The organism is uncultured Sphingomonas sp. (genome assembly GCF_913776855.1).
GTDB lineage: Bacteria > Pseudomonadota > Alphaproteobacteria > Sphingomonadales > Sphingomonadaceae > Sphingomonas.
Genome location: NZ_CAJYQD010000013.1, coordinates 1 through 52,013 on the forward strand (window position 1 = coordinate 1; position 52,013 = coordinate 52,013).

43 protein-coding genes, 4 tRNA genes and 1 pseudogene are annotated in these 52,013 nt (G+C 66.0%); 28 read left to right on the forward strand and 20 right to left on the reverse strand.

The window, feature by feature from the left end; genetic code table 11:
• The 5 genes from QZ755_RS02685 to QZ755_RS02705 form a co-directional block, all read left to right on the forward strand.
• Window positions 1-1,247: S16 family serine protease (locus tag QZ755_RS02685; protein ID WP_294319488.1), on the forward strand; the 1,247-nt coding region annotated here is incomplete at its 5' end.
• A gap of 182 nt (window positions 1,248-1,429) precedes the next feature.
• On the forward strand, window positions 1,430-1,702 hold the full coding sequence (locus QZ755_RS02690) for an HU family DNA-binding protein (protein WP_055756411.1): 273 nt from the start codon (window positions 1,430-1,432) through the stop codon (window positions 1,700-1,702).
• A 51-nt stretch (window positions 1,703-1,753) separates the two neighbouring features.
• Window positions 1,754-1,828 (forward strand) — tRNA-Val (locus QZ755_RS02695).
• A gap of 260 nt (window positions 1,829-2,088) precedes the next feature.
• Window positions 2,089-3,723: a hypothetical protein gene (locus QZ755_RS02700; protein ID WP_294319490.1), complete on the forward strand. Its 1,635-nt coding sequence runs from the start codon at window positions 2,089-2,091 to the stop codon at window positions 3,721-3,723.
• 106 nt (window positions 3,724-3,829) lie between these two features.
• The gene (locus QZ755_RS02705) at window positions 3,830-6,637 is read left to right on the forward strand and encodes a TonB-dependent receptor (RefSeq protein WP_294319492.1); all 2,808 of its coding nucleotides are present in this window, start codon (window positions 3,830-3,832) and stop codon (window positions 6,635-6,637) included.
• A gap of 54 nt (window positions 6,638-6,691) precedes the next feature.
• Here QZ755_RS02705 and QZ755_RS02710 read toward each other — a convergent pair whose 3' ends face one another.
• Window positions 6,692-7,363: a 2OG-Fe(II) oxygenase gene (locus tag QZ755_RS02710; protein WP_294319493.1), complete on the reverse strand. Its 672-nt coding sequence runs from the start codon at window positions 7,361-7,363 to the stop codon at window positions 6,692-6,694.
• Window positions 7,364-7,444: 81 nt separating this feature from the next.
• Here QZ755_RS02710 and QZ755_RS02715 point away from each other — a divergent pair.
• Together QZ755_RS02715 and QZ755_RS02720 are read left to right on the forward strand one after the other, a co-directional pair.
• Window positions 7,445-7,521, forward strand: a tRNA-His gene (locus QZ755_RS02715).
• 26 nt (window positions 7,522-7,547) lie between these two features.
• On the forward strand, window positions 7,548-8,597 hold the full coding sequence (locus QZ755_RS02720) for a Glu/Leu/Phe/Val dehydrogenase dimerization domain-containing protein (protein ID WP_294319494.1): 1,050 nt from the start codon (window positions 7,548-7,550) through the stop codon (window positions 8,595-8,597).
• A 22-nt stretch (window positions 8,598-8,619) separates the two neighbouring features.
• Here the strand turns inward: QZ755_RS02720 and QZ755_RS02725 are convergent, their stop codons facing one another.
• A complete protein-coding gene (locus QZ755_RS02725; protein ID WP_294319496.1) occupies window positions 8,620-9,504 on the reverse strand; it encodes a diacylglycerol kinase family protein in 885 nt (294 codons plus the stop codon).
• Between the two features lie 83 nt (window positions 9,505-9,587).
• Between QZ755_RS02725 and hemB the strand changes: the two genes are divergently transcribed.
• Genes hemB through QZ755_RS02740 form a run of 3 tightly spaced genes read left to right on the forward strand, consistent with a single transcriptional unit; the run spans window position 9,588 to window position 13,293 of the window.
• Window positions 9,588-10,574 carry a porphobilinogen synthase gene (gene hemB / locus QZ755_RS02730; protein WP_294319498.1) on the forward strand — a complete coding sequence of 329 codons (987 nt, stop codon included), beginning with the start codon at window positions 9,588-9,590 and terminating at the stop codon, window positions 10,572-10,574.
• On the forward strand, window positions 10,571-11,101 hold the full coding sequence (locus QZ755_RS02735; protein ID WP_294319500.1) for a GNAT family N-acetyltransferase: 531 nt from the start codon (window positions 10,571-10,573) through the stop codon (window positions 11,099-11,101). The genes hemB and QZ755_RS02735 overlap by 4 nt, the downstream gene beginning before the upstream one ends.
• A complete protein-coding gene (locus QZ755_RS02740; RefSeq protein ID WP_294319502.1) occupies window positions 11,098-13,293 on the forward strand; it encodes a fused MFS/spermidine synthase in 2,196 nt (731 codons plus the stop codon). The genes QZ755_RS02735 and QZ755_RS02740 overlap by 4 nt, the downstream gene beginning before the upstream one ends.
• A gap of 3 nt (window positions 13,294-13,296) precedes the next feature.
• Here QZ755_RS02740 and QZ755_RS02745 read toward each other — a convergent pair whose 3' ends face one another.
• Window positions 13,297-13,791, reverse strand: coding sequence for a hypothetical protein (locus QZ755_RS02745; protein WP_294319504.1), 495 nt, complete (start codon window positions 13,789-13,791; stop codon window positions 13,297-13,299).
• A gap of 83 nt (window positions 13,792-13,874) precedes the next feature.
• On the opposite strand from QZ755_RS02745, the gene QZ755_RS02750 reads away from it, so the two are divergent.
• A tRNA-Arg gene (locus QZ755_RS02750) sits at window positions 13,875-13,951 on the forward strand.
• Between the two features lie 137 nt (window positions 13,952-14,088).
• A tRNA-Arg gene (locus QZ755_RS02755) sits at window positions 14,089-14,165 on the forward strand.
• A 61-nt stretch (window positions 14,166-14,226) separates the two neighbouring features.
• On the opposite strand, the gene QZ755_RS02760 is transcribed toward QZ755_RS02755, so the two are convergent.
• The 3 genes from QZ755_RS02760 to QZ755_RS02770 form a co-directional block, all read right to left on the reverse strand.
• Window positions 14,227-15,870: a glycoside hydrolase family 43 protein gene (locus QZ755_RS02760; protein WP_294319506.1), complete on the reverse strand. Its 1,644-nt coding sequence runs from the start codon at window positions 15,868-15,870 to the stop codon at window positions 14,227-14,229.
• Between the two features lie 33 nt (window positions 15,871-15,903).
• Entirely contained in the window at window positions 15,904-17,136 is a 1,233-nt protein-coding gene (locus QZ755_RS02765) for a glycoside hydrolase family 27 protein (protein WP_294319508.1), read from the reverse strand.
• A 121-nt stretch (window positions 17,137-17,257) separates the two neighbouring features.
• A complete protein-coding gene (locus QZ755_RS02770) occupies window positions 17,258-18,841 on the reverse strand; it encodes a glycoside hydrolase 43 family protein (RefSeq protein ID WP_294319510.1) in 1,584 nt (527 codons plus the stop codon).
• Between the two features lie 327 nt (window positions 18,842-19,168).
• On the opposite strand from QZ755_RS02770, the gene QZ755_RS02775 reads away from it, so the two are divergent.
• Both QZ755_RS02775 and QZ755_RS02780 read left to right on the forward strand, forming a co-directional pair.
• Window positions 19,169-19,918 carry a FadR/GntR family transcriptional regulator gene (locus QZ755_RS02775; RefSeq protein WP_294319564.1) on the forward strand — a complete coding sequence of 250 codons (750 nt, stop codon included), beginning with the start codon at window positions 19,169-19,171 and terminating at the stop codon, window positions 19,916-19,918.
• A gap of 88 nt (window positions 19,919-20,006) precedes the next feature.
• Window positions 20,007-21,965, forward strand: coding sequence for a sialate O-acetylesterase (locus QZ755_RS02780; RefSeq protein ID WP_294319511.1), 1,959 nt, complete (start codon window positions 20,007-20,009; stop codon window positions 21,963-21,965).
• Window positions 21,966-22,004: 39 nt separating this feature from the next.
• Here QZ755_RS02780 and QZ755_RS02785 read toward each other — a convergent pair whose 3' ends face one another.
• Window positions 22,005-22,631: a DUF4198 domain-containing protein gene (locus tag QZ755_RS02785; protein WP_294319513.1), complete on the reverse strand. Its 627-nt coding sequence runs from the start codon at window positions 22,629-22,631 to the stop codon at window positions 22,005-22,007.
• Between the two features lie 145 nt (window positions 22,632-22,776).
• Between QZ755_RS02785 and QZ755_RS02790 the strand changes: the two genes are divergently transcribed.
• Genes QZ755_RS02790 through QZ755_RS02805 form a run of 4 tightly spaced genes read left to right on the forward strand, consistent with a single transcriptional unit; the run spans window position 22,777 to window position 27,144 of the window.
• Window positions 22,777-25,002, forward strand: a complete 2,226-nt coding sequence (locus QZ755_RS02790) for a TonB-dependent siderophore receptor (RefSeq protein WP_294319514.1) — start codon at window positions 22,777-22,779, stop codon at window positions 25,000-25,002.
• A complete protein-coding gene (locus QZ755_RS02795; RefSeq protein WP_294319515.1) occupies window positions 24,999-25,313 on the forward strand; it encodes a hypothetical protein in 315 nt (104 codons plus the stop codon). Before QZ755_RS02790 ends, QZ755_RS02795 begins: the two co-directional genes overlap by 4 nt.
• Window positions 25,310-26,896 (forward strand): PepSY-associated TM helix domain-containing protein, encoded by a 1,587-nt coding sequence (locus QZ755_RS02800; protein WP_294319517.1) that lies wholly within the window; start codon window positions 25,310-25,312, stop codon window positions 26,894-26,896. The genes QZ755_RS02795 and QZ755_RS02800 overlap by 4 nt, the downstream gene beginning before the upstream one ends.
• Complete coding sequence (locus tag QZ755_RS02805; protein WP_294319519.1) at window positions 26,893-27,144, forward strand: DUF3325 family protein; 252 nt, start codon at window positions 26,893-26,895, stop codon at window positions 27,142-27,144. The genes QZ755_RS02800 and QZ755_RS02805 overlap by 4 nt, the downstream gene beginning before the upstream one ends.
• Here the strand turns inward: QZ755_RS02805 and trmFO are convergent.
• Window positions 27,141-28,460 carry a methylenetetrahydrofolate--tRNA-(uracil(54)-C(5))-methyltransferase (FADH(2)-oxidizing) TrmFO gene (gene trmFO / locus QZ755_RS02810; protein WP_294319520.1) on the reverse strand — a complete coding sequence of 440 codons (1,320 nt, stop codon included), beginning with the start codon at window positions 28,458-28,460 and terminating at the stop codon, window positions 27,141-27,143. The two genes, QZ755_RS02805 and trmFO, sit on opposite strands and share 4 nt — an antisense overlap.
• Before the next feature lie 95 nt (window positions 28,461-28,555).
• On the opposite strand from trmFO, the gene QZ755_RS02815 reads away from it, so the two are divergent.
• On the forward strand, window positions 28,556-28,987 hold the full coding sequence (locus tag QZ755_RS02815) for a DUF488 domain-containing protein (RefSeq protein WP_294319566.1): 432 nt from the start codon (window positions 28,556-28,558) through the stop codon (window positions 28,985-28,987).
• 25 nt (window positions 28,988-29,012) lie between these two features.
• Here the strand turns inward: QZ755_RS02815 and QZ755_RS02820 are convergent, their stop codons facing one another.
• Together QZ755_RS02820 and gyrA are read right to left on the reverse strand one after the other, a co-directional pair.
• Entirely contained in the window at window positions 29,013-29,360 is a 348-nt protein-coding gene (locus QZ755_RS02820; protein WP_294319522.1) for a DUF952 domain-containing protein, read from the reverse strand.
• On the reverse strand, window positions 29,357-32,140 hold the full coding sequence (gene gyrA / locus QZ755_RS02825) for a DNA gyrase subunit A (RefSeq protein ID WP_294319524.1): 2,784 nt from the start codon (window positions 32,138-32,140) through the stop codon (window positions 29,357-29,359). Before gyrA ends, QZ755_RS02820 begins: the two co-directional genes overlap by 4 nt.
• Before the next feature lie 98 nt (window positions 32,141-32,238).
• On the opposite strand from gyrA, the gene QZ755_RS02830 reads away from it, so the two are divergent.
• Window positions 32,239-33,381 (forward strand): mechanosensitive ion channel domain-containing protein, encoded by a 1,143-nt coding sequence (locus QZ755_RS02830; protein WP_366509154.1) that lies wholly within the window; start codon window positions 32,239-32,241, stop codon window positions 33,379-33,381.
• Window positions 33,382-33,458: 77 nt separating this feature from the next.
• Here the strand turns inward: QZ755_RS02830 and QZ755_RS02835 are convergent, their stop codons facing one another.
• From QZ755_RS02835 to QZ755_RS02845, 3 genes are read right to left on the reverse strand one after another with little or no spacing between them, the layout of a single operon-like run.
• On the reverse strand, window positions 33,459-35,279 hold the full coding sequence (locus QZ755_RS02835; RefSeq protein WP_294319525.1) for a DUF885 family protein: 1,821 nt from the start codon (window positions 35,277-35,279) through the stop codon (window positions 33,459-33,461).
• Window positions 35,280-35,334: 55 nt separating this feature from the next.
• Window positions 35,335-35,769 carry an NfeD family protein gene (locus QZ755_RS02840; protein WP_294319527.1) on the reverse strand — a complete coding sequence of 145 codons (435 nt, stop codon included), beginning with the start codon at window positions 35,767-35,769 and terminating at the stop codon, window positions 35,335-35,337.
• Window positions 35,766-36,749 (reverse strand): SPFH domain-containing protein, encoded by a 984-nt coding sequence (locus QZ755_RS02845; protein WP_294319529.1) that lies wholly within the window; start codon window positions 36,747-36,749, stop codon window positions 35,766-35,768. The genes QZ755_RS02840 and QZ755_RS02845 overlap by 4 nt, the downstream gene beginning before the upstream one ends.
• Window positions 36,750-36,800: 51 nt before the next feature.
• On the opposite strand from QZ755_RS02845, the gene QZ755_RS02850 reads away from it, so the two are divergent.
• From QZ755_RS02850 to QZ755_RS02870, 5 genes are all read left to right on the forward strand, one after another.
• Entirely contained in the window at window positions 36,801-37,601 is an 801-nt protein-coding gene (locus tag QZ755_RS02850; RefSeq protein WP_294319534.1) for a CoA ester lyase, read from the forward strand.
• A gap of 97 nt (window positions 37,602-37,698) precedes the next feature.
• Window positions 37,699-39,150, forward strand: a complete 1,452-nt coding sequence (locus QZ755_RS02855; RefSeq protein WP_294319536.1) for a M28 family peptidase — start codon at window positions 37,699-37,701, stop codon at window positions 39,148-39,150.
• Between the two features lie 18 nt (window positions 39,151-39,168).
• On the forward strand, window positions 39,169-40,626 hold the full coding sequence (gene guaB / locus QZ755_RS02860) for an IMP dehydrogenase (protein ID WP_294319538.1): 1,458 nt from the start codon (window positions 39,169-39,171) through the stop codon (window positions 40,624-40,626).
• Window positions 40,627-40,795: 169 nt separating this feature from the next.
• The gene (locus tag QZ755_RS02865; RefSeq protein WP_294319539.1) at window positions 40,796-41,977 is read left to right on the forward strand and encodes an RsmB/NOP family class I SAM-dependent RNA methyltransferase; all 1,182 of its coding nucleotides are present in this window, start codon (window positions 40,796-40,798) and stop codon (window positions 41,975-41,977) included.
• A gap of 29 nt (window positions 41,978-42,006) precedes the next feature.
• The gene (locus QZ755_RS02870) at window positions 42,007-42,528 is read left to right on the forward strand and encodes a tetratricopeptide repeat protein (RefSeq protein WP_294319541.1); all 522 of its coding nucleotides are present in this window, start codon (window positions 42,007-42,009) and stop codon (window positions 42,526-42,528) included.
• 48 nt (window positions 42,529-42,576) lie between these two features.
• Here QZ755_RS02870 and rsmA read toward each other — a convergent pair whose 3' ends face one another.
• The 4 genes from rsmA to lptD all read right to left on the reverse strand — a co-directional run bounded on the left by rsmA (window position 42,577) and on the right by lptD (window position 48,104).
• Window positions 42,577-43,410 carry a 16S rRNA (adenine(1518)-N(6)/adenine(1519)-N(6))-dimethyltransferase RsmA gene (rsmA, locus tag QZ755_RS02875; protein ID WP_294319543.1) on the reverse strand — a complete coding sequence of 278 codons (834 nt, stop codon included), beginning with the start codon at window positions 43,408-43,410 and terminating at the stop codon, window positions 42,577-42,579.
• A complete protein-coding gene (pdxA, locus tag QZ755_RS02880) occupies window positions 43,407-44,405 on the reverse strand; it encodes a 4-hydroxythreonine-4-phosphate dehydrogenase PdxA (RefSeq protein WP_294319545.1) in 999 nt (332 codons plus the stop codon). Before pdxA ends, rsmA begins: the two co-directional genes overlap by 4 nt.
• A gap of 13 nt (window positions 44,406-44,418) precedes the next feature.
• Window positions 44,419-45,780 (reverse strand): peptidylprolyl isomerase, encoded by a 1,362-nt coding sequence (locus QZ755_RS02885; RefSeq protein ID WP_294319547.1) that lies wholly within the window; start codon window positions 45,778-45,780, stop codon window positions 44,419-44,421.
• Between the two features lie 86 nt (window positions 45,781-45,866).
• A complete protein-coding gene (gene lptD, locus QZ755_RS02890) occupies window positions 45,867-48,104 on the reverse strand; it encodes an LPS assembly protein LptD (protein WP_294319549.1) in 2,238 nt (745 codons plus the stop codon).
• A 163-nt stretch (window positions 48,105-48,267) separates the two neighbouring features.
• On the opposite strand from lptD, the gene QZ755_RS02895 reads away from it, so the two are divergent.
• The 3 genes from QZ755_RS02895 (at window position 48,268) to ndk (ending at window position 50,821) form a co-directional block, all read left to right on the forward strand.
• On the forward strand, window positions 48,268-49,743 hold the full coding sequence (locus QZ755_RS02895; protein ID WP_294319551.1) for a leucyl aminopeptidase: 1,476 nt from the start codon (window positions 48,268-48,270) through the stop codon (window positions 49,741-49,743).
• 134 nt (window positions 49,744-49,877) lie between these two features.
• Window positions 49,878-50,315: a DNA polymerase III subunit chi gene (locus QZ755_RS02900; RefSeq protein WP_294319553.1), complete on the forward strand. Its 438-nt coding sequence runs from the start codon at window positions 49,878-49,880 to the stop codon at window positions 50,313-50,315.
• An 83-nt stretch (window positions 50,316-50,398) separates the two neighbouring features.
• Entirely contained in the window at window positions 50,399-50,821 is a 423-nt protein-coding gene (gene ndk / locus QZ755_RS02905; RefSeq protein WP_055756278.1) for a nucleoside-diphosphate kinase, read from the forward strand.
• A 228-nt stretch (window positions 50,822-51,049) separates the two neighbouring features.
• Here the strand turns inward: ndk and QZ755_RS02910 are convergent, their stop codons facing one another.
• The 3 genes and pseudogenes from QZ755_RS02910 to QZ755_RS02920 form a co-directional block, all read right to left on the reverse strand.
• Window positions 51,050-51,652, reverse strand: coding sequence for a hypothetical protein (locus QZ755_RS02910; protein ID WP_294319562.1), 603 nt, complete (start codon window positions 51,650-51,652; stop codon window positions 51,050-51,052).
• Window positions 51,649-51,909: a hypothetical protein gene (locus QZ755_RS02915; protein ID WP_294319563.1), complete on the reverse strand. Its 261-nt coding sequence runs from the start codon at window positions 51,907-51,909 to the stop codon at window positions 51,649-51,651. The genes QZ755_RS02910 and QZ755_RS02915 overlap by 4 nt, the downstream gene beginning before the upstream one ends.
• A pseudogene (locus tag QZ755_RS02920) lies at window positions 51,906-52,013 on the reverse strand (phosphoribosylglycinamide formyltransferase); the annotation flags it as partial. The pseudogene QZ755_RS02920 and the gene QZ755_RS02915, both read right to left, overlap by 4 nt.

The following is a 52,013-nucleotide window of genomic DNA, read 5'->3' on the forward strand; positions in this document are numbered from 1 at the left end:
AAGCCGAAATTCGCGGCCATCGCCGGACCTATATCGGGTCGCTGCCGGGCAAGATCGTCACCAACCTGAAGAAGGCGGGCGCATCGAACCCGTTGTTCCTGCTCGATGAGATCGACAAGCTGGGTCAAGATTTCCGTGGCGATCCGGCATCGGCGCTGCTGGAAGTGCTCGATCCCGAACAGAATGCAAAGTTCAACGATCACTATCTGGAGATCGACATCGATCTGTCGGACGTGATGTTCGTCTGCACCGCGAACACGTTGAACCTGCCGCAGGCGCTGCTCGACCGCATGGAGATCATCCGGCTGGAGGGCTATACCGAGGATGAGAAGGTCGAGATCGCCGAGCGGCATCTGGTTGCCAAGCAGGTCGACGCGCACGGGTTGAAGCCGGGCGAGTTCGAGCTGACGCAGGAAGGGCTGCGCGACCTGATCCGCTTCTACACCCGCGAAGCCGGCGTACGCACGCTGGAGCGTGAGATCGCAAAGCTCGCTCGCAAGGCGCTGCGGCGTATCCTTGAGGGCAAGGCGACGTCGGTCACGGTGACGCCGGACAACCTGCACGAGTTCGCCGGGGTGCGGAAATATCGCTTCGGCGTGGGTGAGGAGGAGCATCAGATCGGCGCGGTTACCGGCCTTGCCTGGACCGAGGTCGGCGGCGAGCTGCTGACGATCGAAAGCGTGACGGTGCCGGGCAAGGGATCGGTCAAGACGACCGGCAAGCTGGGCGACGTGATGAAGGAATCGGTCGAGGCGGCGTGGAGCTACGTCAAGGCGCGCTCACCCGGCTATGGCATCAAACCGAGCCTGTTTCATCGCAAGGACGTCCATATCCACCTGCCCGAAGGCGCGGTGCCGAAGGATGGACCGTCGGCCGGTATCGGTCTGGTCACGTCGATCGTCTCTACGCTGACCGGCGTTCCGGTACGGCGCGAGGTGGCGATGACTGGCGAAGTGACACTGCGCGGCCGTGTGCTGCCGATCGGCGGCCTCAAGGAGAAGTTGCTCGCGGCACTGCGCGGCGGGATCAAGACAGTGCTGATTCCGGTCGAGAACGAGAAGGATCTGGCGGAAATTCCGGACAATATCCGCGCCGGGCTGGAGATCGTTCCGGTGGCCCACGTCGATGAAGTGCTGCGCCTGGCGCTGACCGAGCCGCTGACGGCCATCGATTGGACCGAGGCCGACGATCTGGCAGCGCAGCCTCCGGTCCCGGTGCCCGGCATCGCCGAGTCGCGACCGCACTGACCGCGGGGGGCGGTTGGTAACCGCCCCCCGCCTGTCGCCGGATCGAACGTGCCGGGCGACCGGATGCAAAGCATTGGATTGCATCGTTTCGCCCATTTTGCTTTGACAGCACGCGTTTGCGCGGCCTTAGTGCCGTACTTGAGTTTTCAATATTGTCATACGGATGAAGGGGGTTCCACGGGATGAACAAGCAGGAGCTGATCGGGCAGGTCGCCGACCATTCGGGGCTTACCCGCGGCGATGCGATGAAGGCGGTCGAAGCGGTTTTCGACGTCATCTCGGCGGCGCTCAAAAAGGGTGACGAGGTTCGTCTGGTCGGATTCGGCACCTTTTCGGTATCGAAGCGCAAGGCGTCGACCGGCCGCAACCCGCGCACCGGCGAGCCGATGACGATCAAGGCGTCGTCGCAGCCGAAGTTCAAGGCCGGCAAGGGCCTGAAGGATTCGGTGAATTAACCTCTGGACACGATCGCCGGACCCATCTAGGGAGCCGGCCTCCGGGTTTCCGGGCGCGTAGCTCAGCGGTAGAGCACACCCTTCACACGGGTGGGGTCACAGGTTCAATCCCTGTCGCGCCCACCAGATCAACGGCCGTCCGGCACTGCGACCTTCGCAAAGAGGCGCTGTGCCGGGCGGCCGTTTCTGATTCCGATGTCCGCGTTCCATTCTGGCGTCTGTCACAAATCCGAAACCATAACGTCTCCGAAATTTCATCGAAATCGCACGTTCCCGTCATCCACGGCGCCTAACGGGGCGGCTGTGGATCGGCCGCAGGGGGAGCCTTGGACGATCGCCGGGCCGCCGTGCCCGCATAACGAAAACCAGGTTTCGGGAGTTCTTCGATGATGGCCAGCAGCAAGCGCATCGGCTTTATTCTCATGGCGTCGACGGCATGTGCCGCGCTCGCGGGTTGCAGCGGCGCCGATGGCGTCGCGTCGCCGGGTGCCGGCAGCATCAATGTGACGATCCCCGCGCCGGCCCCCACGCCGACCCCGACCGCTTCGGCCACGCCGAGCGCGATCACCGCAGCGCAGTTCGCGACGTCGACCACGGTCAACGGCATCTCGATCACGTCGGATGAACAGCTGGCCATCGTCAACGCCGGCACGAACAACAACGTCAACGGCGTCGGTTCGACGATGAACGGCGTATATCCGGTCGGCAGCGCCTCGCTGACCACGGCGACCGATCCGTCGACGATCAACAGCTTCTTCACCAGCACCAACTATGTCGGTGCGCTCAACGGCCCGACCGATACTGCGTTCCAGGGCTGGACCTGCAATTCGACCTCGGCCGAATTCGGCGGTTCGGGCGCACGCTGCACCGCGGTCCCGTCGATCGGTACCTATGCCGCTGCGACCTCGGTCTGTCCGACTGGAACGACCGATGCCGGCACCAATAGCTCGAGCAGCCCGACGCTGCGTTTCTGCCGCCTGCCGCAGAACATCACCACCGACCTGACGCTGCCGAAGATCGCCGGCGTCGTCTATCGCCTGACCGGTCAGACCGAAGTCGGCACCGACCTTGGCACCACCGGCGGCACCGGTGTGACGCTGACGATTGCTGCCGGCGTCGTCATCGCTGCCGACTCGACCGAAGCCACGAACGACCTGCTGCTGGTCAACCGCGGTTCGAAGATTTCGGCCATCGGGACGCGCGACGCACCGATCGTATTCACCTCGCAGCAGAACCTGGTCAACAACGGCGTGTCGGACGCGAGCCAGGGCCAGTGGGGCGGCATCATCCTGCTCGGCCGCGCACCGACCGCCGTCTGCGCCACCGGCACCGGCCCGAACGTCGCTGCGGGCACGTCGACGACCTGTCAGCAGGCGATCGAAGGCGTGACCGGTCGCTTCTACGGTGGCCCGAACGCCGCCGACAGCTCGGGCCAGATGTCCTACGTCCAGATCCGCTATTCGGGCATCGCGATCAGCGACGGCAACGAACTGCAGGGCCTGACGCTGGGCGGCACCGGTTCGGGTACAGTGCTGGATCATATTCAGAGCCACAATTCGGCCGATGACGGTATCGAAATCTTCGGCGGCACGACCAACCTGAAGTACGTTGCCATCACCGGTGCGGACGATGACGGTTTCGACATCGACAACGGCTATCGCGGGTTCATGCAGTTCATGATCGCGGCGCAGCGCACGATCGGCGCGACCGCCGACTCCTTCTCAACCGAGATCGACTCGAACAATGCCGAAGACCTGCTCCCGCGCACGTACAGCACCTATGCCAACTTCACCTTCATCCAGACCGCACTGGCACCGTCGGCGATCCGTCAGCGCGGCGGCTCGGACATGCGCTACGTCAACGGCATCGTGAAGTCGGTGTCGGGCGTCACCTGCCTCAACCTGATCGCTGGCGAAACCAGCGCGTCGGATCGCTCCACGATCCGGGCCGCCGATTCGTCGAAGCAGGACGTCGGCCCGCCGGTGTTCAGCTCGGTCTACTTCGCCTGCAACGGGCGCTGATCCGCGACACCATCGCGCTCCAGCGATGACACGCCGATGCCGGGGCGGGCCGATACGCCCGTCCCGGCATTCGCTCTTTACGATTTGAACAGGTGGATCCCGGGTCATGCAGCACCGTCGCGCCTACGCAACGCTCCTTCTTTTGACATCGCAACTGGTCGCGCCGGCCGTGCTGGCGCAGACGGCGCCGGCACCGACGGCGGCGACCCCGCCGGTCGTGCCGACCGGAACCCAGCCCGATACCGCGACTACGCCGCAGGACGGCACGACGACCGACGCCCCGGCCGAAGTCTCCTCGCCCGGCTTCGACGAATCGGCGGCGGAGGAGATCGTCGTCGTCGGCCGCAACATTCCGAACGTCGTGCGCGCCACGCCGCAGATCGTGTCGGTACTGTCGGAAGCCGACATCGCCCGTACCGGTGATGGCGACATCGCCGGCGCGCTGACCCGCGTCACCGGCCTGTCGGTCGTCGGCGGCGGCTTCGTCTATGTCCGTGGCCTTGGCGATCGCTATTCGTCTTCGCTCCTCAACGGATCGCCGCTGCCCAGCCCCGAACCGCTACGCCGCTCGGTCCCGCTCGACATTTTCCCGACGTCGATCGTCGGCTCGGCGCTGGTGCAGAAGACCTATTCGGTCAACTTCCCCGGCGAATTCGGCGGCGGCGTCATCAACCTGACGTCGAAGGCGATCCCAAAGAAGAACTTCCTGTCAATCGGCGGGTCGATCGCCGCCGATACGGTGACGACCAGCGAACTGGGTTATGTCTATGCCGGCGGCAAGTCCGACTGGCTGGGCTATGACGACGGTACGCGCGGCGTGCCTGCGTTCATCCGCAACGCCGACCAGGGATCGGGCATGTTCACCGCACAGCAGGTCGCGCAGCTCAACAATGCGCGTACGACGCTGTTGCAGGTCAACAACCAGCTGCCGGCCAATTTGTCGGGTGAGATCGCCGGCGGGTCGGTGTTCGATGTCGGCAGCGACCGGCTGGGCGTCATCGCCTCGCTAGGCCTGTCGAACACGTTCCGCACCCGCGACGCGATCCAGCAGGACAGCGTCAGCGAGAATGGTACCGTCCGCAACGATTTCCGCACCGTGCTGACCGACAATCGGATCGTCGCGAATGCGCTGGTCGGGCTGGGATACGAATTCAACGACAACACCCTGCGCTGGACCAACGTCTATATCCACGACACGCTGAAGCAGGGGCGCCTTGCCGGGTCGGAAGCATACAACAACTTCAGCGGCCTGCGGCTTCAGCAGAACACCAACTGGTTCGAACGCCAGCTGATCGAAAGCCAGCTGGTCGGCGAGTTCAAGCTGACCGATGCGCTGAAGTTCGACGCGCGCGGCGCCTATGCCAATTCGAAGCGCAATGCGCCGTACGAGCGACAGTTCGACTATCTGTGTTCGAACCGCACGACCAATGGCTATCCGATCACCAGCGATGGCGCACCGTTCTCGCGCGGGTTCAATTGCAACGGCGCGTATCAGGTGACGCAGCGCTTCTCGCCGTTCGCCAGCGTCGTGTTCAGCGAGCTGAACGAGAACCTGTACACGGGACAGGCGGACCTGTCGTACAAGCTGGCGACGGACCGGCCGATCACCTTGTCGAGCGGCTATTTCTATTCGAACACCGACCGCAATTCGCGGCGGCTTCAGTTCAACTACCAGACCAGCGATGGCGCGGGCACCGCACCGGGCTTCCCCAACAACCTGTTGCGGCCCGATTACCTGTTGTCGCCGGACTCGCTGTTCAACGCCTGTCCGCAGCGCGGTACCGGCGCCTGCACCATCCAGCTGCAGTTCAATACGCAGAACGGCGCCTACGCCTATGACGCGGGTCTCGAAATCCATGCCGGCTATGTCCAGGCGGAGGCAGAGGTCAGTGACGGGCTGCGCGCGGTGGCGGGCGTGCGGTATGAAACGGCGCGCGAGATCGTGACGCCGATCGGTAATCCTTCGACCATCCTGAAGAATGGCTACTGGCTGCCGGCCGGCACGCTGACGTGGAACTTCGCGTCGGACATGCAGGCCCGGTTGAGCGGCGCGAAGACGATCTCGCGCCCGCAATTCCGTGAACTCGCACCGCAGCAGTTCCGCGATCCGGACTCGGACCGCCTGTTCTTCGGTAACCCGAACCTGCGCGACTCCGAACTGTGGAACCTCGAAGCGCGCTACGAATGGTTCTTCGGCCGCGACCAGCGGCTGACCGCGGCCGGCTTCTACAAGCGGATCGATCGCCCGATCGAACAAGCCGGCTTCTATCCCAGCCCCGACGCGACGCTGCAGACCGGCTTCACCTATCTGCCCAAGGCGACCTTGTGGGGCGGAGAGATCGAGGCGCAGAAGTATATTCCGCTCGAAAGCCTCGGCAATTTCTTTGCTGCCCGCCGGCTCCTGCTGCTGGCGAATTACACCTATACCCAGTCGCAGATCACGGCGGATGGCAGCTGCGTTCCCAATCCGGCGGCGGCCCTCGGTTCACCGGGGATCGGTGGCTGCGCGGCGGGCTTCGGCCGGGCGAACCTGTTGTTCCGCGACGGCGCACCGCTGACCGGCCAGTCGGATCATCTGGTGAACGTGCAGGTCGGTCTGGAAGACACCGCCAACCTCTCGCAGCTGACCCTGCTGTTCAACTATGCCAGCGACCGCGTGACCAATCGCGGTCCGTCGAACCTGTCGGGGCAGGGGTTCCAGCCCGATATCGTCGAGCGTCCGGGCATCCGCCTCGACCTCGTGGCGCGGCAGGGCTTCGAAGTGGCCGGTGCGAACCTCGAGGTGAAGGCGGAAGCCCGCAACCTGACCGGCACGCGCTATTCGGAAAGCCAGAATTTCGGTGGCAATCCGGTCTATATCAACCGCTATGACCTTGGCCGCATGTTCTCGCTGGGTATCACCGCCCAGTTCTGATCCGGACCGAACGACGCGACGGGCCGTCGGCAGCAATGCCGGCGGCCCGTTCGATTATCCCCAGGGGCGTTCGCGAAACCACTTGGTCAGGACATATTTGGTGCCCTCGCGTACCTTCATCCCGTGGTGCAGCGTCGCGGGGTTGGGCGTGCCGTCGGGGCGCAGGTTGCTCCATGCCAGCAGCTTGCCGGTTTCGGGCTGCACGATCTTGTCGATCGCCTTGAACCGCGTCGCCCCGCCCGCGCCGGGTTCGTTCAGGTACAGCATCACCGTCCAGGTCCGGTTGCCGGCGACCGAGCAGTATTTCACGAAGTCGCCGCCCTGTGGGTCGAAATAATCGGTGTGCGCCTTGAACTCCTGCCCGACGGCATAACGCTGTCCCTGCAGGGGTTCGCCATGCGCCGGGTCCAACCCGCAGAAATCGTAGATCAGCGCTTCGGTTGCCGCGACCACCGGATCGGTCGAATCGAGGTCGCAGGTCTCGCTGGTGCGGAAGGTCGGGTCGCCATTGGCATCGGCGATGGTCGAGGGGCGGCGTTTTGCATCGATTCGTTCGATCAGCGCGCTGCAAAGTTCGGTGGGGATCAGGGCGCGGCGGATGAACAGCGACAGCTTTCCACTTGGCACGCGCTGTACGCCCGGCTGGGCAAGGATATGCGCGACGACCGCTTCAGACGGGTGGCCAGAACCCAGATTGGGTCGGACGAGGGCAGGGGGCGTTTCCATGGCAAATTCTCTGCCAGAACGATTATCGCTACGCCACTGCTTGACCGATGCGCGAGGCACCGCTAAGCGCGCCACTCCACGGCGACCGTAGTTCAATTGGTTAGAGCGCCGGCTTGTGATGCCGGAAGTTGCGGGTTCAAGTCCCGTCGGTCGCCCCATCCCTTACAGCGCTGGAGCCGCCGCCGTGCAGACCGATTGGGGCTATCCCGACTTCGACGAACACGAGGGCATCCACCTCTTTTCCGATCACCAGACCGGCCTGCGCTGCGTCATCGCGGTCCATTCGACCGCGCTGGGCCCGGCGGCGGGCGGCGTCCGTTTCTGGCGCTATGCCAATAGCGACGCGGCGGTGACCGATGCGCTGCGCCTGTCGCGCGGCATGAGCTTCAAGAACGCGATGGCCGGATTGCCCATGGGTGGCGGCAAGGGCGTCGTGCTGGCGCCCGAGGGCGGCGCCAAGACCCCCGAACTGCTCGCCGCCTTCGGCCAAGCGGTCGAATCGCTCGGCGGCCGCTATGTGACGGCCGAGGATGTCGGCATGTCGGAAGCCGACATGATCACGATTTCGGGGTCGACGAAGTATGTTTCGGGCCTGCCGGTCGCCGCGGGCAATGCCGGCGGCGATCCGGGGCCGTTCACTGCGATGGGCGTCTATTTGGGCGTGCGTGCGGCGGCGAAGCGCGCGCTGGGCAGCGACGACATGCGTGGCGTGCGGGTCGCGGTGCAGGGCGTCGGATCGGTCGGTGGCGGGCTTGCCCGCCTGCTGGCGAAGGACGGCGCCGTCCTGACGCTGGCCGATGTCAACGAAGCCCGTGCCGAGGCACTGGCGAGCGAACTGGGTGCGACGACCGCCGATCCGGCGTCGGTCCTGACGCTGGAGGCCGATATCGTCAGCCCCAACGCGCTGGGCGCGGTCTTGGATGAAGCGACGATCGCGGCGCTGAAGTGCAAGGCGGTGGCCGGCGGTGCCAACAACCAGCTGGCGACCGCCGCAGAGGGCAAACGGCTGCACGATCGCGGTATCCTCTACGCCCCCGATTACGTCATCAATGCCGGCGGCATCATCAACGTGGCGCTCGAATATCTCGGCCAAGGCGACCGTGCCGAAGTGGAGGCGCGGATCGCGCGCATTCCCGACCGGCTGGTGCAGGTATGGGATGAGAGCGAAGCCAGCGGCAAGCCGCATTCGGACGTCGCCGATACCATTGCCCGCCGCCTGATCGGGCGCGGCTGACGACACCGGGCTGGCGCCGGCGTTACGGTTCGACCGGTGCCATCACCTCGATGATCCCGGCGGCGATCTTCGCCATCACCGGGGTCTTGGCCAGCACCTCGCCATCGATCGAGATCGGCAGCGGCGGGTGCGTTTCGATGCGTAGTGCCTGCCCGTGGAACGTCACGGTATCCACCCGCCGCGAATCGAGCCGGAAGAACCCGGCGGCCCAGTTGCGCACCAAGCTGCGCTTGCCCTTGCCCGCCACGACCTGAACGATGATCTCGCCGCTGTCGAGCCGCGCTTCCTCGACCAGTTCGGTGCCGCCGTGGAAGCGGCCGTTCGAGATGCGGACCTCGGTCGCCATCATCCGCTTGGCATTGTCGCCCTGCCCGACGATCAGTTCGAACGGATGGAACTTCGCGAATTGCAGTGACGCCCAGGCGAGATAGCCGATCCGTCCGAACAGCTTCTTGATCCCGTGCGGTACGGTTTTCGCGATTTGCGGCGACAGGCCGATCGCGGCGCAATTCGCAAAATAGTCGCCGTCGATCATCCCCAGATCGATGCGGCGCGGCTGGCCGGTCTTCAGCACCTCGACCGCGCCGGGAATGTCGAGCGGAATGCCGAGCGTCCGGCAGAAGCTGTTGGCCGTGCCGAGCGGCAGCACGCCCAGGATCACGTCGTGGCCGAGCAGATAGTCGACCAGGCTGCTGATCGTGCCGTCGCCTCCGCCCAGGATCACAAGGTCGGGATTTGCCTCCAGCGCACGTTTGAGCGTCGGCACCAGTTGGTCTGGATCCTCGACGGCATGGGCGTCGACCTCGAACGCGGCGCCTTTCAACGCGCTGCATGCCTGCGCAAACTGGTCCTGGCCGCTGCGCGACCGGGCGTTGACGATCATGGCGGCGGTACGGATGCGGTTCATGGGGTCGGTAACGTTCCGTAACGAAAATGGACCCACGCGACTTTCGGTTGATCGTCCGAACCGCTTGGCCCACAAGTCGCGCCATGTCCGCTGCTTATCCCGCGCTGCGCCTGCGCCGCACCCGCGCCACCAGCTGGAGCCGCCGTCTCCACGCCGAAACCATCCTCACCCCGGCCGATCTGATCTGGCCGTTGTTCGTGACGGAGGGTGCTGGGGAACCGATCAAGGCGTTGCCGGGCGTATCGCGCTGGAACCTGTCGGGGATCGTCGATCGCGCCCGCGAGGCCCGCGACCTGGGCATCCCGGTCATCGCGCTGTTCCCCAATACGCCGCGCGAACTGCGCAGCGACGATGGCGCGGAAGCGTTCAATCCCGATAATCTGATGTGCCGCGCGATCCGCGCGATCAAGGACGCAGTGCCGGAAATCGGCGTGCTGACCGACGTCGCGCTCGATCCCTATACGTCGCATGGGCATGACGGCATCGTCGACGCGACGGGCTATGTGCTGAACGACATAACGTCCGACGCGCTGGTGCGACAGGCGCTGGTGCAGGCGGAGGCCGGGAGCGACATCGTTGCCCCGTCCGACATGATGGACGGGCGGGTCGCGGCGATCCGCGGCGCGCTGGAAACCGGCGGCCACCACAATGTTCAGATCATGGCCTATGCCGCCAAATATGCCAGCGCCTTCTATGGCCCATTCCGCGATGCGGTCGGTACGCACGGCCTGCTCAAAGGTGACAAGAAGACGTATCAGATGGACCCCGCCAATAGCGAGGAAGCGCTGCGCGAGGTCGCGCTCGACTTGGCGGAAGGTGCGGACAGCGTGATGGTCAAGCCGGGAATGCCCTATCTGGACATCATCACGCGGGTGAAGGCGACGTTCGAGGTGCCAGTCTTCGCCTATCAGGTGTCGGGCGAATATGCCCTGATCGAGGCGGGTGTGGCGGCGGGCGTGGCGGATCGCGATGCGATGGTGCTGGAAACGCTGCTGGCGTTCAAGCGGGCAGGCTGTTCGGGCGTGCTGACCTACCACGCCGCCCATGCGGCCCGGCTGCTAGGCGCATGATCGATACGCAGCGGCTGGTGCTTCGCCCCTATGAGGTGCGCGATCGTCCGGCAATCCTGTCGCACGTTGCAGATGCGGACGTCATGCGGTTCCTGATCGCGTTGCCGACCGACGCGGATGTCGATGCCGCGATCGCCCGGCAGAATGGGTATCAGCGCGACCATGGCTATTGCTTTTGGAGCGTGGAAGAGCGCGCGAACGGTGCGTTCATCGGCGTGTGTGGACTGAAACCCGGTGCCGTTGGTACCCCGCTGGAGGGATCGGTCGAAATCGGCTGGCGGTTTGGTCGCGACCACTGGGGCCGGGGATTTGCACGGGAGGCGGCATCGGCTTCGCTCGACTGGGGCTTTGCACATTTGCAGGTCGATCGGATTGGTGCGATCACCATCCTTGCCAATACCCGCAGCTGGGGATTGATGGAGCGGATCGGCATGGTCCGCGATCCTGCGGCCGATTTCGATCATCCGGTCCTGCCTGACGATAGCCCGTTCAAGCGCCACATCACCTATTGGAAAGCGCGTTCGTGACGACACCCGACCGGACCGCCGGCTGGCCGATCCGCTGGATCTTCGTGTCGACGATCCTTGCCGGATCGTTCTTGCTGTTCCTGGTCCAGCCGATGGTCGCGCGCATGGCGCTGCCCCAGCTGGGCGGGGCACCTGCGGTGTGGAATTCGGCAATGCTTGTATATCAGGCGTTGTTGCTCGGCGGCTATGCCTATGCCCATCTGCTGGGGAAGCTGATGCCGAAGGCGCAGGCGGCGGTGCATCTGCTGCTGCTGCTCTGCGCGGCGGTATGGTTGCCGATCGGGGTGAATTCGACCCCGACACCGACCGGGACCGAGCCGGCGCTGTGGACACCGTGGCTGCTGACCGCATCGATCGGACCGCTGTTCTTCGCCGTGTCGGCGCAGGCGCCGCTGCTGCAGCGCTGGTTCGCGTTCATCTGTCCGGGGCGCGATCCCTATGCGCTATATGCTGCGTCGAACGTCGGCAGCTTCGCCGGGCTGCTCGCCTATCCGCTGCTGGTCGAACCGCTATTGCCGCTCCGCGCGCAAAGCTGGGGCTGGAGTATCGGTTACGCGCTGTTGTTCGTACTGGTCATCGGCTGCGGCTGGTTGTTGCCGCATCGGCGCGAACAGGCGGTGCCGCTCGACAAGGGGGAGGCGCCGGGCTGGCGGCGCGTGCTGCACTGGATCGTGCTGGCGCTGGTCCCGTCGGGGCTGATGTTGGCGACGTCGACCTTTCTGACGACCGATATCGTGGCGGTGCCGTTGCTGTGGGTGCTGCCGCTCGGACTATATCTGCTGAGTTTCACCGTCGCATTTGCCGCGCGGCGGGGGCTGGCCGATGCGATCACCCGCTATGCGCCGATCACCATTCTGGTCTTTGGCGGAATGATGATCGGCGGGAACCACGACTTTCCGCTGTTAAGCGCATTGGCGGCGCTGCTGCTGCTGTTCGCGGTGTCGGTGACGCTGCACGCGCATATGTATGCACTGCGACCGGCGCCGGGACGGTTGACCGGATTTTACCTCGCCATGTCGGTCGGCGGCGCGCTGGGCGGTGCGTTCGCCGGGTTGGTCGCGCCGGTGCTGTTCGATTGGACCTATGAATATCCGCTGCTGATCCTGGCGGCGGGAATGCTCGCGCCGCTACCGTTCCTGCTGCCGGTGACGCAGCGAGTGTGGGGTGCGGGCGGGCTGAAGCTGCGGTTGGCGGCGATCGTCGTCATCGCAGCGGTGGTCGCGGTCGGAATGCTCAATCCCGGAGGGTTGCTGGGGGCGAAGCCTGATGCGGTCGCGTTCTTCGGGATCGTCGCGATCGGCCTGTTCGCCATCGGGGTACGCGCGCCGTTCCTCTTCGCGCTGACCGCGGCGCTGTTCCTGTTCGGCGGCTATCGCGCGATCGCGCTGTCGCTGGAGCCGGGCGCCCGAACCCGCAGCTATTTCGGCGTCTACACGATCATGCGGGGCAAAGATGTCAACGAGTTGCAGCACGGGACGACGCTGCATGGCATCCAGCTGACCGGTACGCCGAAGCGGGAGCGGACGCCGACGACCTATTACGTCCCGAACTCGGGCGTGGGGCAGGCGCTGCGCGCCGTGCCGTCGCTCTACGGCCCGGCCGCCCGTATCGGCATCGTCGGTCTGGGGACCGGGACGCTCGCCTGCTATGCCAAGCCGGGACAGCATTGGCGTTTCTACGAGATCGATCCGGTCGTCGTGCGCATCGCGCGGGATTCGGGTGCCTTTACCTTCCTGCGGCGCTGTGCCCCGGATGCGCAGATCGCGGTCGGCGATGCGCGGCTGACCCTGTCGGAGGAACCGGCGGGCAGCCTCGACCTGTTGGCGCTCGATGCCTTTTCGTCGGACGCGGTGCCGATGCACCTGATGACGCGAGAGGCGTTCGCCACCTATGGCCGGGTGCTGGGACGGCGCGGGCTGCTGCTGGTGCATGTGTCCAACCGCTATCTCGACCTCGGGCCGGTCGTCGCGCGAACGGCAAGCGGGTGGATGGCGGCACAGCTCGCCTATCAGCCGAAGACGGAGGACCCGGCGGAAACGGGGTCGCTGTGGATCGCGCTGACCCGCGATCCGGAGGTGCTGGGCGGATTGCTGGAATCGGGTGGGCATTGGGAACCGCTGCCGATCACCGACACCGCCCCCTGGACCGACGACTATGCGTCGATCCTGCCGGTACTGCGTGCGCTGCAATAGCGACTATTTCAGCTGCGCCCCTAGTGTCGCGATGGTGGTGCGCTGGTCGGCTGCGTCGGCATTTGCCCTGGCCAGTGCTGCATCGAGCGCGGGGTAGGGCGGCGCGCCGGCCGCCGCCCGGTCGATCGCCAACCGTTCGAGTTCGGCCAGCGGCACGTCGATCGCGGTGCGCGCGACATCCAGCTCGGCCAGCGCCACCTGGCTCCCCAGCCAGCGTTCGCTCCCCTCGCTGCTGCCCTTCGCTGCGGCGACGGGCTTGCGCACCCGTTCGGCAGCAGCATCGAACGCGGCCTTCGCGCCGGCCACATCCCGACCAAGGGTTACGATCCTCGTGTCGAGCGCGGGATCGGGCGTTGCCACCGGCACTGGGCGTACCGGTTCGGCCAGGCTGATCTTTTCGATCGGGCGCGGCAGCAGCGACGGGTAATCGCCTGCCGGCGCGGCACAGGCCGACAACAGGGCAGCGGGCAGGACGAACGGGATCGCGGAGCGGGTCATGGCCCACCGATAGCCATGCAAAAAAGTTGGCACAACGGGGTTGCCAGCCGGGAAGGTGCCCTGTAGCAGGCGGCCTCCACCGGGCACCCGTAGCTCAGCTGGATAGAGCATCAGACTACGAATCTGAGGGTCGGACGTTCGAATCGTTCCGGGTGCGCCATGGAAAGCCCCGCCAGGTCCATCGACTTGGCGGGGCTTTCTTTGTCTGGTGAAGGGCATGTCGGGTCGGCTCGAAATTTCCCTGCCGAAACGGCTTGCCAGACGGACAAAGCCTCTCTAACAGGCGGCCTCCACCGGGCACCCGTAGCTCAGCTGGATAGAGCATCAGACTACGAATCTGAGGGTCGGACGTTCGAATCGTTCCGGGTGCGCCATGGAAAACCCCGCCAGGTCCGCTGACTTGGCGGGGTTTTCTTTGTCCGCGCCGTCCTGCGCCTATCGTTGCCGATAGGCATAGGGACCGACGATGGTACCGGTGAACCCGCCGGCCATCCGCGTGCTGAGGAAGCGGATGTCGACATCCTTCGCCAGCGTCCGACGATTTCCACCGATCGCATAATCGACGGCCATCGTGCCACGATCCGCGCGCAGCGTCAGCGTGACCGGCATGTTGCCACTCAGCGGGGCGCTGGCGACCAGTTGCTCGGCGCCCTTGGCACGGGTGTAGAGCGCGACGACCTGCTTGCCGCCGATCCGGGTCACCCCGAAGAACAGATAGCTTTCATCGCTCTGCATCGCGGCCAGTCCGGCGCGATCGCCGTCCTTGTACGGGGTGAAGCGCACGGTCGTCGCCATCGACGCGATATGGTGCTGTTGCCGCCGCCCGACGAAACCCGGCACGCCATTCTGGTCGCCGATTGCCGCTCCGCCATCGATCAGCAGCTCGCCCTTCGCCAGCCGATAGACCGGGGCCTTCGGGGTGCGCACGCCGATCCATTGCATCGCGAGCTTCGAGCCGTCGAATTCGTCGACATAGGCGAAATCGCCGCTGATCGGCAGTTTGGGGGCGGGTTGGCGTGGCAGTTTGGGCCGATCGGCGACGAACGGCACCCGCTGTCCGGCCGGCAGGATCGTCGGCCAGCCATCCTTCCACGTCACGGGCAACAGGAACGTCTCCCGCCCGATATTGTAATAATCGTCGCCATAGGGCCGTACAGCGAGGAAGGTCGCCCACCAGTCGCCATTCTGCGTCTGGACCAGTTCGGCATGACCCGCCGCCGATACGGGATCGGCGCGGTCGTTCGGCAGGTCGCGCTGGGTCAGGATCGGGTTGCCGCTCCACGGCACGAACGGTCCGCGCAGTGCCTTCGACCGGAACACCACCTGCGAATGGTTGACGCTGGTACCCCCTTCGGCGGCGGTCAAATAATACCAAGCATCCTTACGGAAGATATGCGGTCCCTCGATCCACACCGGTTTCCTGGTGATGTCGACGCCACCGTTGATGAGCTGGGTCGATTCGCCGACCATCTTGCCTGCGCGCCAGTCGTATTCCTGCACCCAGATCGCACGGTGCCCGTCGTAGCGCGGGGTTTCGTTCGGCGCGCGGTTGTTGACGATATAGGCCTTGTCGCCTTCCCAATAGATCGACGGATCGATCCCCTCGAACGGCAACCAGATCGGGTTCGACCAGGGGCCTTTCGGGTCCTTTGCGGTGATGACGAAGTTCCCACGACACTGGACGCACGTATTGACGATATAGAAGGTGCCGTCATGAAAGCTCATGTCGGGCGCGAAGACCGCCTCCGACACCCGCCGCCCGCTGAAGTCCAGCTGTTCCGGCCGGTCGATTGCATTCGCGATCTGGGTCCAGTTCACCAGATCGCGCGAATGAAAGATCGGCAGCCCCGGATAATGGGCGAAGGACGACAGGACGAGATAGTAGTCCTGCCCCACGCGAATGACCGACGGATCGGGATAATAGCCCGACAGGATCGGATTTCGATACTGGTCGGGGCCGTGCGTCGTCCGCTCGACGCTGCGGCCGTCATAGGTAAAGCGGCTGAACCGCGCCGGTTCGGCCGACGCCGCCCCCACGCTGGCGGTCAGGAGCAGGCCGGTCATCAGGGTACGCAGCATCGGCGGATCTTTCGGTTGGAAGGGGGGAGGAGATTAGGCAGCCGGCCCGTCGAGCCGGAACAGCGCGGCTCCATGCGGCGGCACATCGGCCTCGACCCGGCCGTTCACGGTCCCGACGTCGCGGCGTGCCCACAGGTCGCGCACCCGGACGGGCCCGCGCAGTTTCAGCCAGCGGAGGTCGACGCCGGGCCGCGACGGCTTGTCGCCCGGATTGAACAGCGCGAGATAGGTCGACCCAGTCGGGCTGCGCGCGGTCCATGCCCGCATCCCGTCCTGAACGTGCAACGGGCGATTGGCCGAACTGGCCTGGTTGACCGCGATCACCTCCGGATTGGTCAGCAGGTCGAGCGTCGCCGCATCGAGGTGGCGCAAGTCGCCGCCCATGATGAGCGGCGACCGGGCAATCGACCACAGCGTCATTACGGTACGCTGCTCGGCGGGCGTGAACTTGGTATCGCGCTGGCCCAGCGCCAGCCGGCCGAGCGGGAGCATGTCGGCATCGGGCCATCCGCCGGGGCCGGCGAAACGCTGCCAGTTCTCCAGCCGGACGAACTGCGCATCGAGCAGCGGCCATTCGTCCCAGAAATCGTCGCTGATCCGCCACATCTGCGCATGTGCCCGCACATGGTCGGCGCTGGAGAGTGGGGTTTCGCCCGGTGACAGGCTTAGCAGAATCGGCCGGCCGGAACGGGCGATCGCCTTGCTCGCGGCCTCGATCTCCGGCGCGTGCGCGTCATAGGGACGGCTCATGTCGTCCATCTTGACCAGATCGACGCCCCAATCGGCATATTGCGCGAACACACTGTCGTAATAGGCCTGCGCCGCGGGGTGGCGCATGTCGACGCCGTACATGTCGCTGTTCCATGAACAGATGCTGGTCCGGTCGGCAATGTCCTGCGCATGATAGCGGGTGCCGAGAATGGGCAGGTTACGGCGCACCGCCTCCCGCGGGATGCCGCGCATCAGGTGGATACCGAATTGCAGGCCCATCGCATGAACCCGGTCGGCGATGGCGCGAAAGCCCTTGCCCCCGGCGGCGGAGGGAAACCGATTCGGATCGGGCTGCAGCCGGCCATGATCGTCCAGCACCGGAATGGCATCGGCGCGATAGGTATAGCCGGTGGCGCCGGGTTCATACCACTGGATGTCGATGGTGAGGATCGAATAGCCCGCCGGCAGCAACCGGTCGCGCAGGATGGTCGCCGTCTCCAGCGCCTGCGCTTCGGTAATCGTCGTGGCGAAGCTGTTCCAGCTGTTCCAGCCCATTGGCGGTGTCTGGGCGAGGCTTTGCTTGATTCGTGGCGCTGCGGTTGCGGCTGCGCCGGCGACGACCGGAGCGATTGCAGCCCCGGCAATCAGTCTGCGGCGGGTAATGTCTGCGGTCACGTCATTTGCTCCATGGGGTGTCGACAGGTGGCGCGCGTAGCGTAAAGCTGTCCACGTCGAGATAGCCGTTGCCGGGACGGGGATTGTAGCAGGACAGCGCCATCTGCTCGCCCTGGAACGTGCCGGTGCGCCATGCGAAGGCGAGGGGGAAGTCACCGCCGGCCGCCTGCCAGCGTACCCCGTCGCCGCTGTACGACAATCGACCGCGATCGGTGGTGAAGTCGAGGTCGAGCGCGATCCACAGCGCCCCACCGGCAAAGGGCGTCGCCGGCATCCGGTGGTCGGTCACCGGCCCGGTATCGGTGCTTTCGAGGACATCCATCGTCAGGCTGGCTGCCCCCTTGTCGTTGCGGGTGACGGCCAGCGTCGCGCTATATTGCCCGAACGTGCCAAAGCCGCAGCGGTCGCCCCGACCGACGTGGCGAATATCGAGCTTCACCTCTGCCCGGCTGCGCGGCCCCTGTGCCTTTTGCGTCAGCGTGTTGCGCGCCCGCCAAAGTGTTTCGGCCCGTGTCGGGTGCAATCGGAGGAAACCCGGTCGCGCCGACAACGACCAGCGGCGATCGTCCGGGTTGTGGTTCCACTGCCACTGTCCTCCCAGCTGCGGCGAGGAGAAATCATCGGACGTTGCCGGTTCGGCGAAGGGGAAGCCGACGACCGGCTTCGTTGCTCGCGCCGGCACGCGGCCGGGGGCATCCGGGGTGCCCCAGACCGGCCAGTCGTCCTGCCAGAAGATCGGACTGAGGTTGGTGGTCCGCCCGATCGCACCGGCATCGAGCATTACGAACCCGACCCATTTGCCATCGGCGGTATCCACCAGTGCCCCCTGATGCCCACCGCTGCGATCGTCGATCTGCGGCCGGGTCTCCCATGGTCCGTACAGGCTGCGCGCGCGCGATACCGTCAGGCCGAGCCGGCGCGGGATCGCATTGAACAGATAATAGAAACCGCCACGCCGGACGATCTTCGATCCTTCCGCCCCCGCGATGTAATGTACCTTGCGATCGTCGACGACCCGGCGAAAATCACGGTCCAGCTTCAGCAGGCGGATCGTACCATCGGACCCGATCGACGTCGCGATATAGCCGGTGCCGTCGCCCTCGATGAACAGGCCGGGGTCGAACGCCGCCCGGTCCAGCTCGTTCATCGTCCACGGCCCTTGGGGATCGCGCGCGCGATAGATGCGCGTATTCTGCCCGACCGGGGTCACGACGATGTAGAATGTCCCGGCATGATGACGCAGGCTGGCCGCGAACAGGCCGCGGCGATATGCATCCTGGCCCGCATCCAGCCGGTATTCGGGCCGGTCGTCGAGACGCGGCACAACGTGACTGAGAATCCGCCAGTTCACCAGATCCTGCGACTTGAGCAATGTCAGCCCCGGCGCATTGGCAAAGGTCGTCGTGACGAAATAATAATCGCTGCCGACGCGGATGATGTCGGGATCGGGATAGTCGGCGAACAGCACAGGGTTGCGGTAGCTGCCATCGCCCTGGTCCGATCGCCACACCTGTGCCGACGCTGCGCTGCCGCCCAGCAGCGCCAGCACGAGAATGGCCGCGCCCCCTGTCGTCGATCCCCGCATCTTGTCTCCTGACGGCGGTATCTGACGCCCGCTATTAGTCTGGGTATTGGCTGGGCGAAGGGTGGTCAACGCCCTTTTCGCAGCGCTGCGACGGATGCGCTTGCCGGATCGCGGAAAGCCGGCTGTTCTACCCAGTATTTTGATTTGCACAGCACGGTTTGACGGCAGGCTCTTGCGTGCCTAGCGTATTCGATGAAGCGGTCTCATGGTCGCGCCGGCGAAATTAGTTATACAAATCGGAAGCGGCAGACCGCTGCCCGGTAGGTATTCGATGCCAAAGATGAAGGAAACGGCGTGAGCAGGGAGGATGTACTAGAGGACCGTGCCATGACGGCGGAGGAGCCGGCCGGGGCGCTGGGCGACCATGCCGGTACGTCGCGTAAAGGGTCGGGCCGCCGCCTGCGCGGGGCGGTCGCGCATTATCTGGGTACGGCGATCGTGTCGGGGCGCATCGCGCCGGGGGAATTGCTGACCGGCGAAGTCGCCAATGCCGAGGCGCTGGACGTATCGCGCAGCGCCTATCGCGAAGCGGTTCAGGTGCTGACCGCCAAGGGGCTGGTCGAAAGCCGTCCGAAGATCGGTACCCGCGTCCTGCCCCGGCGGCGCTGGAATTTCCTCGACCCGATGGTGCTTGCCTGGGCGTTCGAGGGGGAGCCGAACCTCGCGTTCGTCCGCGGGTTGTTCGAACTGCGATCGGTCGTCGAACCGGCGGTAGCCCGACTGGCGGCCGAGCGGCGGGACAAGGACGACATCAAGGCGCTGAAGACCGCGCTCGCCGGGATGCGGCGCCACACATTGGCGACCGAAGCGGGGCGGGCGGCGGATCGCGATTTCCACGACGCGCTGATCTATGCCACCCATAACGAGACGTTTGTCGCGCTCAGCGCCAGCATCGGCGCGGCAGTCAACTGGACGACGCAGTTCAAGCAGCGCCAACGCGCCCTGCCGCGCGATCCCGTGCCGGATCATGCCCGCGTGTTCGACGCGGTGGTCGCGGGTGATGCGCAGGCGGCGGAGGAAGCGATGAACGCGCTGGTCTCACTCGCGTTGGACGATACCCGATCGGCCATGGGCTGACGATCTTGTCCGATCGATAGCGTTGCGTGGATGGCGCCCGCTCCCGGCTTTTGCCATGGTAGCGCTCACAACGAATCGGGGAGAGGGTATGCGTTCGGTCATGGGATGGGCGGCGGGTCTGACGGTCGCTTTGCTGGCGGGTAGCGCGCCGGTACAGGCGCAGGCGACCGCGCCCAGCTTCGCCAATATTTTCGCGGATCACGCCGTACTGCAGCGCGACCGTCCGATCACCGTATGGGGCAATGCCGCACCGGGTGAGACGGTGACGGTGAAGCTCGGCGAACGCAGCGTGACGGCGACTGCAAGCGCTGACGGGAAATGGCGTGCGACCCTGCCGGCAATGCCGGCGGGCGGTCCCTATACCCTGTCGGTCGGCGGTGCTGCGGCCGCACCTGCGCAACAGGTGTCGGACGTGCTGGTCGGCGATGTCTTCCTATGCGGCGGACAGTCGAACATGGAATTCAAGGTCCGCCATGCTACCGGGCTGGAGGTCATCCCGTCGGCCAGCGACGCGCAGCTCCGCTTCGTCACGATCCCGGATACCAGCGTCGCCGCGCCCGCCGCCGAACTGCCGGCGCGCGCGCAGTGGAAAGCGGTGTCGCCCGAAACCGTCGGTGACGCTTCGGCGGTCTGCTATTTCATGGCGCGGTCGTTGCGGTCGACCGAAAAGGTGCCGATGGGCTTCATCGCGTCCGAATGGGGCGGCACGCGGATCGAAAGCTGGATCAGTGCGCCGTCGCTGGGCAGGCTGCCGGGGTTCGCGGATCGGCTGGCGACCGTCGCGACCTTCGGTTCCGATCCTGCGAAGGCCGTTGCCGGCGAAGGCGCCCGCCGCGAAAAGGCTTGGGAGGCGATCGATCCGGCAGCGAAAAAGGAACGCGCCTTCCGTGCTGCAGCGTTCGACGACAGCGGTTGGACGACGCTGCCCGCCGACGACGGGCAATTGCCCGCCGCCGATCGTGCCGGTCTTGAGGGCGTGGTGTGGTTGCGCACCACCATCGACCTGACCGCCGAACAGGCCGCCGCCGCGAAGCGCATTCAGCTCGGCCCGATAGGCAAGTTCGACGAAACCTATATCAACGGTCGCTATGTCGGCGGGGGCAGCGTCGACTGGGTCTGGCGCAACTATGAATTTCCTGCCGGGGTGCTGCGCGCGGGTCGTAATGTCGTCGCCGTCCGCGTGGTCGGTGCCAATGGCCGGATGGCGTTCACCAACATCGCCAACCGCATGATCGGCCTGGGCGATGGTGGCACGGTCCCGTTGAACGGCCCGTGGCGCTATCGCATCGGCAGTCCGGTCCGCAACGCGCAGGTCGCACCGGCGCCATGGGAAGTGCCCAACAGCCTGACCACGCTGTATAACGGCATGATCGCACCGCTGTCGGGCTACGGCCTGAAGCTGGCGGCGTGGTATCAGGGGGAGTCGAACACCGGGGAGGCCGGCGCCTATCGCGGGCTGATGACCAACCTGATGGCCGATTGGCGGCGGACGTTCGGCCAGAGCGACCTGCCGTTCTTCGTCGTGCAGCTGACCGCGTTCGGCAAGCCGCAGAACGTGCCGATCGATTCGGGCTGGGCGGCGCTGCGTCAGGCCGAAGCAGAAGCGGTTGCCGCCGATGCCAATGCCGGCCTCGCCGTCACGATCGACGTCGGCGACCGGTTCGACATCCATCCGGCGCAGAAAAAGGTCGTGGGCGAACGCCTCGCCCGGCTCGCCCGCGTTGTCGCCTATCGCCAGCCCGGCCTGCGCAGCGGTCCGGAAGCTTTCGAAGCGGTCCGGCAGGGAAGCGACATCGTCGTCCGGTTCCGCAACGTGACCGGCGGGTTGCAACGCTATGGCAGTGCGTCGGCAATCGGGTTCGAACGATGCGCCAGCACGAGTTGCAGCTTCGTCGACGGCACGGTGCAGGGCGATACGGTGGTCCTGCCCGGCGCCAACCGCCCGGATGTGACCCGCGTCCGCTATGCCTGGTCGGATGCGCCGTTCGTCAACCTGTTCGACGGCGAAGACCTGCCCGCCGCACCGTTCACGCTGCCGGTCCGTTGAGGGGAGGGGCGGCGGGATCGCTTCCCGCCGCCTGACCAATCACGGCACGATGAAGGTCGTGGTAGCGATATGGTGCAGCTTGTCGACCGGGCCGCCGGCGACGCGCAGTTTGCCGGTTTCCACTTGCGCACTGCTCAGGAGGTAGCGGCCCTTGCCCGCGACCGGCACGGTGACCGTGCCGTCGGCACCGGCGGTCAGCTCGAGGCTGCGATGGTCGGGAGTCACCAGCGTCAGCTTGGCGCCGCCGACCGGCTTGCCTGCATGGCGTAGCGCGAAGCGGTTTGCCCCTGCGGCCAACGGCGCGATCTCATATGCCATGCGCGTACCCGGCTGGCTGCGACCGGCGCGCGCATAATAGACGACGCCTTCCTTCGCCCCAACCTCGCCCCACGGCTTGAACACCGAATCATCGGTCACGCGAACATCGCCCGGCGCGACCACCGCTTCGATGAAGCCTGCGCGACGGACCTGCCGAACCCTGGCCTGTCCGACGATCGTCGGTGCGACGAGGTTCTTGAACTCGGGATCGCCACCAACCGGCAAGGGTTCGGCCGGTTCGCCCAGATAGATGCGTGCCGGGCCGTTGCCCTCGCGCTCTACCCAGACTTCGTGCGCACTTGCCACCGTCGGCATGGCCAACGCGATCAACAGGACCAATCCTCGCATCACTCTTCTCCTGTACGGCAGCACAGCCTGCCGCCCTCTTAAGCCACGATAGTAATAATGCGAGTAGGTCTCAATAGCGTTGCATTATCGGAATCATGCCGATAGAGACCCGTCATATTGAAATTGATTCGCAACAGGGGGCGAGGTGAAGCATTCGGTACGATTGAGGGCGCTGGCCGGCATGGCGGCGCTGATCCTCCCCGCACTGCCGGCGATGGCTGAACCGGTGTTGGACGAAGCTGCGGAGGGCCAGCGCGGCGAAGAAATCGTCGTTGTCGGCAAGAGCTATGGTCGGGCGGTCGGCAAGACCGTGACCCCGCTGAAGGACGTGCCCAACACGATCACCGTGATCGACCAGGAACAGTTACAGCAGCGCAATCTGTTCACGCTGGAGGACGCGCTGACCGTCACCAACGGCGTGACCATCACCGGCATCGGCAGCGAGGACCCGTCCTATCTGTCGCGGGGCTTCACCATCAACAACTATCTGGTAGATGGTGTCCCGACCTTCGCCTTCGCCTTCCCGGCGGTGGTGCCCGACTTGTTACTGTATGACCGGGTAGAGGTGCTGCGCGGTCCGGCGGGGCTGTTCAGCGGCGCGGGCAATCCGGCCGGCAGCATCAATCTGGTCCGAAAGCGCCCGCTCGACACGCGTCAGGTCAGCGCACTGGCCGGCTATGGCAGCTACCGCAATTTCCGCGGTGAAGTCGACGTGTCGACACCACTCGATGATCGCTCAGGCGTCCGGCTGGGCGCGATGGTGCAGGATCAGGACCAGTTCTTCGACGTCGCCCATCGCTATCGCTTCGCCGCGTTCGGCGTGGCAGATACCGAGATCGGCGATAACACGACGCTGACCGTCGGCGGCAATTACGACCTGTTCAAGCCGGCGATCCAGTCGGGACTGCCCGGCTATATCGGCGGTGCCGATGGCAGCGAGGGGAAGCTGCTCGATGTTCGCCGCTCGACCTATCTCGGTGCCGACTGGAACCGGTTCCGGTCGGAAAGCTGGTCGGGCTTCGTCGAATTGGCCCACCGCATCAGCGATCGCTGGACGCTGCGCGCCACGGGGATGCTGACCGACATCGATCGTATCGACATCTACAGCTATATCGGCAACCAGCCGATTACGCCGACCAACGGCCGCACCAACCATATCGCCTATCGCGGCGACAGCGCGATGCAGACCCGATCGTTCGATTTCAATGGGGTAGGAAGCTTTCCTGTCTTTGGACGTGAACAGACGTTGATCCTGGGCGTTGATTATCAGGCGACTTCGGCGACGTCCGATTTCACCCGCCTGTCGAACTATGCGCAGATCGACGCCTTCAATCCGGTGTCACCCGCCGAACCGCCGCTCGATCCTTATGGTCCGTTACCGGCGTTTCAGGGGCCGAACGGCCCAGTAACGCAGGTCTATGGCGGCTCCGCGACCGAGGTCGAGCAATATGGCCTTTACGGCCAGTTGCGGCTCAGCCCGATCGCCGGGGTCACGCTGGTCGGCGGCGGACGCATGACGTGGTGGGACACGACCGTTACGACGACGCGGGTCGCCAGCGGCGCAATTCCGCTCCCGACGCGCTATGGTTTCGACGAACGCTTTACCCCCTACGCCGGGGTGGTGTGGGACGTAACGTCCGACCTAAACCTGTATGCCAGCTATGCCGACAGCTTCACGCCGCAATCCTCGCCCGGCCGTGTTCGTCCCGACGGACGGGCGCTGGAACCGTTGATCGGCGATCAATATGAGGCGGGTAGCAAGCTGTCGCTGATGGACAAGCGATTGCTGCTGTCGGCGGCACTCTATCAGATCACCCAGAATAATCGCATCATCAATGACCCCAACACTCCGACCTTGGTGTTCCAGACGGGCAAAGTCCGTGCGCGCGGCGTCGAGGCGGAGGCGAGCGGTGAGATCCTGCCCGGATGGCGGGTGAATGGCGGCTATAGCTTTACACGCACGGAATACGTGGCTGATGCCAATCCGGTACTGGAGGGACTGAGCCTGTTGCCGGTAATACCTGAACACATGGTCAAGCTGTTCACCAATTACGAACCGGTCGATGGACCACTGGCCGGCGCCAGTGTCGGCGCGGGCGTCACGTGGTTCGATGCGACATGGAGCGGTAACCCGGCATTCTACAACGCCGACGGCACGCTACGCACGCGGTCGACCATCGTGCGGCAGGGGGCCTATGCCGTCGCCGACCTGCGCGCCGGGTACAAGCTGTCCGAACGCCTTTCGCTGGCCGTCAACGTCAGCAACCTGTTCGATCGCAGCTATTATGCGCGCATCTCTTCGACCGGACGTGGCAATTATTACGGCGTACCGCGCACCGTGTTCGCCAGCATCCGGGTGACGCTGCCGTGAGCGCTGTCGGGCAGGTGCGCCATGTGCTGTGGCGGCGGATCGGCGACAACGCGCTGCGGCTGATCGCCGCGCTGCCGGTCGGCTATGCCGTGGCGAGCCTGTGGTCGATGGCGCTGGCCCGCATCCTGCCCGGCGATCCCGCGCAGGCGACGGTCGCCGCCGCGCTGGTCGCGTTGCTGCTGTGCGCGCTGGCGGCGATGTGGGCCTATGCGGCGCGCAGCGGCTGGCGGGCGCTGTGGACGCTGGTCGTCCTGGGCGGCGCGGCAGGTGCCATCTGCTGGGTATCGGTCGGGCTCGGGGGCCGGATATGAGCAAGGGATTTCGCCAGTCGCAGTCGACGCTGCACACCTGGTCGGGGCTGTTGCTCGGCTGGCTGCTGTTCGCGGTGTTCGTCGCGGGCACGTCGGCCTATTGGCGCGAGGCGCTGAACCGCTGGGCCCGGCCCGAACTGGCACGCATCGACGATACCGACCGCGTCGTCGAAGGTGCTGTGGCGTTCCTGTCGCGCAAGGCGCCCGATGCGCAGAGCTGGTTCATCACCGTGCCCACGACGCAGAGCGCCGGCGCAGAGCTGTTCTGGGTCCCGCAGGTCAAGCCAGGTGAGGAACAGCGCGGCCGACGCGGCAGGCGCGATACCCGCGCCTTTATCGGCAGCGACGGGCAGGAGGGGAGCGCGCGCGAAACGCGGGGCGGCGACTTTTTCTACCGCTTCCATTTCGATCTGCACTACATGCCGGTCTTCTGGGCGCGCTGGATCGTCGGCATCGCCGCGATGTTCATGCTGGTCGCCATCTTCACCGGCATCGTGACCCACAAGAAGATCTTCCGCGATTTCTTCACCCTGCGGCGGGGCAAGGGGCAGCGATCGTGGCTCGACGGGCATAATGCGACCGCCGTGCTGGCGCTCCCGTTCCATCTGATGATTACCTATACCGGCCTCGTCACGCTGATCGCGATGCTGATGCCATGGGCAATCGTCGCCAATTACAGTGACGAATCAAAACTCTATGCGACAGTGTTCCCGGAAGCTCCCATGGTCGAGCGGCAAGATCGTCCGGCGCCGCTGACGAAGCTGATCCCGGTTCTGCACGATGCGGAGCGTCGGATGGGCGGTACGGCTGGCTATATCACCGTGCTGAACCCCGGCGATGCGGCGGCGCGGATCACGCTCACCCGATCGGGCACGTCGATGCTGTCGGCACGCAGCCCCAGCATCGCTTATGATGGCGTGACCGGACGGATGCTGTGGCAGGCTCCGCCGCCGGGCGGCGCGGTCGAGACGCAGGGGGTCATGGTCGGCCTGCACGCCGGACGGTTCGGCGATTATCCCATGCGCTGGCTGTATTTCCTATGCGGCATCGCGGGATCGCTGATGGTCGCAAGCGGGCTGGTGCTATGGACCGTCAAGCGTCGCGAACGGTTGCCGAACCCCGCGCGTCCGCCGTTTGGCTTTCGCTTGGTCGAGCGACTGAATATCGGCTTCGTCGCCGGCTTTCCCCTTGCGATGACGCTGTATCTCTGGGCCAACCGGTTGCTGCCGACCAGCCTTGCCGCGCGTGCCGACGCGGAGATCAACGCGATGTTCGCAGGCTGGGCCGCGATCTTCCTCTATGCGCTGGCACGACGTCCGGCACGGGCGTGGGTCGAGTTGCTGACGGCGCAGGCGGCGTTGCTGATCGCGCTGCCGTTCTACAATATCGTCGCACTGCCCACCGGACTGTTCACGACCATTGGGACGGGCGACTGGGTGCTGGCCGGGGCCGACCTGACCTTCCTCGCGCTTGGCGCCGGATTCGGCTTCGCGGCGTGGCGGGTGCATCGTTTCCGCCCGAGGGCACGGCGGCCCGCTCGCGACGCCCGGATCGTCCCCTCCAACCTGGCACCGGCCGAATGATCGTTCTCGCACTCCCCACTGCACTCGGCGCGTTCGCGTTGCTCGCGCTGGCCAGCGATCGGCATCGCCACCGCTGGTCACGCATCGACATCGCGTGGCGACGACGCGGCGGTTGGATGCTGGTCGCGCTGACCTTTCCCGCCGCCTTTGCCGCGTGGGGACCGGTCTATGGTGCGATCGGCGGGTTCGGGTTGTTGATGCTGGGGGCGGGGGTCAGTTTCCTCGCCCTCAACCTGACCCAGCGTTAGAGCGACGCCTCCGCCCATTCGCCGAACGCTTCGCGCGCCCGTGCCGTGTACATCTTCTTGCGATCGGCTTTCTTGGTCCTGCCGGGGATCGGCGGCATCAGTCCGAAATTGACGTTCATCGGCTGATAGGTTTCCGCGATCGCCGCGCCGGTAATGTGGTGCAGCAGCGCCCCCATCGCCGTTTCGACTGGAGGTGGGGCCAATTCCCTGCCCGCCAGTTCGGCGGCGGCGAAGCGACCGGCCATCAACCCGACGGCGGCGCTTTCGACATAGCCTTCGCATCCCGTCATCTGCCCGGCAAAGCGCAGATGCGGGCGTGCCTTCAGCCGCAGCGTGGGGTCGAGCAGCTCGGGCGAACGGATGAAGGTGTTGCGGTGCAGCCCGCCCAGCCGGGCGAACTCGGCATTCTCCAGCCCCGGAATGGTCCGGAACAGCCGCACCTGCTCGCCATGCTTCAGTTTGGTCTGAAACCCGACGATGTTCCATAAGGTGCCGGACGCATTGTCCTGTCGCAGCTGCACCACGGCGTGCGGCCAGCGCCCGGTGCGCGGATCGTCCAGTCCGACCGGTTTCATCGGGCCGAAGCGCAGCGTGTCCAGCCCACGCTCAGCCATCACTTCGATCGGCATACAGCCCTCGAAATAGGGAACATTCTCCCACTCGCGGAACTCGGCCTTTTCGCCGGCAATCAGTCCGGCGTGAAAGGCCTCATACTGTTCGCGATTCATCGCACAGTTGATGTAGTCCTTGCCCTCTCCCTTGTTCCACCTGCTCTGAAACCATGCCTCGTCCATATCGATCGAATCGAAATGGACGATGGGTGCAATCGCGTCGAAGAACGCCAGCGCCTCCGCGCCGGTCGCCCCGCCAATGTCGCCGGCAAGCGCCGGCGCGGTCAGCGGGCCGGTGGCGACGATCGTCATGCCGCTGTCGGGCAGGGTGTCCACACGTTCGCGGACGATCGTGATGTTGGGATGCGCCTCGAGCGCGGCGGTCACGGCGGCGGAAAAGCCGTCGCGATCGACCGCCAGCGCCGATCCTGCGGGCACCTTATGTTCATCGCCCTTGGCCATGACGAGCGACCCCAGCGCGCGCATTTCCGCATGAAGCAGCCCGACCGCGTTGGATTCGGCGTCGTCCGACCGGAAGCTGTTCGAACAGACCAGCTCGGCCAAATCGTCGCCCTGGTGCGCCGGCGTATTGTCGCCGCCACCGCGCATTTCCGACAGGCGGACCTTCGCGCCCGCTTGCGCCAACTGCCATGCTGCCTCGGAACCGGCGAGGCCACCGCCAATGATGTGAACGTCATGTTGCATGGCAGGCGTCTAGGCGGACGAACGACAACGGGCAATGAACGTACGCAGTGGACCATCGTTTTATGGACGGAATGGCGGCACGGCAGGACGAACGCATGAAAATCTACACGATCGGGTATGAAGCGGTGACCGTGGCGGAATTTGTCGCCGCGTTGCAGGCGGCGGGCGTGCGTCGCGTGATCGACGTCCGTGCGCTGCCGCTGTCGCGACGGCCGGGCTTTTCCAAATCGTCGCTCGCCGCCGAACTGGCGACGCAGGGTATCGACTATGTACATCTGAAGGCGCTTGGCACGCCGAAGCGCGGGCGCGATGCAGCGAAGAGAGGCGATGTCGCGACGCTACGCGCGGTCTATGACGAACAGCTCGAACTGCCGGAGGCACAGGCGCAGGCGGCGATCATGTTGGGGCTGGCAGCGGAGATGCCGTCCGCGCTGCTATGCTTCGAGCGGGAGCCGGCGCATTGCCACCGGACGCTGTTACTGGAAGCGGTCGGGCAGGGGGCGGAGGCAGTGGAATTGTACCCCTGAGTCTTCGCCGCCCCGGAGAGGATCTTCAGCCCGCGATCGGCCGCTTGACCTTGCCCACGTCATCCCGATGCAGCGGCCCATAGGCCACCACCGCGTTCAGCGGCAGCGGCGCATACAGGTGCGGAAACAACTGCCCGCCACGCGACGGCTCCCATTTCACTGCATCACCCAACGCCTCCAGGTCGACCTCCGCCACATGCAGGTCATCCTGCCCGACGAAATGCTTGTCGACCGTTTCGGTCAGCTGGTCGAAGGTCGACAGGTGGACATAGCCGTCCGCCAGATCGACCGGCGCCCCGGCGAAGCTACCGTCCTTCTCCAGCGTCGCCATCTGATCGCCGGTTAGTACCTTGAACGCGGTGGCGGGGGTCATTCCTCGATGTCCCCCTCGCTGATCGTATCGGGACCGGTGCCGTCGTCGAGCAGGATATCGCCCTCGGGTGCCGGCATCGCCGCGCGTTCCTCGGCGACGATCGCTTCGGCATCGTTCTCCGGTGTCTCGTCCTCGTCGATCTTCGCGGCCGACACGACCTGTTCGCCAAAACCGACGCGGAAGATGGTGATACCCTGCGTATTGCGGCCGGCGACGCGAATGTCGCCGACGGTGGTGCGGATCAGCTTCGCCTGATCGGTCACCAGCATCAGCTGCTCGCCATTATGCGCCGGGAAGCTCGCCACGACCGGCCCGTTCCGATCGGAGGTCACGATATTGGTGATCCCCTGACCCCCGCGCCCGGTACGGCGGTATTCATAGGCGGAGGTGCGCTTGCCGAAGCCGTTCGCAGTGACGGTCAGGATGAATTCCTCTGCCGCCTCGAACTCGGCCATGCGTTCAGTCGACAGGGTAACCTCACGGTCGCCTTCCTTCCACGGCGCAGCCTTCAGATAGGCTTCGCGCTCGTCGGCCGTCGCATCGAACCCGCCCAGGATCGACAGCGAGATGACCTGGTCGTCCTTGCCCAGCGAAATGCCGCGCACGCCGGTCGAGGTGCGGCTCTGGAACTCGCGGACGTCGGTCGCGGCGAAGCGGATCGCCTTGCCCGCCTTGGTCGCCAGCAGCACGTCGTCGGTCTCGGTCAGCAGCGCCACGCCGATCAGGCGATCGTCGCTGTCGTCGTCGAAGCGCATCGCGATCTTGCCGGCGGTCGGGATGTTCGCGAACGCATCCATCGAGTTGCGCCGCACCGTCCCGTTGCCGGTCGCGAACATGACGTGCAGGTCGCTCCACCGCTCCTCATCCTCCGGTAGCGGCAGAACGGTCGAGATCGTCTCGCCGGCGGCCAGCGGCAGCAGGTTGACCATCGGCCGCCCGCGCGTCGCCGGTCCCCCTTCGGGCAGGCGCCACACCTTCATGCGGTACACCTTGCCGGCGGTGGAGAAGAACAGCACCGGGGTGTGGGTGCTGGTCACGAACAGGTTCGTGATCGCATCCTCGTCCTTGGTCGCCATGCCGGCGCGGCCCTTGCCGCCGCGCTTCTGCGCGCGGAACGCGTCGAGCGGGGTCCGCTTGATATAGCCCTGCACCGTGACGGTGACGACCATGTCCTCGCGCTCAATCAGATCCTCGTCGTCGATGCCGTCGGCAGCGCCCGCGATCTCGGTCCGGCGCGGCGTCGCGAATTCGGCGCGGACATCGACCAGTTCCTGCCGCATGACGGCATAGAGCTTCGCGCGATTGCCGAGGATATCCAGCAGATGGGTGATCGACCCGGCCAGTTCCTTCAGTTCCTCGCCGATCTCGTCGCGACCGAGTGCGGTCAGGCGATGCAGCCGCAGGTCGAGGATCGCGCGCACCTGCAGGTCGGACAGGCGATAGACGTCGCCGCTCGTGTCCGATTCGACCGCCTCGACCAGCTTCAGATAGGGCGCGATCTCCGCCACCGGCCATTCGCGCGCCAGCAATGCGGCACGGGCGGCGGCGGGGCTTTCCGATCCGCGGATGATGCGCACCACCTCGTCGAGATTGGTGACGGCGATGACGAGGCCGAGCAACAGGTGCGCCCGCTCGCGTGCCTTGGCCAGTTCATACTTCGACCGGCGGGTGATGACCTCTTCGCGGAAGCCGACGAACGCGTCGATGATCTGGGCGAGGTTCAGCAGTTCGGGGCGGCCGCCCCGGATCGCCAGCATGTTGGCGGCAAAGCTCGACTGCGCCGGGGTGTGGCGCCACAGCTGGTTGAGCACCACGTCGGGCGTCGCGTCGCGCTTCAGGTCGATGACGATCCGCACGCCTTCGCGGTTCGATTCGTCGCGAATGTCGCTGACGCCCTCGATCCGCTTGTCCTTGGCGGCCTCGGCGATCTTTTCGACCAGCCCGGACTTGCCGACCTGGAACGGGATTTCGGTCAGCACGATCGAACGCCGTTCGCCGCGCGCCTCGACGATGTGGCGCGAGCGCAGGATGATCGATCCGCGCCCGCCGGCATAGGCGGCGCGCGCCCCCGCACGGCCCAGCATCAGCGCGCCGGTCGGGAAGTCCGGCCCCGGCACGATCTCGCACAGTTCCTCATGGGTCAGCGGTTCGCCACCCTCGACCCGGCGGTCGATCGTCGCGAGGCAGGCATCGACCACTTCGCCCAGATTGTGCGGCGGCACGTTGGTCGCCATGCCGACGGCAATGCCGCCGGCACCGTTGACCAGCAGGTTCGGGAATCGTGCCGGCAGGACGGCGGGTTCGCGTTCCGACCCGTCATAATTGGGGACGAAATCGACCGTATCCTTGTCGAGGTCGTCGAGCAGCGCCGACGCCGACTTCGCAAGACGCGCTTCGGTATAACGCATTGCGGCGGGCGGATCGGGGTCCATCGATCCGAAATTGCCCTGACCGTCGATCAGCGGCAGCCGCATCGACCAGGGCTGCGCCATGCGCGCCAGCGCGTCATAGATCGCAGTATCGCCATGCGGGTGATATTTACCCATCACGTCGCCGACGATGCGCGCCGACTTGCGATAGGGTTTGCCGGCGGTGAAGCCGCTTTCCTGCGCCGAATAGAGGATACGCCGATGCACCGGCTTCAACCCGTCGCGCACATCGGGCAGCGCGCGGGAGACGATGACGCTCATGGCATAGTCGAGATAGCTCGACCGCATCTCGTCCACGATCGAGATGGGGGCGATGTCGGATGGGTCGGCGATCAGCGTCGCGTCTGTCAAAGTTCGATGCTTTCGGGGAATGTTTCGGTTGCGTGGCAGACTAGCCGGTCGGGGGCGGAAAGCCAAGTGTTGCGACCCCGATCGCCGCAGTCTGGAACATGGTGCGGCGCAGCGTGTTGGCGGTGGTGATGCCCGAGCTGGAACGAACCTTCGCCACCCTTCCGCCGGTCGCGGTCGATCTGGGTACCATCGCCCTGTCGATCCTTGCGGCACTGGTGCTGCACGCCGCGATCTTTCGCATATTGCGCCGCTTTGCCGCGCGGACGCCGGGGTCGGTGGACGACGTCTATGTCGACCATGCGTGGCGGCCGATGCGCTGGATCCTGATCGCGATGGCGCTGGCCAGCGTTCGCCGTCCGCTGCGCCTGCCGGATCGCTGGGACGATCTGTGGACGCAGATGGCGGGGCTGGTCGTACCGCTGCTGATGGGATGGTTCGCGATCGCGATGATCCGCGCATCGGTAAAGGCGATCGAGGTCGCCACCGACATCACCGTCGCGGACAATCTGCGCGCGCGGCGGCGACGGACGCGCAGCGCCATTCTCGGACGGATCGCGATCATCGCGATCGGCTTCGTCACGGTGTGCCTGATGCTGTTGTCGATCCCGAGCATCCGGTCGATCGGCGTGACGCTGATGGCATCGGCGGGTCTTGCCGGTCTCGCGGTCGGTGCGGCCGCCCAGCCGGCGCTCAAGAACATCATCGCGGGCGTGCAGATGGCGTTCACCGAACCGATCCGCATCGACGATGTCGTCATCATCGAGAACGAATGGGGCCGGATCGAGGAAATCCGCCTGACCTATGTCGTGGTCGGCCTGTGGGACGAACGCCGCCTGGTCGTGCCGGTATCGAAGTTCCTCGAATCGAGCTTCCAGAACTGGACCCGCACCACCAGCGGGCTGCTGGGATCGGCGTTCTTCTGGCTCGATCCCACCACCAACATCCCCCGCCTGCGGGCCAGGTTCGAGGAACTGGTCAAAGCCGATCCGTTGTGGGACGGCCGGGCCTATGTGTTGCAGGTGACCGATACCAAGCCGGACGCGATCGAGGTCCGCATCCTCGCCACCGCATCGGACGCCGCACGCGCGTTCGACCTGCGCTGTTCGCTACGCGAGGGGATGCTGGCCTATATCCGCGACGAGATGCCCGAAGCGCTGCCGCGGCGGCGGGTGGCGGTGGATGGCGCCAACGAGCAATCCTTGCCCGTCACCCCAGCGCAGGCTGGGGTCTCTCGCGGGTAGAGCGAGGCAGGAGTCGCGGGAGATTCCAGTCTGCGCTGGAATGACGTGTGCGGCGGGTTGAGGAAGGGGAAGTACGCCTATCCCTTCCGCCCCGCAATGAACGCATCGACGTTGCGCCCAAGGACCGTCATCGGCACCCCGCCGCCCTGAACCACGGTATCGTTGAACGCCTTGAAGTCGTAGCGCGGCCCAAGCGCCGCCTTGGTCCGTTCGCGCAGGCGATTGATCTCCGAATGGCCGACCTTGTAGCCGCAGGCCTGGCCCGGCCACGAGCAATAGCGGTCGACCTCGCCCGACACTTCCTCGATGCCCGACCCGTTGGTGGTGGCGAACCACTGCACCGCCTGTTCGCGGGTCCAGCGTTTGGCGTGCAGGCCGGTATCGACCACCATCCGGCACGCGCGGAACGCGATCGACTGGAGATAGCCCAGCCGCCCGACCGGATCGCCTTCATAGGCGCCCAGTTCGTCGCCAAGCTGCTCTGCATAGAGCGCCCAGCCTTCCGAAAAGGCGTTGAACTGCAAGAGCGACCGGATCAGCGGCAGGCGGAAGCTATATTCGCCCTGCCACACATGGCCGGGGATCGCCTCGTGATAGACGAGCGTCGGCAGCGAATAGCGGGTCCATAGCTCGGTGGTGCGCAGGTTGATCCACATCTTGCCCGGCACCTTGCCGTCGATCGATCCCGCGCCGCCATAGGCGCCCGGTGCGCCAGCCTCCTCGACCACCGGGATGCGCTTCACCTCGACATTGCCGGGCGCGAGCGTATTGAATGCACGTGGCATCCTGGCGCGGATGTCGGTCAGGCGGTTCTGTACCAGCGCCATGATCTGTGCGCGGCCCGCATCGCCTTCGGGAAACACGAAGCGCGGGTCCTTGCCCAGCGCGGTCATCCGCGCACCGACGCTGCCCTTGGTATAGCCCAACGACTTGAGGATCACGTCCATCTGCGCCTGCAGCGCGGCCAGTTCCTCCTTGCCGCGCGCATGAACCTCGTCCGGCGTCATCATGGTGGTGGTCGATGCGCGCAGGCCCCACGCATACCACGCATCGCCATCGGGCCGCGCCCACATGCCCGCGTCGGATTTTGCGACCCGTCGACTGGCGCGGATCGTGGCGAGCTGGCGTTCCAGCGCCGGTTTCACCCGGTCGCGCGCGATGGCGGTCGCCTTCGCGGTCCAGTCGCCGGGAATGGCCTTTGTCCGACGCGACAGCGAGGTCACGATGTCCCAGCTTGCCGGTTCGCCGGCGACCGATTGTTCGAGCTGGCGGATCGTCTTGTCGAGCAGGAAATCGGGCGGCACCACGCCCATCGCCAGCGCGGTGCGCACCCGCTGCGTCTCGCCGTCCAGCTGTATGGCATAGCTTTCCAGCCGGGCGAGATAGGCCTCGGCATCGGCGCGGTTCGCGATGCTGTGATCGCTGTCGAGGAAGCGCGGCACGTCGAGATACGCCCCGACATTCTGGATCACGACATAGGGCGTATTGCGCCACCCGCCGACCGCGACGTCGCCATAGGGGAGGGCGAAGCCGTCCAGCGCGGTTTCGAACGCCGTCTTGACCACGTCGATGTCGGTGCGGGTCGCGGGGGACAGTGGCGCGGTGTCGATCCGCTTCAGCGTGGCGACATGGGTTCGCAGGTGATCGGCAACGAGGCGCTGCCCCGCTGCCGACCGATCGCCCAGCCGCGACTTCAACGCCGCACGGGCGCCGGTGTCGATGCCGAGGCCGCTGGCAGTCTCCGGCGAATCGAGCAGCATCGCGTCGGCGATTCGGGTCAGCGTTGCCTCCGCCGCCTTGTCGGCCGGGGCGGCGCTGCCCTGGGCACGAACCGGCAGCGCGGTGGCGAGGGTCGAAGCGGCGGCACCGGCGATCCAGTCGCGACGGGTCAATTCCATGGGGACATCCTTGGTAAGGCTATTCTGCCCTGTGTCCCGCGCCGCGCCAGCCGCGTCAATCGTCGGCGACGACGCTCAGCACGGCGCCCGTTACGCCGACGATCCGCACCTGCGTGCCAGCGGGCAGGTCGGGGCCGCGCGCGATCCATTCGCTGTCGCCGACGCGCACCCGGCCGCTACCGCCCGCGATCGGTTGGACCACCACGACCACTTGCCCGATCAACCGCGCGCCGCGGTCGTTCAGCAGCGGATCGTCGCTGTCGATCGGATAGTCGGCATACCAGCGCCGCCCGATCAACACCGTTACCACGCTCCACGCGCCGAATACCGCCAGTTCGGCGCTGAGCGTCAGCGCCGGGAACAGCAGCGACAACAGCCCGGTAATCCCGGCGGCGATCGCAATGAAGATCAGGAAGACGCCCGGCACCGCCAGTTCGGCCACGCCCAGCGCAACCGCCGCCAGCAGCCAGGCATAGCCGCTGTCGATCATCGCGGCGGTTGCTCGACCGGTCCGACCGGACGCTCGCGTACCGGTTGCGCAGGGGCAGGGGTCGACGGCTTGCTGTCGCCCAGCGCTTCCTTCGCAAGCTGCCCGATGCCGCCGAGCGTCCCGATCAGCTGGGTCGCCTCGACCGGGAACAGGATCGTCTTGGCATTGGGGCTGGTGGCGAATTTGCCGACCGCCTCGACATATTTTTGCGCGATGAAATAATTGATCGCCTGCGTGCCGCCTGCCTCGATCGCATCGCTCACGACCTGCGTCGCCTTGGCCTCCGCTTCCGCCGCACGTTCACGGGCCTCGGAATCGCGAAAGGCGGATTCGCGGCGCCCTTCGGCTTCGAGGATGCGGGCCTGTTTCTGCCCCTCGGCGCGCAGGATTTCGGAGGCACGGGCGCCTTCCGCTTCGAGGATGTTGGCACGCTTTTCGCGCTCGGCCTTCATCTGGCGGCCCATCGCGTTGACGATATCGGCCGGCGGGCGGATGTCCTTGATCTCGACGCGGGTGATCTTCACGCCCCAGGGATTGGTGGCATGATCGACAACGCCCAACAGCCGCGCGTTGATCTCGTCACGCTTCGACAGCGTTTCGTCGAGGTCCATCGACCCCATCACCGTGCGCAGGTTGGTGGTCGTGATCTGCTGGAGCGCGACATACAGGTCGGACACCTCATAGGCTGCCTTGGCCGGGTCCAGCACCTGAAAGAAGACCACACCGTCGGTCGACACCATCGCATTGTCGCGGGTGATAATTTCCTGTCCCGGAATGTCGATCACCTGCTCCATCATGTTCACCTTGCGGCCGACGCGATAGAAAAAGGCGGGGTAGAAGTTGAACCCCGGCTTGGCGACGGCGGTGAAGCGGCCGAAATGTTCGATCGTATATTGATGGCCCTGCGTGACGATCTTCACGCTGGCGAACAGGTACAATACGACCATCAGAACGATCGCGGCGATCAGGCCCAACAGCATCGGACGTCCCCTGCTTGTGTTTTGTCCAACGCTGTCTAGCATGATGGGATCATGGAACCAGCGATAACCCTTGCCCCGCGCAGCGTTCTGTTCGTGCCGTCGATCCGACCCAGCATGATCGCAAAGGCAGCGGGACTGGCCGCCGACCTGATCGTCCTCGATCTGGAGGACTCAGTCAGGGAGGATGACAAGGCGGCGGCACGCGATGCGTTGCCGGTGTCGCTGGAACTGCTCCACGGGCGTTGCGCTGCCGTACGGATCAACGCCTCCGATACGCCCCATTTCGCCGACGACGTTCGCGCCATCGCTACGCTTCACGTGGCGCTGACCGTCGTGCCAAAGGTGCAGTCGCCGGACGAGCTTGCGCCGCTTGCAGGCTCTCCCGTGCTGGCGATGATCGAGACACCGGCGGGGGTGCTGGCGGCGGCTGACATCGCCGCGACGGCTGGAGTCGTCGGATTGATGGTCGGCACCAACGACCTCGCCGCATCGCTGCGCCTGCCGCTGGGGGCCGGCCGGGGTCCGTTGGCCCATGCGTTGCAGGCGATCATCCTGGCCGCGCGTGCCGTCGGCGGCTGGGCGATCGACGGCGTATTCAACGCACTGAACGATCCGCAGGGCTTGGCGCGCGAATGCCGGGAGGGACGGATGATGGGGTTCGACGGCAAGTCGCTGATCCATCCCGATCAGGTCGCCGTCGCCAATACCGCCTTCTCGCCCAGTGCCGCCGAACTGGACGAAGCGAACGCGATGATTGCAGCCGCCCAGGGGGGCGCCGAACGGTTCAACGATCGCATGATAGAGGACATGCACGTCGAAATGGCACGTAGGATGCTGCAACGCGCGCCTTGACGCTTGCTCGTAACGGTTCGGGTCGAAATGGCACGTAGGATGCTGCAACGCGCGCCTTGACGCTTGCCCGTAACGGTTCGGGTCGATAGTGGGGCGCATGACGCTCCGCCCGATCCTCGGACTCGCCGCCCTGCTCTGCAGCACGGCACCGGTCCTTGCCCAGTCGATCACGCCGCAGATGCTGCGCGACCATGTCGCCATCCTTGCCAGCGATGCCTATGAGGGGCGTGAACCGGGCACGCCCGGCGGCGATCGTGCCGAAGCCTATGTGTTGCAGGCATTCGCCGACGCCGGATTGAAGCCCGGCGCGCCGGATGGCCGCTGGCGACAGGAAGTGGCGATGGCCGATCATCAGGCCGGTTCGATCAGCGCCGTCGTGCGACAGGGATCGCGCACCACGACGCTGACCGCCGAACAGATCGCCGGCCTAGGCCTGTCACCGACTACCGCCATCCGACGTGCGCCGCTGGTCTTTGTCGGGCGGGGTGCGCCCGATCAGATGAAGGGCACCAAGCTGGCCGGTGCGGTCGCGGTGGTGATGGGGGGAACGGCCCCGGATGCGCCGCAAGTACCGACGGCCGACCGCAATGCCGCGCTGCAGGCCGCCGGCGCCATCGGCGTGCTGCTGATCGCGCCGCCAACGGCGCCATGGACCGACATCGCGCACGGCTTCTCCAGCGCGACGATCGCCGGCACGCCGCGCCGCCCCGATTTCAGCGGCGTCGTTCCGGCGAGCGTCGCCGAGACGCTGCTGGGCCGATCCGCTGCCGACCTGCGCAAGGCCGCGATTGCCCCCGACTTCCGCCCGTTCCGGGGCAAGGCGACGATCGACATCGCCGCGACCGGCACGACCCGGCGCTACACCACCGCCAATATCGTCGGCATGATCCCCGGCACCGCCAGCCCGAACGAAGCCGTCCTGCTGTCGGCGCACTGGGATCATATCGGCATCTGCCGGCCCGAAGGCGCGCCCGACCGCATCTGCAACGGTGCGGCCGACAATGCCAGCGGTACCGCGATCCTGATCGAAGTGGCAAAGGTGCTTGCCAAGGGACCGCGCCCGGCGCGCAGCCTCTATTTTGTCGCGACCACGGCCGAGGAGAAGGGCCTGCTGGGCGCCGATGCCTATGCCGCCGCGATCGCCGACACCCCGCTGAAGGTCGTCGCGAACCTGAACATCGATACCGCCGCGATCGTCCCGACCGGTATGCCGGTGGCAATGGTCGGGCGCGGCAATTATCCGAAGATCGACGCGATCGTCGATGCCACCGCCCGCGCGATCGGCCGTAAGGTCGATACCGATACCGAAGCGAACATCATGGTGCAGCGGCAGGACGGCTGGGCGTTCGGCAAGCGCGGCATCCCCGCCGTCATGGCGACCGGTTCGGTCAGCGACATGAAACGGCTGTTCGCCTATCTCGACGGCCCCTACCACAAACCCAATGACGACCTTGCGCACATCGACCTGTCGGGTGCCGCAGAGGATGCCGACCTGCACGTGGCGCTTGCCCGTGCGCTTGCCGACCCCGCCCGCTACCCCGCCAACTGATACGAGACGACGCTTCCCATGGATATCACCCTCGGCCTGACCTTCGACGACGTGCTGCTGGTTCCGCAGGAATCGGACGTGCTGCCCAGCCAGGCCGACCCGCGCACCCGCGTCGCCCGCAACCTGGCGCTCAACATCCCGTTCCTGTCTTCGGCGATGGATACCGTGACCGAAGCGGACATGGCGATCGTCATGGCGCAGCTGGGCGGGATCGGCGTACTTCACCGCAACCTGACCATCGAGGAACAGTGCGCCGCGGTCCGTGCGGTCAAGCGTTTCGAAAGCGGCATGGTCGTCAACCCGATCACCATTACCGCCGATGCGCCGCTCAGCGCCGCGCGCGCGCTGATGGAACGCCACCGGATCAGCGGCATCCCGGTGGTCGAGGCGTCGGGCAAGCTGGCCGGCATCCTGACCAATCGCGACGTCCGCTTCGCCGAGAACCCGAACCAGCCCGTCGCCGAGCTGATGACGCACGAGAATCTCGCGACCGTCCGCATCGGCGTCAGCCAGGAGGAGGCCCGCCGCCAGCTGCACCAGCGCCGCATCGAAAAGCTGCTGGTGGTGGACGACTCCTACCACTGCGTCGGTCTCATTACCGTCAAGGACATCGAAAAGGCGGTAACCTATCCAAACGCGACCAAGGACAGCGCCGGCCGGCTGTGCGTCGCCGCCGCGACGACCGTCGGCGACAAGGGCTATGAGCGGACCGAAGCGCTGATCGAGGCCGAATGCGACCTGATCGTTATCGACACTGCGCACGGCCATAACCGCCAGGTCGCCGAAGCGGTGAAGCGGGTAAAGGCGATCGCCCCCCATGTGCAGGTTATCGCCGGCAACGTCGCGACCGGCGATGCCACGCGCGCGCTGATCGACGCCGGTGCCGACGGGATCAAGGTCGGCATCGGTCCGGGTTCGATCTGCACCACCCGCGTCGTTGCCGGCGTCGGCGTTCCCCAGCTGACCGCCGTCATGGACGCAGCCAAGGCAGCGGCGGGCACCGGCGTGCCGGTCATCGCCGATGGCGGCATCCGCACCTCGGGCGATGTGGCCAAGGCGCTGGCCGCCGGCGCATCGGCGGTAATGATCGGATCACTGTTGGCCGGCACCGAAGAAGCGCCGGGCGAAACCTTCCTGTATCAGGGGCGGGCGTATAAGAGCTATCGCGGCATGGGCTCGGTCGGCGCGATGGCCAAGGGGTCGGCCGACCGCTATTTTCAGCAGGACATCAAGGACCAGTTGAAGCTCGTCCCCGAAGGTATCGAGGGGCAGGTCGCGTTCAAGGGTCCGGCAAAGGACGTCATCCACCAGCTGGTCGGCGGCGTGAAGGCGGCGATGGGCTATACCGGATCGAACACGATCACCGACCTGCAGGAGCGTGCCCGCTTCGTCCGCATCACCAATGCCGGCCTGCGGGAAAGTCATGTCCATGACGTGACCATTACGCGTGAGGCGCCGAACTACCCGACGCGTTGATCCTCGACGGGGCGCGGAACGCCCGTCACCGCGCCCCCGGTCCTGTCGGCGGGCGCGGTTTTGTGTCGGACGGCGCAGATGGCCGGGTACGTGACCACGCCTCGTATCCGGCTGGATTGATATAGGTTATGTTGGTAGCGTCGGGCATGGAATTTCAGGACCTCTTCGCATGAATCCCGCAGCGCGTACCCAGGCGGCAATCGATCTAGTCGATGCGATCATTGATGCGGCACGGGGCGGCGGCGCTGCGGCGGACCAGGTTGCCAAGCGCTTTTTCGCGGCACGACGCTATGCCGGGTCGAAGGACCGCCGCGCGATCCGCACACTGGCCTATGACGCCGTTCGCCGCTTCGGCGCGGTTCCAGTCTCGGCACGGGCAGCGATCGTCGCCATTGCGGATGGCGATCCCGAGTTGGCGGCGACGTTCGACGGATCGTCCTATGGTCCGCAACCGATCGCTGGCGACGAACCTCGCGCCGTGCCGGGCTATGCCCCGGCCTGGCTGGTCGATGCGTTCCGCGCATCCGGGCTGGAGGAGCGCGATCTCGCCGCATTGCTGGAGCGTGCGCCGCTCGACATCCGGGTCAACCGCCTGCGCGCCGATCGCGATGCGGTGCTGGCGGAACTGGGCGGCGAACCTGCCGGAGACCTGCCCGATGCGATCCGCCTGCCGGCGGACACCCCGCTCGACCAGGGCGAGGCACTGCGCGATGGCCGCGCCGAGGTACAGGATTTCGGCAGCCAGATCGTGTCGCTGGCAGTCGGCGCAACCCCGGACGGCTTCGCCATCGACCTGTGCGCGGGCGGCGGCGGCAAGACGCTCGCCATCGCTGCGCAGATGGGCGGGCAGGGGCGTATCCTCGCGACCGATACCGACCGCGCGCGCCTGTCGCGGCTTGCTCCCCGTGCGGGGCGTGCCGGCGCTACCGTTGCGGAAACACGCCTGCTCGACCCCGGCAAGGAAGCGGCGATGTTGACCGACGTCGCTGGTCAGGCCGATTGGGTAATGGTCGATGCTCCATGCTCGGGCACCGGAACGTGGCGCCGCAATCCGGAGGCGCGCTGGCGGCTGACGCCCGACCGGCTCGACCGGGTGGTGGCGACGCAGGCGCGGTTGCTTGATGTCGCCGCCGATCTGCCCTCGGCCACCGGAACGATCACCTATGTCGTCTGCTCGCTGCTGGACGCCGAAGGGGCGGGGCAGGTCGATGCGTTTCTGGCGCGCCACCCCGATTGGCGCGCGCTGCCGCTTGCATTGCCGCGCGGGCGCGTCCACGGTCATGGAATGCGCCTGACCCCGGCATCCGATTCCACCGACGGTTTCTTCGTCGCACGGCTCGGCCGGGCATAAGGGTGCCAGTCGCTCGATCGGAGATGTTGATGCGGTTCACCTCGGTTTCGGTCGCGGGCGCCCTTGCGCTGGTGTGCGTGTCGGCCTCGCTCAGCGGCCAGCGTCCGGACAATCAGGTCGATCCGCGGTCGATGGCGCTGCTGCAACAAGGGCGCGCCGCCCAGGCCGCCGGCGATACCAGCCGTGCGACCGGCCTGATCGAAAGTGCGCTGGTGATCGATCCGCGCAACCGTGCCGCCTATATCACGCTCGCCGACATTGCGCGGGTACAAGGCCTTCCGGGCAAGTCGATCCGCCTGTACCGCGAGGCGCTCAGCCTGGAGCCGAACGATGTCGCCGCGTTGAAGGGCGAGGGCGAAGCGCTGGTGCAAAAGGGCGCCGTCAACCGCGCGCGCGATACGCTGGCGAAGCTCAAAACCGTCTGCGGCGCGACCTGCCCGGCGGCGAATGAACTCGCGGCCGTCATTGCAAAGGGGCCGCCGGTAACCGCCACCGCTCAGCAGACGCCGCCGGTTGTTCCGGGCGCGCCCAAGCCGGCAACACCGCAGTAATCCTGCGCGTCCGGCTGGAGGCGGTCGACGATGTAGCGTTTCCCGCTGCTACGCGGACAACACCCGCGCCATTGCTACGAACTCGGCGACCGACACCGTTTCCGCCCGTCGCGTGACGTCGATCCCGATCGTCCCCGCCGCCTCGATTGCGCCCGGCACCGGCTTCAGGCTCTGCCGCAGCATCTTGCGCCGCTGACCGAACGCCGCCGCCGTCAGTCGCTCCAGCACCTTCAGCGCCACGCCGTCGGGTGCATCGGTCGGCACCACATGCACGACGGCCGACATGACCTTGGGCGGCGGGGTAAAGGCGCTGCGATGAACCGGCATCGCAATCCGCGCCGTACTGCGCCACTGCGCCAGCACCGCCAGCCGGCCAAAGGCGTCGTCATGGGCGCTGGCGACGATCCGGTCGGCGACCTCGCGCTGGAACATCAACGTCAGGCTCTGCCACCACGGCCGCCAGTCAGCGGATAGCCAGCCGACGAACAACGCGGTACCGACATTATAGGGCAGATTCGACGCAATATGCGGCCGCCCCTGAAACAGCGCCGAGGCATCGACGTCCAGCGCGTCTCCCTCGATCACCCGTAGCCTTCCCGGAAAGGCGGCGCCCAGTTCTTCGAGCGCCGGAATGCAGCGATGGTCGCGTTCGATCGCGGTGACCCTGGCCCCGGCGAGCAGCAGCGCGCGGGTCAGCCCGCCCGGACCGGGGCCGACCTCCAGCACCTCCTGATCGTGCAGATCACCCGGCACCCGCGCGATCCGGTCGAGCAGTTGCTGGTCGAACAGAAAATTCTGGCCCAGCGCCTTGTTCGCCGACAGGCCGTGACGCTGGATCACGTCCCGCAGCGGCGGGAGCGCCGTAAGAGGAGCGACGGTCATGCGGCTGCGGCACGCCGTGCGGCGGCCTGCCCCGCCATGCGGATCGCGGCGATCATCGCGCCGGGCTCGGCCAGGTTCTCGCCGGCGATGTCGAACGCGGTGCCATGGTCGGGCGAAGTGCGTACGATCGGCAATCCCAGCGTGATGTTGACGCCATCGTCGAAATGTAGCGTCTTGATCGGGATCAGCGCCTGGTCGTGATAGGCGCACAGCGCCGCGTCATACTTGGCTCGGGCGCGCGGATGGAACATCGCGTCGGCGGCCAGCGGCCCGACGATGTCGATACCCTCGGCCTGCAACTGCGCGACCGCCGGCTGCATCACCTCGATCTCCTCGCGGCCGATCGCACCACTTTCACCCGCGTGGGGGTTCAGCCCGGCAAGCGCAAGCCGGGGCGAATCGATCCCGAAATCGCGCACCAGCCCGCGCGCCGTCGCCCGAGCGCGCGCAACGATCAGTTCGACGGTCAGCACGCTGGGGACAGCAGACAATGGTTCGTGGATCGTGATCGGCACCACCCGCAGCGTCGGCCCGGCCAGCATCATCACCGCATTCTGGCGCGACACACCGCAATGTTCGGCGACGAACTCGGTCTGCCCCGGATAGTTGAAACCGATACGATAGAGTTCGGCCTTCGAAATCGGGGCAGTCACCAGCCCTGACGCGGCATCCGACCGTGCCAGTCCAGCCGCCAGTTCCAGCGACTGGAGCGCGCAACGCGCCCCGCCGATATCGGGCCGCCCCGGCACGATCGCATCGCCATCGACGACCGATACGACCGGCAACGCGCGCGCGAACACACCCGCTGCATCGCGCGGATCGTCGATCCGCTCGACCGATCCGGTCCATATCTGCGATACGGCGCGCACATCGCCGACCGCAAAGAAACAGGGGAGCGATTCGCTGTCGCGGCGTTCCCATGCCTTCGCAATCACCTCCGGGCCGATACCGGCCGGGTCGCCCATCGAGACGGCGAGCGGAGCGACGGTTCGCATCGCACCCGTCCCCTTAACGATATTCGATCACCGCATCGCGCCGCAGATCGCGCATCATGCGCTGGGCACGCAGGTTCACGCGCTCCTGCTCCAGCCCTTGCTGAATCTGTGCGGCGGTCGGGATGCCGGCGGTGCGCGGATCTTCGCGACCGCACAGGATCAGCACGCGCACGCCATCCTTGGGCGAACCGAACGGCGGGGTCGCCTGTCCGACGTTCAGCTTCAGGATGATGTCCTGCAACGCGGGCGGCAGGCTGCGCAGCACGACCGCGTCATTGTCGACCACTTCCGCCTTTTGCGCCTGTGCGATCTTGGTCGCATCGCCACAGCCGCGGATCGCCTGCGTCGCCGTGGTGAAGGCGGCGACCTTGGCACTCGCCTGCGCCTCGGTCGTCCCGGCGGGGAAGGGCAGGAACAGCTGGCGCAGGGCCAGCTTCGCATCGCGCGGGTCGGCCATCAGTACCTGTCGCTTGTCAGCAAGATACAGGATCGAATAGCCGCCGGGTACTTCGATCGGGCCGGCGATCTGGCCGACCTGCATCTGCGTCGCGGCACGCTGCAACTGGTCGGGCAACATGTTGAGGCGCACGAAGCCCAGGTCGCCGCCGACCGCACGGGTCGACGCTTCGGAGAAGTTGCGCGCGAAATATTCGAACGGCGCGCCCTGGCGGATCTGCTCGATCATCTTCTGCATCGCGCCCTGCACCTCAGGCGCGCGATCGGGCGTTGCCGCCATGTAGATTTCGCGAAGGCTGTATTCCTCGGTGCCCTTCGATTCCTCCATCCGCTTGATGACGGCGGCGACTTCCTCTTCGCCGACGTTCACGAACGGTTCGACCTGCCGCCGCAGCAGCCGGCTCCACGCCAGTTCGCCCTCGATCTGGCGACGCAGCGAGCGGTCCGACGATCCGACCGTGCGCAGATAGGCGCGCAGCTGTTCGGGCGTCTGCTTGAAGCGCTGCTTGGCGAGCCGGTCGAAGCTCTGTTCCAGTTCGGCCGAGGTGACGGTGATGTCCTTCGCCTTGGCCTGCTGAATCTGCAGCGTCTCGTCGATCAGCTGCCGCACGACCTGCGCGCGCAGGACCTCGCGGTCCTCCGCACTCAGCTTGTAGTCGTTGAGCGCGACGATCAACGCCATGCGCTGGTCGACGTCGGTGCCGGTCAGCACCGTGTCGTTCACGATCGCGGTCGGCTTGCGGATATTGGGGTCCAGCTTGCCGAAGATCGTCGGGTTGCCCGGCAGGTTCAGGTTCGCGCCGGGCACGTCCTGGCCATCGTTGACCGTCTGGGCGGCCAGCGTTGCGGCGGCGGCGATCGCGACGAAACCGGCGATCGAACGGCCGATACGGCCGGCATTCACGATGTTCTTGGTCACTTGGTCGTCATATCCCATGCGCGGATGGTCAGGGCGGTGCCGCATCATTCGGGCAAATTCATGGCCCGCCGCGCCTGAACAGAGCCTTATCGTCCCAGGTTCTTCAACGCCAGCGTTACCAGATAGCTGCTGCCGTTGCGCGCGTCGCCGATGCGTTGGTAATCACGCTTCCACGTCAGGCCAAGGCGCAGGCAGTCGTCCTCATACTGGACACCCACGCGATGGCGGATCGGATCGAAGCCGTCGGAAAGCGACAGCGAATCCTCCGATTTGTCGGTGAGGTCGATGGTGCCCGATGCAAAGGCGGACCAGAACGGCCCGAACGCGACCCGCCCGGCAACACGCACTTCCTCACGGTCCTGCAAATCCTCCAGCTCGTCGATATCGCGGTTCAGGCGGAGATAGCCGACCTGGAAATAGGTCCGCCGGCTGCCGACCGTCGCGTCCAGTTCGTTGCGACGAATCTTCAGCCCGTCCTTGTCCAGCCGATAGCGGTGGGTGAACGTCACCAGTTCGCGGAACCGGATGTCGGTGCGCCCGACGAAATCGGAGAACCGGTCGTCCAGCCCGGTCCCGCTTGGCAGGATGCTCGCGCGCTCGCTGGTGCGATAGCTTTGCCCGATGGTCGCCGACACCGCCACACCCGGCAGGTCGAGCGCATAGTCGAGGCCATAGGTGACGCGCGATGAATCCTCGAACCGGTCATATCCGGCGAAACGGTTCAACGCGAAGAGGTTGGAATCCTCCAGATCGACCGCGCGGGCATCCTCGTTCGGCACGGCGAGATTGGCGATCTTCGGCGATGCGACCAATTGGACGCGTGGCGAAATCCGCTGGGTCCCGCGCCCGATCGCACCGATGAACGGCCAGCGCACATCGACCGCCACCGCGGCGATGCCGCGCGGGGTGAAGCCTTCGTCGCCACGATAGCTCAGCACCGCCGTATCGATCGTGTCGCGCGCGTTGTAGGCATCGGCGCGGGCATAGGCGGTGAAGGTCACCTCCTGCCCCAGCGGCGTATAGCGTGTCAGGTCCCAGCGGGCGGCGGCAAAGGCACGTTGCGTATCCTGCCCTTCGCTGCGGCTGATCGCGAGCGTGTTGAGCTGCACCTGTGCGATGCCGCCCAGCAACCCGTTGAAGCGGCCGCGATAATCGATTTCGGGCAGGGCGATCGGCTGCATCCCCTGATTATCGCCAACGCGCAGCGTCTGCACCGCCCAGCCGCTGATCGACAGCATCGAATCGCGATCGATGCGTTCGACCGTCACATTGTTGCGCAGCCGGTCATCGCGCGAAATGTCGTAGCGGCGCAGGAATGTCTGGTCGGTCGTGTAGCGCAGCGACCCCGATACGCTCCAGTTCGGGTCCAGCTGGAACCGTCCGATCGCATCGACATAGCCGCGGAACGACCGCTCGGTCCCGGTTGGTGAGGCGCCCAGTACCAGGTCGTCGCTACGCCGGCTGACCGTCCCATAGCCCTGCACCCGGTACGCGCCCTTGCTCGACAGCGACCGGTAATCGGCCTGCAACATCGGCAGCACGGCGGTGAAGACGTGGGGGGTAATCGTCAGGTCGCGATTGGGGGCGAGGTTGAAGTAATAGGGTACCGCAACTTCCAGCCCGTTGACCCGATCCAGCCGGATCGACGGCGCCAGCAGTCCCGAATCGCTGCCATCGCCGATCGAGTGCGAGAAGGACGGCAGCGGAATGGTCGGCAGGCCGAAGATGGTGAGGCCGGCGCCGGTATAGCGGATGCGCTTGCGCGACGGATCGTACCGGACCTTCAGCGCCGTGATCTTCCACGACGGCTCCTTCGGGCAACCGGCGGAGTTGGTGACGGCGCAGGGCGTATAGGCTGCGCTTTCGACGGTTACGACGCCGTTTTCCGACCGCGTGCCGCGCTTCGCCGCGATCCGGCCCCCCTCGTCGAGGACGACCAGCATATTGTCGACCACGCCGTCCTTGAGACTGTCTGTCAGTTCGATCCGGTCGCCATAGGCGATGTCGCCTTCCGGATTGGTGACCGCGATATTGCCGTCGGCCACCACCTGTCCGGTCTTTCGGTTCCACGTCACCCGATCCGCGCGCAGCCGGTTGCCCTCGCGCAGCAGCCGCACCTCGCCGGTCGCGGTAACGATGTCGGCGTTGCTGTCATAGGTCAGCAGGTCGGACGAAAAGTCGATCTGGTCGTCGGTTGCGGGTGTCGGCAGGGTACTTTCCGGCGGCGGAGGCGGAAGGGTGCGATCCTGCAGGTCCTGTGCGACCGCAGGGCCGGCGATCGCCAGCGTCAGGCCAAGGGCAAGCGACCCCAACGAACGCTTCACTAGTCTCGCTTCCCCAAACCGTTGCCGTCCGATTTCGGACGTTCGTTTCGCGCTATTGCATCGTGCGGCCGGAACCGCAATCGCCCTTGGCCCGCTTTACCTGCCCGCCGCACCGCGCCTAGAAGGTGCGTGCGCCCTGTGCGCCAATGTCCAGAGGAAACCCATGTCGATTTCGATCCAGTTCGCTTCCCAGCGGGGAACCGCCACCGCCCTTGTCCTGCCGATCGCCACCGGCGGGCTAGACCGGATCGACGCGGCGGGTCTGGAACCGCAGATCGCGACGCTGGCGGCGGGTGCCGCGCGCGCCGGGCGCTTCGACGGCGAAGCCGGATCGATTGCGGAGATTTTCGTGCCGGGTGAAGGCGATAGCGCGAACCGCATCATCCTGCTCGGCATCGGTGACGCGCAGGGGCCTGCACTGGAAAAGGCCGGCGGTGCGTTGACCGGTCGCTTCCTCATGTCGGGCCTCACCGATCTGACCATCGACTTCACCGGCAGCGATGTGTCGGCCAAGGCGGTCGCCCGTTTCGCGGCGACGGCGGCGCAACGCGGCTGGCGGCAGGACGGCTATCGTACCAAGATGCCGGAAAAGACGAAGCCCACGCTGACCGGCCTGACCATCGTCGGCGCCCCGCAAGGGATCGACGACGCCTTCGTTGCGGCCGATGCCATCACCAAGGGGCTGGACCTCACCCGCACGCTCGTCACCGATCCGCCCAACATCCTGTACCCGGTCAGCTTCGTCGAGAAATGCCGCGAACTGGAGGCGCTGGGCGTCGAGCTGACGATCCTCGACGAACGCCAGATGGCCGAACTCGGCATGGGCGCGCTCTTGGGCGTCAGCCTTGGCTCGGAAAAGGAAGCACGCCTGCTGGCGATGCGCTGGAACGGCAAGGGTGAGGGCGAGGTCGACCTCGCGCTGGTCGGCAAGGGCGTGACCTTCGACACCGGCGGCATCTCGCTGAAGCCTGGCCCTGGCATGGAGGACATGAAGTGGGACATGGGCGGCGCGGGTGCCGTCGCGGGGACGATGAAGGCGCTGGCGAGCCGCAAGGCCAAGGCGAACGTCGTCGGTGTGGTCGGCCTGGTCGAGAACATGCCCGACGGCAAGGCGCAGCGCCCCGGCGACGTCGTGACGTCGATGTCGGGCCAGACGATCGAGGTGCTGAACACCGATGCCGAAGGGCGCCTCGTCCTGTGCGACGTGCTGACCTGGGTCCAGCGGACGCATAGCCCGAAGACGATCGTCGATCTCGCCACGCTGACCGGCGCGATGATCATCTCGCTCGGCAGCGAACATGGCGGCATGTTCGCCAACGACGATTCGCTGGCCGACGAACTGCTCGCCGCGTCGCGTGAATCGGGCGACCTGCTGTGGCGCTTCCCGCTTTCGCCCGCCTATGACAAGCTGCTCGACAGCCCGATCGCCGATATGAAGAATATCGGCCCGCGCGGTGCCGGGTCGATCACCGCCGCACAATTCCTGAAGCGCTATATCGATGACGGCGTGCGCTGGGCGCATCTCGACATTGCCGGCATGGTGTGGGCGGACAAGCCCGGCAATCACCACGACAAGGGCGCGACCGGCTTCGGCGTGCGCCTGCTCGACCGGTTCGTCGCGGATAATTTCGAGGGCTGAGGGCCGGCCCCCTCTTCCTCATTTGTCATTCCGGCGAAGGCTGGAATCTCTCGCGGCCAGCACGGTATATTTGCCGCGGGAGACCCCAGCCTTCGCTGGGGTCACGAGCGCGGAGAGGGGAAGCGAGCGCACCGATGAAAATCGACTTCTACCACCTGACGCGCAGCCCGCTCGACCGGGTGTTGCCGCGCATCGCCCAGCGTCTGCACGACGATGGCGAGCGGCTGCTGCTGCTGTCCGACGATGCCGACCAGCGGCGGCACCTCGACATGCTGCTGTGGACTTACACAGCCGACAGCTTCCTGCCCCATGCGGAGGCCGGCGCGGGAGACGACGCGTGCCAGGCCGTGCTGATCGCGCCCGAACCGACCGACGCCAATGCCGCGCGCAACGTCGCCATCGTCGACGGGCGCTGGCGGGACGAAGCGTTGACCTTCGAGCGCGCCTTTCATTTCTTCGGCGAGGATCACATCGCGTCGGCCCGCGTCGCGTGGAAGGGGCTGGCCGACCGCGAGAACGTCGAGCGGCGCTATTGGCGGCAGGGCGATAGCGGCTGGGAACAGGCGGCGTAACGCTTGCCTGTAGCGCGCCGCCCGATTAGGGGGACCCGCGACAAGCCTTCCAACAACCTAACAACGCAGGAGCCGCGACCGCCATGGCCGCTACCCGTACCTTTTCGATCATCAAGCCCGACGCGACCCGCCGCAACCTGACCGGCGCCGTCACCAAGATGCTGGAGGAAGCAGGCCTGCGCGTCGTCGCTTCGAAGCGTATCCAGATGACCCGCGAGCAGGCCGAAGGCTTTTATGGCGTCCACCGCGAGCGTCCGTTCTTCAACGACCTGGTGTCGTTCATGATCTCGGGTCCCGTGGTCGTGCAGGTGCTGGAAGGCGAAAACGCCGTTCAGGCAAACCGCGACATCATGGGCGCCACCAACCCGGCGAACGCCGACGCCGGCACGATCCGCAAGGAACTGGCCGAATCGATCGAAGCGAACTCTGTCCACGGTTCGGATTCGGAAGAGAATGCGAAGATCGAAATCGACTTCTTCTTCAAGCCCGAAGAAATCGTCGGCTGATTTCGGCTTCAGCTAAAACAGGAAAGCCCGCTTCCGGTAAGGAGGCGGGTTTTTTTCGTTTACGACAGATTTCCGCCGCAGGAAATCCGTTCGGTTCGAGCAGCTTCGAGCTTGTCGAGAAGCGCCCGTCGAGAACCCGGTGTTTGAGGCAACCCCTTCTCGACTACGGTTATAGACAAGCTCGAAGCCAAAAGCGATTAGGGGTGTTGTAGACACAAAGGCGCGGGATCAACCCGACAACCGCCCCAATTCCTGCGCCCACAACGTATCCAGCCGCCGCGCCACACCGCCGCTCGCCGCCTCGCGCCGTGCCAGCGCCGCCAGTTTCAATCCACGCCCGCCCACGATCCGACCATGCGTCGTGAACACCAGGTCATAGACCGCGCTCGACTGCCGCCGGGTATCGCCATCCCACCACGTCGCGGTGATCGCGACCGGCAACCGCCCCTCGATCGCATCGGCCCCGCCATCGGTGATCGACAGCAGCGGTGCGCGTACCCAGTCGGCCGCGATCGCGACATCGCCGACCGCCGACTTGGCCGGCACCTTCAGCGCCGGCGGAAACGTCACGTCGATCCGCTCAATCCGCCGATCGGCCGCGCTCAGTACGAGCCGTTCGCCATCACTCTCCGGCGTCGCGACGATCATCAGCGCCGCCCTGGCCTTGGCCGATGATTCGCGCTCGGCCGCACGCTCGGTATCCGCCGTCCGCCGCTCGGACACGTTGTTCCACAGCGTCAGCCCACCGATCACGACGCCGGCCACCGCCACGCCTTCGGCCAGCGTGATCCAGCGCCGCCGTTCGGCTCGCGCCTCTTCCGCCTCGCTCACCGTCCGCCGGCCTCCAGCAGCGCACGCGGGGCCGCCAGTTCCCACGCATGGGCAACGGCGTCCTCAGTCCCGGCGGGATCGTCATCAGCGTCGATCACGCGCCAGCCATCGTCGGCCCGCACGGTCGCGCTGTCGCCGACGATGCGTACGAAATCATTACCCTCGACGGTAAAGACCGTAGCTTCGCCCGCCTCGCGCTTCTCTGTGGCGGGCAACACCTTCACGGCTTCACGGATACGGTCGAGCATCTCGGTCATCGCGTTACGAACTCCGCCAGCGTTTGCGGGTAGAGGCGATGTTCCTCCACCAGCACCCGCGCCGCCAGGGTATCGGCGGTATCGTCGGGCAGGATCGGAACGCG

Coding starts and splice junctions, on each gene's coding strand:
- QZ755_RS02690 (WP_055756411.1), top strand. CDS start 1,430: ATGAACAAGCAGGAGCTGATCGGGCAGGTCGCCGACCATTCGGGGCTT.
- QZ755_RS02700 (WP_294319490.1), top strand. CDS start 2,089: ATGATGGCCAGCAGCAAGCGCATCGGCTTTATTCTCATGGCGTCGACG.
- QZ755_RS02705 (WP_294319492.1), top strand. CDS start 3,830: ATGCAGCACCGTCGCGCCTACGCAACGCTCCTTCTTTTGACATCGCAA.
- QZ755_RS02710 (WP_294319493.1), bottom strand. CDS start 7,363: ATGGAAACGCCCCCTGCCCTCGTCCGACCCAATCTGGGTTCTGGCCAC.
- QZ755_RS02725 (WP_294319496.1), bottom strand. CDS start 9,504: ATGAACCGCATCCGTACCGCCGCCATGATCGTCAACGCCCGGTCGCGC.
- hemB (WP_294319498.1), top strand. CDS start 9,588: ATGTCCGCTGCTTATCCCGCGCTGCGCCTGCGCCGCACCCGCGCCACC.
- QZ755_RS02735 (WP_294319500.1), top strand. CDS start 10,571: ATGATCGATACGCAGCGGCTGGTGCTTCGCCCCTATGAGGTGCGCGAT.
- QZ755_RS02745 (WP_294319504.1), bottom strand. CDS start 13,791: ATGACCCGCTCCGCGATCCCGTTCGTCCTGCCCGCTGCCCTGTTGTCG.
- QZ755_RS02760 (WP_294319506.1), bottom strand. CDS start 15,870: ATGCTGCGTACCCTGATGACCGGCCTGCTCCTGACCGCCAGCGTGGGG.
- QZ755_RS02765 (WP_294319508.1), bottom strand. CDS start 17,136: ATGGGCTGGAACAGCTGGAACAGCTTCGCCACGACGATTACCGAAGCG.
- QZ755_RS02770 (WP_294319510.1), bottom strand. CDS start 18,841: ATGCGGGGATCGACGACAGGGGGCGCGGCCATTCTCGTGCTGGCGCTG.
- QZ755_RS02775 (WP_294319564.1), top strand. CDS start 19,169: ATGACGGCGGAGGAGCCGGCCGGGGCGCTGGGCGACCATGCCGGTACG.
- QZ755_RS02780 (WP_294319511.1), top strand. CDS start 20,007: ATGCGTTCGGTCATGGGATGGGCGGCGGGTCTGACGGTCGCTTTGCTG.
- QZ755_RS02785 (WP_294319513.1), bottom strand. CDS start 22,631: ATGCGAGGATTGGTCCTGTTGATCGCGTTGGCCATGCCGACGGTGGCA.
- QZ755_RS02800 (WP_294319517.1), top strand. CDS start 25,310: ATGAGCAAGGGATTTCGCCAGTCGCAGTCGACGCTGCACACCTGGTCG.
- QZ755_RS02805 (WP_294319519.1), top strand. CDS start 26,893: ATGATCGTTCTCGCACTCCCCACTGCACTCGGCGCGTTCGCGTTGCTC.
- trmFO (WP_294319520.1), bottom strand. CDS start 28,460: ATGCAACATGACGTTCACATCATTGGCGGTGGCCTCGCCGGTTCCGAG.
- QZ755_RS02815 (WP_294319566.1), top strand. CDS start 28,556: ATGAAAATCTACACGATCGGGTATGAAGCGGTGACCGTGGCGGAATTT.
- QZ755_RS02820 (WP_294319522.1), bottom strand. CDS start 29,360: ATGACCCCCGCCACCGCGTTCAAGGTACTAACCGGCGATCAGATGGCG.
- QZ755_RS02830 (WP_366509154.1), top strand. CDS start 32,239: ATGGTGCGGCGCAGCGTGTTGGCGGTGGTGATGCCCGAGCTGGAACGA.
- QZ755_RS02835 (WP_294319525.1), bottom strand. CDS start 35,279: ATGGAATTGACCCGTCGCGACTGGATCGCCGGTGCCGCCGCTTCGACC.
- QZ755_RS02840 (WP_294319527.1), bottom strand. CDS start 35,769: ATGATCGACAGCGGCTATGCCTGGCTGCTGGCGGCGGTTGCGCTGGGC.
- QZ755_RS02845 (WP_294319529.1), bottom strand. CDS start 36,749: ATGCTGTTGGGCCTGATCGCCGCGATCGTTCTGATGGTCGTATTGTAC.
- QZ755_RS02850 (WP_294319534.1), top strand. CDS start 36,801: ATGGAACCAGCGATAACCCTTGCCCCGCGCAGCGTTCTGTTCGTGCCG.
- QZ755_RS02855 (WP_294319536.1), top strand. CDS start 37,699: ATGACGCTCCGCCCGATCCTCGGACTCGCCGCCCTGCTCTGCAGCACG.
- guaB (WP_294319538.1), top strand. CDS start 39,169: ATGGATATCACCCTCGGCCTGACCTTCGACGACGTGCTGCTGGTTCCG.
- QZ755_RS02865 (WP_294319539.1), top strand. CDS start 40,796: ATGAATCCCGCAGCGCGTACCCAGGCGGCAATCGATCTAGTCGATGCG.
- QZ755_RS02870 (WP_294319541.1), top strand. CDS start 42,007: ATGCGGTTCACCTCGGTTTCGGTCGCGGGCGCCCTTGCGCTGGTGTGC.
- rsmA (WP_294319543.1), bottom strand. CDS start 43,410: ATGACCGTCGCTCCTCTTACGGCGCTCCCGCCGCTGCGGGACGTGATC.
- pdxA (WP_294319545.1), bottom strand. CDS start 44,405: ATGCGAACCGTCGCTCCGCTCGCCGTCTCGATGGGCGACCCGGCCGGT.
- QZ755_RS02895 (WP_294319551.1), top strand. CDS start 48,268: ATGTCGATTTCGATCCAGTTCGCTTCCCAGCGGGGAACCGCCACCGCC.
- QZ755_RS02900 (WP_294319553.1), top strand. CDS start 49,878: ATGAAAATCGACTTCTACCACCTGACGCGCAGCCCGCTCGACCGGGTG.
- ndk (WP_055756278.1), top strand. CDS start 50,399: ATGGCCGCTACCCGTACCTTTTCGATCATCAAGCCCGACGCGACCCGC.
- QZ755_RS02915 (WP_294319563.1), bottom strand. CDS start 51,909: ATGACCGAGATGCTCGACCGTATCCGTGAAGCCGTGAAGGTGTTGCCC.